At 45.1% G+C, this 57,671-nt stretch carries 52 protein-coding genes, 1 rRNA gene and 1 riboswitch (1 of these 54 running past the window's edge); of the genes, 20 read left to right on the forward strand and 33 right to left on the reverse strand.

The annotated features are described in order from the left end of the window. Positions 1-324, reverse strand: a 16S ribosomal RNA gene (locus M3221_RS11655); the annotation flags it as partial. A gap of 292 nt (positions 325-616) precedes the next feature. Further along, positions 617-1,486, reverse strand: coding sequence for a nucleotidyltransferase-like protein (locus M3221_RS11660; RefSeq protein WP_251271947.1), 870 nt, complete (start codon positions 1,484-1,486; stop codon positions 617-619). 115 nt (positions 1,487-1,601) lie between these two features. Between M3221_RS11660 and M3221_RS11665 the strand changes: the two genes are divergently transcribed. Beyond that, positions 1,602-1,958, forward strand: a complete 357-nt coding sequence (locus M3221_RS11665; protein ID WP_251271948.1) for a YgzB family protein — start codon at positions 1,602-1,604, stop codon at positions 1,956-1,958. Positions 1,959-2,003: 45 nt separating this feature from the next. Here M3221_RS11665 and perR read toward each other — a convergent pair whose 3' ends face one another. From perR to bcp, 3 genes are all read right to left on the reverse strand, one after another. Further along, a complete protein-coding gene (perR, locus tag M3221_RS11670) occupies positions 2,004-2,462 on the reverse strand; it encodes a peroxide-responsive transcriptional repressor PerR (protein WP_242233767.1) in 459 nt (152 codons plus the stop codon). 115 nt (positions 2,463-2,577) lie between these two features. Further along, positions 2,578-3,522: a D-2-hydroxyacid dehydrogenase gene (locus tag M3221_RS11675; protein WP_251271949.1), complete on the reverse strand. Its 945-nt coding sequence runs from the start codon at positions 3,520-3,522 to the stop codon at positions 2,578-2,580. Positions 3,523-3,535: 13 nt separating this feature from the next. Continuing rightward, complete coding sequence (bcp, locus tag M3221_RS11680) at positions 3,536-4,003, reverse strand: thioredoxin-dependent thiol peroxidase (RefSeq protein WP_251271950.1); 468 nt, start codon at positions 4,001-4,003, stop codon at positions 3,536-3,538. Between the two features lie 129 nt (positions 4,004-4,132). On the opposite strand from bcp, the gene M3221_RS11685 reads away from it, so the two are divergent. Together M3221_RS11685 and M3221_RS11690 are read left to right on the forward strand one after the other, a co-directional pair. After that, positions 4,133-5,422, forward strand: a complete 1,290-nt coding sequence (locus M3221_RS11685; protein WP_251271951.1) for a glutamate-1-semialdehyde 2,1-aminomutase — start codon at positions 4,133-4,135, stop codon at positions 5,420-5,422. Positions 5,423-5,580: 158 nt separating this feature from the next. Beyond that, positions 5,581-6,657, forward strand: a complete 1,077-nt coding sequence (locus M3221_RS11690) for an FUSC family protein (RefSeq protein ID WP_251271952.1) — start codon at positions 5,581-5,583, stop codon at positions 6,655-6,657. A gap of 31 nt (positions 6,658-6,688) precedes the next feature. Here M3221_RS11690 and M3221_RS11695 read toward each other — a convergent pair whose 3' ends face one another. From M3221_RS11695 to mutY, 5 genes are all read right to left on the reverse strand, one after another. Continuing rightward, a complete protein-coding gene (locus M3221_RS11695) occupies positions 6,689-8,434 on the reverse strand; it encodes an ABC transporter ATP-binding protein (RefSeq protein WP_251271953.1) in 1,746 nt (581 codons plus the stop codon). A 52-nt stretch (positions 8,435-8,486) separates the two neighbouring features. Then, the gene (ntdP, locus tag M3221_RS11700) at positions 8,487-9,017 is read right to left on the reverse strand and encodes a nucleoside tri-diphosphate phosphatase (RefSeq protein ID WP_251271954.1); all 531 of its coding nucleotides are present in this window, start codon (positions 9,015-9,017) and stop codon (positions 8,487-8,489) included. Between the two features lie 150 nt (positions 9,018-9,167). Beyond that, positions 9,168-9,359: a gamma-type small acid-soluble spore protein gene (locus M3221_RS11705; protein ID WP_242233774.1), complete on the reverse strand. Its 192-nt coding sequence runs from the start codon at positions 9,357-9,359 to the stop codon at positions 9,168-9,170. A gap of 88 nt (positions 9,360-9,447) precedes the next feature. Then, positions 9,448-10,191 carry an enoyl-[acyl-carrier-protein] reductase FabL gene (fabL, locus tag M3221_RS11710; RefSeq protein WP_251271955.1) on the reverse strand — a complete coding sequence of 248 codons (744 nt, stop codon included), beginning with the start codon at positions 10,189-10,191 and terminating at the stop codon, positions 9,448-9,450. Further along, positions 10,188-11,279 (reverse strand): A/G-specific adenine glycosylase, encoded by a 1,092-nt coding sequence (gene mutY / locus M3221_RS11715; protein ID WP_251271956.1) that lies wholly within the window; start codon positions 11,277-11,279, stop codon positions 10,188-10,190. The genes fabL and mutY overlap by 4 nt, the downstream gene beginning before the upstream one ends. 92 nt (positions 11,280-11,371) lie before the next feature. On the opposite strand from mutY, the gene M3221_RS11720 reads away from it, so the two are divergent. After that, a complete protein-coding gene (locus M3221_RS11720; RefSeq protein ID WP_251271957.1) occupies positions 11,372-12,361 on the forward strand; it encodes a metal-dependent hydrolase in 990 nt (329 codons plus the stop codon). Here the strand turns inward: M3221_RS11720 and M3221_RS11725 are convergent. Genes M3221_RS11725 through recX form a run of 3 tightly spaced genes read right to left on the reverse strand, consistent with a single transcriptional unit; the run spans position 12,355 to position 13,762 of the window. After that, positions 12,355-12,624, reverse strand: coding sequence for a YfhJ family protein (locus M3221_RS11725; protein ID WP_251271958.1), 270 nt, complete (start codon positions 12,622-12,624; stop codon positions 12,355-12,357). The genes M3221_RS11720 and M3221_RS11725 overlap by 7 nt on opposite strands. Positions 12,625-12,629: 5 nt before the next feature. Continuing rightward, on the reverse strand, positions 12,630-12,953 hold the full coding sequence (locus tag M3221_RS11730; RefSeq protein ID WP_251272093.1) for a YfhH family protein: 324 nt from the start codon (positions 12,951-12,953) through the stop codon (positions 12,630-12,632). Positions 12,954-12,955: 2 nt separating this feature from the next. Continuing rightward, entirely contained in the window at positions 12,956-13,762 is an 807-nt protein-coding gene (gene recX / locus M3221_RS11735; RefSeq protein ID WP_251271959.1) for a recombination regulator RecX, read from the reverse strand. Positions 13,763-13,850: 88 nt separating this feature from the next. On the opposite strand from recX, the gene M3221_RS11740 reads away from it, so the two are divergent. Then, on the forward strand, positions 13,851-14,759 hold the full coding sequence (locus M3221_RS11740; RefSeq protein ID WP_251271960.1) for a TIGR01777 family oxidoreductase: 909 nt from the start codon (positions 13,851-13,853) through the stop codon (positions 14,757-14,759). 104 nt (positions 14,760-14,863) lie between these two features. Here the strand turns inward: M3221_RS11740 and rlmD are convergent, their stop codons facing one another. The 5 genes from rlmD to cax form a co-directional block, all read right to left on the reverse strand. Beyond that, entirely contained in the window at positions 14,864-16,240 is a 1,377-nt protein-coding gene (gene rlmD, locus M3221_RS11745) for a 23S rRNA (uracil(1939)-C(5))-methyltransferase RlmD (protein WP_251271961.1), read from the reverse strand. Between the two features lie 58 nt (positions 16,241-16,298). Then, complete coding sequence (gene pdaA / locus M3221_RS11750; RefSeq protein ID WP_251271962.1) at positions 16,299-17,051, reverse strand: delta-lactam-biosynthetic de-N-acetylase; 753 nt, start codon at positions 17,049-17,051, stop codon at positions 16,299-16,301. Between the two features lie 99 nt (positions 17,052-17,150). After that, entirely contained in the window at positions 17,151-18,695 is a 1,545-nt protein-coding gene (locus M3221_RS11755) for a fumarate hydratase (protein ID WP_285880254.1), read from the reverse strand. 239 nt (positions 18,696-18,934) lie between these two features. Further along, positions 18,935-19,114: an SE1561 family protein gene (locus M3221_RS11760; RefSeq protein WP_242233784.1), complete on the reverse strand. Its 180-nt coding sequence runs from the start codon at positions 19,112-19,114 to the stop codon at positions 18,935-18,937. Positions 19,115-19,134: 20 nt separating this feature from the next. Beyond that, complete coding sequence (gene cax, locus M3221_RS11765; protein WP_251271963.1) at positions 19,135-20,187, reverse strand: calcium/proton exchanger; 1,053 nt, start codon at positions 20,185-20,187, stop codon at positions 19,135-19,137. A 342-nt stretch (positions 20,188-20,529) separates the two neighbouring features. Between cax and M3221_RS11770 the strand changes: the two genes are divergently transcribed. Continuing rightward, positions 20,530-22,437 (forward strand): heavy metal translocating P-type ATPase, encoded by a 1,908-nt coding sequence (locus tag M3221_RS11770; RefSeq protein ID WP_251271964.1) that lies wholly within the window; start codon positions 20,530-20,532, stop codon positions 22,435-22,437. 39 nt (positions 22,438-22,476) lie between these two features. Here the strand turns inward: M3221_RS11770 and M3221_RS11775 are convergent, their stop codons facing one another. After that, positions 22,477-23,322 carry a YihY/virulence factor BrkB family protein gene (locus M3221_RS11775; protein WP_251271965.1) on the reverse strand — a complete coding sequence of 282 codons (846 nt, stop codon included), beginning with the start codon at positions 23,320-23,322 and terminating at the stop codon, positions 22,477-22,479. A 15-nt stretch (positions 23,323-23,337) separates the two neighbouring features. Then, positions 23,338-23,691, reverse strand: coding sequence for a hypothetical protein (locus M3221_RS11780; RefSeq protein WP_242233788.1), 354 nt, complete (start codon positions 23,689-23,691; stop codon positions 23,338-23,340). A 192-nt stretch (positions 23,692-23,883) separates the two neighbouring features. On the opposite strand from M3221_RS11780, the gene M3221_RS11785 reads away from it, so the two are divergent. Both M3221_RS11785 and M3221_RS11790 read left to right on the forward strand, forming a co-directional pair. After that, positions 23,884-25,233, forward strand: a complete 1,350-nt coding sequence (locus M3221_RS11785) for an alanine/glycine:cation symporter family protein (protein WP_251271966.1) — start codon at positions 23,884-23,886, stop codon at positions 25,231-25,233. Positions 25,234-25,307: 74 nt separating this feature from the next. Then, positions 25,308-25,529 (forward strand): DUF1128 domain-containing protein, encoded by a 222-nt coding sequence (locus M3221_RS11790; protein ID WP_251271967.1) that lies wholly within the window; start codon positions 25,308-25,310, stop codon positions 25,527-25,529. A 39-nt stretch (positions 25,530-25,568) separates the two neighbouring features. Here the strand turns inward: M3221_RS11790 and M3221_RS11795 are convergent, their stop codons facing one another. From M3221_RS11795 to motA, 4 genes are all read right to left on the reverse strand, one after another. Continuing rightward, complete coding sequence (locus tag M3221_RS11795) at positions 25,569-26,963, reverse strand: methyl-accepting chemotaxis protein (RefSeq protein WP_251271968.1); 1,395 nt, start codon at positions 26,961-26,963, stop codon at positions 25,569-25,571. A gap of 121 nt (positions 26,964-27,084) precedes the next feature. Further along, entirely contained in the window at positions 27,085-27,603 is a 519-nt protein-coding gene (locus M3221_RS11800) for a type 1 glutamine amidotransferase domain-containing protein (RefSeq protein WP_251271969.1), read from the reverse strand. 278 nt (positions 27,604-27,881) lie between these two features. Then, positions 27,882-28,643, reverse strand: coding sequence for a flagellar motor protein MotB (gene motB, locus M3221_RS11805; protein ID WP_251271970.1), 762 nt, complete (start codon positions 28,641-28,643; stop codon positions 27,882-27,884). Next, positions 28,630-29,433 (reverse strand): flagellar motor stator protein MotA, encoded by an 804-nt coding sequence (gene motA / locus M3221_RS11810; RefSeq protein WP_251271971.1) that lies wholly within the window; start codon positions 29,431-29,433, stop codon positions 28,630-28,632. The genes motB and motA overlap by 14 nt, the downstream gene beginning before the upstream one ends. Positions 29,434-29,638: 205 nt before the next feature. Between motA and M3221_RS11815 the strand changes: the two genes are divergently transcribed. After that, complete coding sequence (locus M3221_RS11815) at positions 29,639-31,009, forward strand: putative bifunctional diguanylate cyclase/phosphodiesterase (protein WP_251271972.1); 1,371 nt, start codon at positions 29,639-29,641, stop codon at positions 31,007-31,009. Between the two features lie 42 nt (positions 31,010-31,051). Here the strand turns inward: M3221_RS11815 and hmpA are convergent, their stop codons facing one another. Next, a complete protein-coding gene (gene hmpA, locus M3221_RS11820) occupies positions 31,052-32,251 on the reverse strand; it encodes an NO-inducible flavohemoprotein (RefSeq protein ID WP_251271973.1) in 1,200 nt (399 codons plus the stop codon). Between the two features lie 166 nt (positions 32,252-32,417). Here hmpA and M3221_RS11825 point away from each other — a divergent pair, with 166 nt between their 5' ends. After that, positions 32,418-32,864: an RrF2 family transcriptional regulator gene (locus tag M3221_RS11825; protein WP_242233797.1), complete on the forward strand. Its 447-nt coding sequence runs from the start codon at positions 32,418-32,420 to the stop codon at positions 32,862-32,864. A gap of 54 nt (positions 32,865-32,918) precedes the next feature. Next, positions 32,919-34,148 (forward strand): aminopeptidase, encoded by a 1,230-nt coding sequence (locus M3221_RS11830; RefSeq protein WP_251271974.1) that lies wholly within the window; start codon positions 32,919-32,921, stop codon positions 34,146-34,148. 37 nt (positions 34,149-34,185) lie between these two features. Here the strand turns inward: M3221_RS11830 and M3221_RS11835 are convergent, their stop codons facing one another. Further along, positions 34,186-35,091: a LysR family transcriptional regulator gene (locus tag M3221_RS11835; protein WP_251271975.1), complete on the reverse strand. Its 906-nt coding sequence runs from the start codon at positions 35,089-35,091 to the stop codon at positions 34,186-34,188. 129 nt (positions 35,092-35,220) lie between these two features. Here M3221_RS11835 and gltB point away from each other — a divergent pair, with 129 nt between their 5' ends. Then, positions 35,221-39,813 carry a glutamate synthase large subunit gene (gene gltB, locus M3221_RS11840; RefSeq protein WP_251271976.1) on the forward strand — a complete coding sequence of 1,531 codons (4,593 nt, stop codon included), beginning with the start codon at positions 35,221-35,223 and terminating at the stop codon, positions 39,811-39,813. Between the two features lie 17 nt (positions 39,814-39,830). Continuing rightward, positions 39,831-41,309, forward strand: coding sequence for a glutamate synthase subunit beta (locus M3221_RS11845; protein ID WP_251271977.1), 1,479 nt, complete (start codon positions 39,831-39,833; stop codon positions 41,307-41,309). 125 nt (positions 41,310-41,434) lie between these two features. Here the strand turns inward: M3221_RS11845 and M3221_RS11850 are convergent, their stop codons facing one another. Together M3221_RS11850 and argF are read right to left on the reverse strand one after the other, a co-directional pair. Beyond that, positions 41,435-42,295, reverse strand: a complete 861-nt coding sequence (locus M3221_RS11850) for a LysR family transcriptional regulator (RefSeq protein WP_251271978.1) — start codon at positions 42,293-42,295, stop codon at positions 41,435-41,437. Between the two features lie 235 nt (positions 42,296-42,530). Further along, positions 42,531-43,484 carry an ornithine carbamoyltransferase gene (gene argF / locus M3221_RS11855; RefSeq protein WP_251271979.1) on the reverse strand — a complete coding sequence of 318 codons (954 nt, stop codon included), beginning with the start codon at positions 43,482-43,484 and terminating at the stop codon, positions 42,531-42,533. Between the two features lie 153 nt (positions 43,485-43,637). Here argF and M3221_RS11860 point away from each other — a divergent pair, with 153 nt between their 5' ends. Both M3221_RS11860 and mreBH read left to right on the forward strand, forming a co-directional pair. Further along, positions 43,638-44,141 (forward strand): acyl-CoA thioesterase, encoded by a 504-nt coding sequence (locus tag M3221_RS11860; RefSeq protein WP_242233804.1) that lies wholly within the window; start codon positions 43,638-43,640, stop codon positions 44,139-44,141. 194 nt (positions 44,142-44,335) lie between these two features. Then, positions 44,336-45,343: a rod-share determining protein MreBH gene (mreBH, locus tag M3221_RS11865; protein ID WP_251271980.1), complete on the forward strand. Its 1,008-nt coding sequence runs from the start codon at positions 44,336-44,338 to the stop codon at positions 45,341-45,343. A gap of 87 nt (positions 45,344-45,430) precedes the next feature. Here the strand turns inward: mreBH and M3221_RS11870 are convergent, their stop codons facing one another. Next, positions 45,431-46,501, reverse strand: coding sequence for a nitric oxide synthase oxygenase (locus M3221_RS11870; protein ID WP_251271981.1), 1,071 nt, complete (start codon positions 46,499-46,501; stop codon positions 45,431-45,433). Positions 46,502-46,620: 119 nt separating this feature from the next. Between M3221_RS11870 and M3221_RS11875 the strand changes: the two genes are divergently transcribed. The 4 genes from M3221_RS11875 (at position 46,621) to metH (ending at position 53,094) form a co-directional block, all read left to right on the forward strand. Next, positions 46,621-46,896, forward strand: coding sequence for an autorepressor SdpR family transcription factor (locus M3221_RS11875; protein ID WP_251271982.1), 276 nt, complete (start codon positions 46,621-46,623; stop codon positions 46,894-46,896). Then, positions 46,893-47,525, forward strand: a complete 633-nt coding sequence (locus M3221_RS11880) for an SdpI family protein (RefSeq protein ID WP_251271983.1) — start codon at positions 46,893-46,895, stop codon at positions 47,523-47,525. Before M3221_RS11875 ends, M3221_RS11880 begins: the two co-directional genes overlap by 4 nt. An 88-nt stretch (positions 47,526-47,613) precedes the next feature. Continuing rightward, positions 47,614-47,718, forward strand: a riboswitch (SAM riboswitch). Between the two features lie 92 nt (positions 47,719-47,810). Then, positions 47,811-49,670 (forward strand): bifunctional homocysteine S-methyltransferase/methylenetetrahydrofolate reductase, encoded by a 1,860-nt coding sequence (locus tag M3221_RS11885; RefSeq protein ID WP_251271984.1) that lies wholly within the window; start codon positions 47,811-47,813, stop codon positions 49,668-49,670. After that, positions 49,651-53,094 carry a methionine synthase gene (metH, locus tag M3221_RS11890; protein WP_251271985.1) on the forward strand — a complete coding sequence of 1,148 codons (3,444 nt, stop codon included), beginning with the start codon at positions 49,651-49,653 and terminating at the stop codon, positions 53,092-53,094. Before M3221_RS11885 ends, metH begins: the two co-directional genes overlap by 20 nt. Before the next feature lie 363 nt (positions 53,095-53,457). Here the strand turns inward: metH and M3221_RS11895 are convergent, their stop codons facing one another. From M3221_RS11895 to M3221_RS11905, 3 genes are all read right to left on the reverse strand, one after another. Further along, positions 53,458-55,539 carry an MMPL family transporter gene (locus M3221_RS11895; protein WP_251271986.1) on the reverse strand — a complete coding sequence of 694 codons (2,082 nt, stop codon included), beginning with the start codon at positions 55,537-55,539 and terminating at the stop codon, positions 53,458-53,460. 87 nt (positions 55,540-55,626) lie between these two features. Next, positions 55,627-56,196: a TetR/AcrR family transcriptional regulator gene (locus M3221_RS11900; protein ID WP_251271987.1), complete on the reverse strand. Its 570-nt coding sequence runs from the start codon at positions 56,194-56,196 to the stop codon at positions 55,627-55,629. A 119-nt stretch (positions 56,197-56,315) separates the two neighbouring features. Next, positions 56,316-56,921: an FAD-dependent monooxygenase gene (locus M3221_RS11905; protein WP_251271988.1), complete on the reverse strand. Its 606-nt coding sequence runs from the start codon at positions 56,919-56,921 to the stop codon at positions 56,316-56,318. 279 nt (positions 56,922-57,200) lie between these two features. On the opposite strand from M3221_RS11905, the gene M3221_RS11910 reads away from it, so the two are divergent. Beyond that, positions 57,201-57,401 carry a cold-shock protein gene (locus tag M3221_RS11910; RefSeq protein ID WP_242233813.1) on the forward strand — a complete coding sequence of 67 codons (201 nt, stop codon included), beginning with the start codon at positions 57,201-57,203 and terminating at the stop codon, positions 57,399-57,401. Between the two features lie 179 nt (positions 57,402-57,580). On the opposite strand, the gene M3221_RS11915 is transcribed toward M3221_RS11910, so the two are convergent. After that, positions 57,581-57,671, reverse strand: partial view of a hypothetical protein gene (locus M3221_RS11915; RefSeq protein ID WP_242233814.1) — the 3' portion only. The gene runs 80 nt beyond the window's last position; only the last 91 of its 171 coding nucleotides appear in the window; the start codon falls outside the window, past its right edge; its stop codon occupies positions 57,581-57,583.

A 57,671-nucleotide genomic window follows, 5' to 3' on the forward strand; every position in this document is an offset into this window, starting at 1 on the left:
CAGTGTGGCCGATCACCCTCTCAGGTCGGCTACGCATCGTTGCCTTGGTGAGCCGTTACCTCACCAACTAGCTAATGCGCCGCGGGTCCATCTGTAAGTGACAGCCGAAGCCGCCTTTCAATCAAGAACCATGCGGTTCTTGATGTTATCCGGTATTAGCCCCGGTTTCCCGGAGTTATCCCAGTCTTACAGGCAGGTTACCCACGTGTTACTCACCCGTCCGCCGCTGACTTCTGGGAGCAAGCTCCCTTCTGTCCGCTCGACTTGCATGTATTAGGCACGCCGCCAGCGTTCGTCCTGAGCCAGGATCAAACTCTCCAAAAAGTGTTTGACTTGCTCATTTGCTTCCATTAAAACACGGGGTGTTTTTAATGGAAGATAAAAATTTAAAACGTTGACGTTTTTATTGATTTTGTTCAGTTTTCAATGTTCAATTTAACTTAGCGTCGATGTATTAAAACTTCGAACAGCGACCTTTAAATAATACCATGACAAACATCTTTCGTCAATCATTATTTTTTATTTTTTCAGCTGTTTTTTGTTTACCTATCAGCGACGCTAATTAATATAACATTGGTTCAACCCAAGAGTCAATTACTTTTTTTAAAAAGCTCAATTATTTTTTCGTTTGATAATAACGATGAAATACACCCTGTCCTTTTGTTTGAACAGAAACGACTTGAACAAGCTGCCGGTCGATTAAATATTCTATTAATGTAACGAGATCAACTGCATAATGCATTACTTCTTCATGAGTCAGTAACTCGCTGATTGTCCACCATTCTTTTTCTTTCATTAAGGACAATAAATGCTCCGCTCCCCGCTCAGTCCGAGAGTGAATCAAAAATTCACTCGCTAAAAACAGCAGCTCTAGTCTTTTTTGAAGATTTTCATCGCTTGTTAAAAGCTCTTCATATAGTTTGTAAATCTCCGGTTCAATATGCCGCACTTGATTCCAGACAGTGAGTTCTGGATAAAAGCCATTTTCAATAACAGAAAGCCGCGCCAGGTGATGCAGAGAATGAAGTACGTGATTGTAGGCATCTAAAAAATGACCATCATTGAAAAATGCTTTTCCATCTGTATATCGCTTGATCAATTTAGCAAATTCAATAGTCATTTTAATTTTACGGCCGTAAAATGGAAAATCGCGCATTTCTGTTTTTAATTCCTGCACATATTCATTACGGTCAAATAAAATCCGGCCATGATACAACCATTCAATGACTTTTCGATTTGAGCCTAGAAGAAGCCATTCTTTTAGTTGCGCTTCTGTTATGATATACATGGAGGCTGTTTCTTCATTTCGATCTACATAATGTTTAATAAAAACGGGCTCATCCGCTTCTTTCACGATAATCAGCAGGATAGAATCAAAGTTTTCGGTAAACGCCCGATTTTGTTCGTTTTTTTGCACGGCCAGCACCCCGAGCGTGTTTTGCTGACTTGTCCGCTCTTGATATAAAGGACGCAAAAGATCTTCCACTTCTTTTCCTCCAGACATTTGAATTTCGTTTTGATTAGTTTCGACATAAAATGTCGAATTCCTCCCTCAAGCAAACAGAGATTATATGGTATAGTGTTCTATAGGGGGATGAGAAATGGCTAAAAAATATTCCAGCAAAATTAATAAGATTCGCACTTTTGCTTTGAGCCTGATCTTTATCGGATTCGTTGTCATGTACGGCGGGATTTTCTTTCGGGAAAATGCGCTTGTTATGACGCTTTTTATGCTGCTTGGCCTTCTATGTATTGTTGCCAGCACGGTTGTTTATTTTTGGATCGGCATGCTGTCGACCCGAGCAGTCCAAGTCGTCTGCCCAACCTGCCAGAAGCCGACGAAAATGCTTGGGCGCGTTGATATGTGCATGCACTGCCGTGAACCTCTGACGCTAGACGCTTCTTTAGAAGGAAAGGAATTTGATGAAAAGTATAACCAAAGGAAACGCTTTGATTAATCAGCATACATAAAAACCTCCATCCCAAAAGGGTGTGGAGGTTTTTTAATGCAGATCTTTCTGGCTGCATTCTGCACACGTTCCGTACACTTCCATACGGTGGTGACTAATCTTAAAGCCTGTTACATGCGCTGCCAGCTGCTCAACTTCATCTAATCCTGGATAGTGAAAATCAACAATTTTGCCGCATTCTTCGCAAATCACATGATAATGCTCTGTCGTAACAAAATCAAAACGACTAGACGTATCACCGTATGTCAGCTCTTTTACAAGACCTACTTCACGAAATACCCGCAAATTGTTATATACAGTAGCCACGCTCATATTTGGGAATTTTCCTTCAAGTGCTTTATAAATATCATCAGCCGTTGGATGTGTCATCGACTCAACGAGAAACTCAAGAATTGCGTGACGCTGAGGCGTAATGCGGACCCCTGTTTGCTTCAAGGTATCAAGCGCTGCCTTTAGCTGATCCTGAGATTCATGTACATGTGTATGTGACAAGGACAGACACCTCTTTTCTTTCTAAAAAGGATTATTACTTTATAATCTTTATAAACAGTGTACAGCCAAATGAGTCCCATTGTCAATGGTAAACAAAAACCGGCTTATCGCCGGTTTAATAACCTTTTGTAACATCGATAACGTTTGCATACTCGCCGCCATCCATAAAACAGTATAGATTATGCTCAAAGATCTCTATCGCCCGGGGAACGTATCTCTCCGTTACACTGGAAATATGTGGTGTAACTGTAATGCCTGGATGCCGCCAGAATGGATGGCCTTCTGGAAGCGGTTCTTTCACAAACACATCAAGATAAGCATGGGCGATTTCCTCATCATTAATGGCTGAAAGTAAAACCGTCTCTGAAACAAGGTCGCCGCGTCCAATATTGATAAACGCAGCTGTGTTTTTCATTGCTTCAAAATGCTCTGTCCCCAAAGCGTTCACCGTATCCGGCGTACTTGGCAGCACAGAGACAATAAAATCTGCTTCACGGACAGCTGATATCAATTTATCAATAGAGAAAACGCGGTCAAATCCCTCCGCTGCATGGCCGCTTTTATTAACCCCTGTTGTTGTCATGCCGAATGCTTTTGCAAGACGGGCGATTTCCTGGCCGATTGCGCCTGTCCCAAGAACAGTCACTTCTTTTCCGTAAAGTTCTCCAAGCGGAAGCTGCTTGTTCCACGTTTCCGTTTGTTCAAGCTTTCTCAGCTCGGCAAACCGCTTTACATGATTCAGCATAAACCCAATTGTAAATTCCGCCATTGGCGTTTTATGTATACCTCGCGCATTTGTGACTAAAATGTCTCGTTCTTTGATCGCCTGCAGCGGCATTTCCTCGATACCGGCTGATGCGACCATAATCCATTTTAATGACTTACATTCGTCAATATGTTCTTTCGTCAAGTCACTGCCAAAGGTAACGAGAATTTCCGCTTCATGAAGCGGGCGTGCTTCGTCGATGTGTTTATAAAATGAAAAGGTTTCATTCGGAAATTTTGTTTGAAGGTCCGCTTGAATCATTCTAGGCGGACGGAATGTAAAAACGATGTTCAACGCATATCCCTCCTTAGCTCAACTCTTTCACAGCCGCCAGTACTTCTTCTACATGCCCTTTTACACGCACTTTCCGCCATTCTTTTACAACTATGCCTTCTTTATTAATCAAGAAGGTAGAGCGTTCGATACCCATATATTCCTTGCCGAAATTTTTTTTAAGCGTCCAGACACCATATTTCTCTGCTGCTTCTTGTTTTTCATCTGCAAGCAGTGTAAAAGGCAGCTGGTGCTTCTCGATAAATTTTTGATGCCGCGCAGCCGGATCCGGACTCACACCGATCACGACCGTATCGTACTGGGCAAATAAACTGTTTTGATCCCGAAAATCACATGCTTCGGTTGTACACCCGGGTGTCATATCTTTCGGATAAAAATAAAGCACTACATTCTTCCCTGCTAAGCCGGCAAGGTCTACCATCTTGCCATCCTGGTCCGGCAGCACAAAAGCTGGAGCGGGCTTTCCTATTAAATTGGACATCCTGTTTCCCCCTTTTTTCTTTTAGCGTAGCGAATCAAATCGAAATTAGCAACCCGAAAGCGATGCATTGATTCCTTTCTTCAAGAGGTCTACAATAAAACAGGAAACCAAACCAGGAGGCTTGTCATAATGAATTTTTCAAAATCAGAAGCGCTTCATGAAGAAGCACTCAAACATATTGTCGGCGGCGTAAATAGTCCGTCCCGCTCTTACAAAGCGGTAGGCGGAGGATCGCCTGTTGCCATGAAACGCGGTGCCGGCGCCCGCTTTTGGGATGTAGATGGAAATGAATACATTGACTATTTAGCGGCCTATGGACCCATTATTACCGGACATGCCCACCCGCATATTACCGAAGCCATTACGAAAGCGGCACAAAATGGTGTTCTCTTTGGTACCCCGACCGAGCATGAAGTAATGTTTGCTAAGAAGCTGAAGAAGGCAATGCCGGCACTGGATAAGGTACGGTTTGTAAACAGCGGCACGGAAGCGGTTATGACAACGATTCGTGTGGCGCGTGCTTATACGAAACGTGATAAAATCATCAAATTTGCCGGGTGCTATCACGGCCACTCCGACCTTGTTCTTGTTGCAGCCGGCAGCGGACCGTCTACACTGGGCACGCCTGATTCTGCCGGTGTACCAAAAAGTATTGCTCAGGAAGTCATTACCGTCCCATTTAATGAAACCGAACCATTAAAGGAAGCACTTGAAAAATGGGGCGACAATGTAGCAGCCGTTATGATCGAGCCGATCGTCGGCAATTTCGGCATCGTTGAACCGAAACCAGGCTTTTTAGAAGAAGTTAAACGGCTCACCCACGAGGCCGGCTCATTGCTTATTTTTGACGAAGTCATCTCTGCTTTCCGCTTTATGTATGGCGGCGCGCAGGATTTACTCGGCGTTACACCGGATTTAACAGCGCTTGGGAAAATTATCGGCGGCGGCCTGCCAATCGGTGCTTACGGTGGACGAGCTGATATTATGGAAGAAGTAGCTCCGCTTGGACCGGCTTATCAGGCAGGAACGATGGCTGGAAATCCAGCTTCCATGCTGTCTGGTATTGCGTGTCTGGAAGTGATTGAGCAGGAAGGCGTTTACGAGCAGCTGGACCGGCTTGGTGCGATACTTGAAGCAGGACTTCTTCAGGCAGCAGCAAAGTCTAATGTCCCTATCACCATTAACCGTTTAAGAGGTGCTTTGACTGTTTACTTTACCGATCAGAAAGTCGTAAATTACGAGCAGGCAGAAGCAACAGACGGCGGGCAGTTCGCTAAGTTTTTCAAGGAAATGCTGCACCGCGGCATTAATCTTGCTCCGTCTAAATATGAAGCCTGGTTCCTGACGACAGCCCACACAGAAGAAGATATTCAAACAACGATAAAAGCGGCGGAAGAAGCCTTCGCGGCACTGTCTTAAGCATAAGGAAACGCCTTCAATTTGAAGGCGTTTCTTTTTCATTTTTCTTTCACTTGCAATGCCTTCTTTTCCGTTGTATAGTACAGTTTGTTTCACTCGCAAAAATTTGCGGTAAATACGTATTTATACAATTCTTTAGGAAAGGAATTACTGACCCAATGAAGCTTGGTGCCCGCATATTCAAAACGGGAATTGCTATTGTACTGGCTCTTTACCTTGCACAGTGGCTTAACCTGCCGTCGCCGGTCTTAGCAGGAATTGCTGCGATATTTGCTATCCAGCCGAATATTTACAGGTCTTATTTAACCGTCATTGAACAAATTCAAGCAAATATTATCGGAGCTGTTTTGGCCATCCTTTTTGTGCTTGTTTTTGGCAACCATATTATTATTATCGGCATGGCTGTTATTATCTGCATTATTTTGTTACTTAAATTTAAGCTTGAGAAATCTATTCCAATCGCCCTTGTAACCATCGTCGCTATTATGGAAGTGCAAAACGACCAGTTCGTCCAGTTCTCTATGATTCGCATGTTTAATATTTCGATTGGTGTTTTATCTTCTTTTTTAGTGAACCTGATTTTTCTGCCGCCGCAATACGAAACAAAGCTGTTTTCATTAATTAATCAACTGAATGAAGACGTCTTGAAATGGATTCGTATTACGTCACGCAACGCATCTGAGTCATATTTGTTAAAAAAAGACATTGTTAGACAGCGCGAAAAATTAATTAAAATTGATAATATGTTCTTACTTTATAAAGAAGACCGGACACCACTGAAGAAAAATCTTCGGGCAAAGCAGCGGAAAATCGTTCTGTACCGGAAATTAATTCTAACAACAAGACGGAGTATGGATATTCTACAGCGGCTCAACCAGTACGAAAATGAACTTCACCACTTAAACCCTCAACTGCTGCGTACGATGCAGGATCATCTTGACTGTCTTGTCAGCTATCACGAGCACCTGCTTCTCCGGTTTGTCGGCAAAGCAAAAACTACGGAAACGTCAGAGGAACTGTTTGAACCATGTATGAACCGTGATGAATTTATGCACATGTTTACGGATCAAATTTACAAAGATAATCAGCATGAAATCACCTCTTCTATTCACCTTCTCCATATTGTCTCTTCCATTTTGGAATATGGCGAAAAGCTTGAGAATCTGGATCATCTGATGACAAGCTTTTATAAATACCATACAGATGATGAGGCACCGGAGTACGAAGAAGAATAAAAAGCAATGCCCGGACGGGGCATTGCTTTTTTTATTGGTTTAATTGCTGAACTTGGAACAGCTTCCAGTAACCGCCTTGTTTTTTCATCAGCTCATCGTGCGAGCCGTCTTCGACCACTTCACCGTGTTCAATTAAAATAATGCGGTCTGCATGAGTAATCGTCGACAATCTATGCGCTACAATAAAGGTGGTCCTTGTTTTTGCCAGCGCTTCAATCGCTTCCTGAATTAAATGCTCGCTTTCTAAATCAAGAGCGGATGTTGCTTCATCTAAAATAAGCAGTGGCGGATTTTTTAAAAATACACGGGCGATTGCAACACGCTGCTTTTGGCCTCCAGACAGTTTCACACCACGTTCACCGACTTTTGTTTCGTAGCCGTTTGGCAGTGCCATAATAAAATCATGCGCATTGGCTGCTTTAGCCGCTTCTACGACCTCTTCCTCCGTCGCATCGGGGCGTCCAAGCAAAATATTTTCCCGGACTGAGTCGCTGAACAAAATATTATCCTGCAGCACCATGCCGATTTTATCGCGAAGAGAGCGCACTTTAAAATCTCGAATATCTGTACCGTCGAGTAATATACGGCCGCCTGTTACATCGTAAAAACGGGGAATCAGGCTGACAAGAGATGACTTGCCGCCGCCGCTCATGCCAACAAGGGCAATCGTTTCTCCTGCTTTTACATGGAGATCTATATCCCTTAAAACGAGCTCTTCTTTATCATCGTATCGAAAGTTCACATGTTCAAATAGAATATCGCCTTTCACATTTCGGCATTCCACCGCGCCTTCTTTATCGGTAATATCATACTTTTCATCAAGAAGCTCGAATACACGGTCCATTGATGCAATGGATTGTGTGAGCGTAGTGGATGAATTCACAAGACGGCGCAGCGGGTTGTATAAACGATCAATATAAGCAATAAAAGCCGCCATTGTTCCGACGGTTAAGTTTCCATCAATCACCTGCAGACCGGCATATCCAATGACTAAAAGCGGCGCGATATCAGTCAAGGTATTCACAACGGCAAACGCTTTGGCATTCCAGGCTGTTTGATCAAGCGCTTTTTGCAAAAAGTTTTGATTGTGCTTTTGAAAACGCTCCTGTTCCACCGGCTCTATAGCAAAGCTTTTAATAACCGGCATTCCCTGCACACGCTCATGCAAATGACTTTGCACCTCGGCGAGCGCCTGTGAGCGGGCACGTGTAAGACGGCGCAGATTGCCAAAGAAATACTTTACGCTTAGTCCGTAAAACGGGAACACAACAAGCGCCACCAGCGTTAACTTTACATCCATTGTCATCATAATAATGGCAGCGATCACGATGGTCGCTGCATCCAGCCAGACGTTCATCAAGCCGGTAATTACGAAGTTTTTTGTCTGCTCCACATCATTGATCACACGTGAAATCACTTCGCCTGCGCGTGTGTTGGCATAGTATTTAAAGCTGAGCTTTTGAATATGCGCAAACAGCTGGTCACGGATATCGTATAATATTTTGCTTCCTGTCCACTGAGCAAAGTACTGCCGGTAATATTCCACCGGATAACGAACAATGATAAACAAAACGAGCATAAGTCCAATCACCAGGTAAAGCTGGTCCTTTTTATCGGCGGCACTCATCGAGCCGCCAATAATATTATCAATTACGTATTTAATGAGGATAGGCAGCAATAGCGGTATCCCAAATTTTAAAATCCCGATGATCAGTGTACCAGCAATCTGCCATTTGTATGGTTTGACAAACTGCATATACCGTTTTATTACATCCATACTTAACCTCCCATCCACCACGAAAAAACCTGTTGAATACTTCAACAGGCATTTAACGGCACAGCTGAGAATACCTCCCGTACCAGCGTTCAATAAATCCGGGAGAAAAAGGGCCTTTTTTCTGCTCAATCAAATAAAGCAGATGGTCCATATTCCGCCGCAGGATTTTATCGATCACTTCCGGGTAATTCATCTCACGGCTATGCTGTCGGTACTCATCTTCATCCAGCAGAATGTACGTCATATCGGGAAAAACCTTTACGTCAAGATCATAGTCAATATACTTGAGCGCTCCCTGGTCAAATACGAATGGTGAACTGATGTTGCAATAGAAGTGAATACCATCTGCACGCAGCATCCCAATCACATTAAACCATTTTCGTGTGTGAAAGTAACAAATCGCCGGCTCGCGGGTAACCCACGTGCGTCCGTCTGATTCTGTTACAATCGTCCGATCATTTCCGCCGATTACAATATTTTCAGTTGCTTTTACGACAACTGTTTCTTCCCACACCCGATGAATGTGGCCATTGTGTTTGTAGCTGTGAATCTGAACCGATTCACCTTCTGCAGGAATCTCCATCGTTGTCCCCTACTTTCCAGCGTCACCTGCTTTTTTATTCCCTTTTTGTTCAAACGATAAAACGTTTCTTTTATATTATACCGATTAACAAGCCAAATGAAAACAAATGAAGCCCCGGCATCATTGCCGGGGCTCCATTTGTTTGGCTTTTTAGCCGTTTGTTGTGGAGTTTTTCTTGCGTGCTGCAGATTTCGCGTTTTGTTGTTGTACTTCCTGCACATTTGTTTCAGAAGCAAACTCTTCTCCATACTGCTGACCTTGACCTTGAGCAGATGCAGCGTTTTGCTTTTTCACTACGTTTACGTCTGTGCCGGCTACTGTTTTATTACGCTTGTTTGGCATGTTCTTCACCCCTGCAGTTTTTTTGTGGCTTTGACCTTCTCCACGTTGATTATATTGACCAAAAAGGGGGAGAGTTATGCACAAAAAATTAAACAAGAAGTGAGCGGCCGCCATCCACGATAATCGTTTGCCCACGGATCATAAAAGCGCCTGGCGATGCTAAAAACAAGACGGTTTGCACAATATCATCCATTTCAACAATACGTCCGGCTGGTGTGTTTTCCCTGGCATCTGCCAAAATTTCATCGCGGTTTGAAAAGTGCTTTAAAGCGTCCGTGTCAATCGCTCCGCCCGATACCGCATTTACCACGATATTCTTTGGCGCGAGTTCCACAGACAGATAACGGGTCAGTGCCTCCATGGCTGCTTTTGACACACCGACTGCTGTGTAGTTTTTCAAGTAGCGGATCGATCCAAGCGAGCTGATACTGACAATGGAGCCGCCGCCGTTTTTTTCCATTAATGTTGCCGCTTCCTGCGCACAAAATAAAAGAGCCTTGCTGTTAATGTCCATCGTCCAGTCCCAATGCTTTTCTTCAAGCTCCATAATCGGGCGCTGTACACCGGAGGCAGCGTTGTTAATAAAAAGATCTAATCGACCGAATTCCTGCGCAATCGTTTCAAACATGGCTTTGATTTTTGCTGTATCTCCTACGTTTGCTTTAATAACCAAAGCCCGGCGCCCAAGCGATTCAATTTCTTTTGCGGTTTCTTCCGCCGCCGTTTTGCTGCGAGCGTAGTTTACCACAATGTCATATCCCTGCTTTGCAAGTGCAATGGCGATGGCTTTGCCGACGCCGCGGCTTGACCCTGTTACAAGAGCTGTTTTCATTGGTCCATTCCTTTCACGTGCTTCCAAATTTTTTGATGAGAAACAGGAAACGCGTAAGTTTCTATTTCATGGGCCGGCACAAATGCCGTTCGGTCTTTTTGTACTTTTACATCGACTGTTCCTACGTACACATCGATTTCCCACGTTAAGTGGGTAAAAACATGGGTAATATCTGTTACTTTTTCCGGATTGATCTGAACGGTCATTCCATATTCCGTTTCCATATAGGAAGCCAGTGCCCCGCGCGGATTGATTCCCACAGGCAGCTCCATATTTGGAAACTGCCATAATTTTGCTAACAAACCGCTTTCCGGCCTTTTTTCAATTAGAACCGTTCCATCCGGCGCCTGCAGAACAAGAGCGCCTATCCGGACTTTCTTATCTGATTTCTTCCTTGTCTTCACTGGCAGCTCACGCTGAACCCCTTCCTCAAATGCCTGGCAATGATTTTGAACGGGGCATAATAAGCAGGATGGTGATGAAGGAGTGCAAATCATGGCGCCAAGCTCCATCAATGCTTGGTTAAAGGAAGAGGGATCTTCTTTATATATTAAGTGGCGAACGGCTTCTTCGAACACTTTGCGTGTCGACGGCTTAGCGATATCATCCCATATCGTTAAAATACGGGAAAGTACCCGCATGACGTTTCCGTCTACTGCCGGCTCAGGAAGTCCATACGCAATGCTCAGCACTGCACCGCCCGTGTAAGGTCCTACACCTTTTAAGGACAAAAATTCATCCCTGTCAGACGGCACTATACCGCCATAGCGCTCGGCTACTTCCTTAACGGCCGACTGCAAGTTACGAACACGCGAGTAATACCCCAGCCCTTCCCACGCTTTCATAACGGCATCTTCATCTGCCGATGCCAGTGATTCAACGGTTGGGAATTGCTCCATAAACCGGTTAAAGTATGGAATAACAGTATCCACTCTTGTTTGCTGAAGCATAATTTCGGATACCCATATTTTATAGGGATCACGTTCACGCCGCCATGGGAGATCGCGCTTTTCTGCTTCATACCAGCCGACTAAATCCTGTTGAAATTTCTTGGTGTTTATATTCTGTAGTGCACTGTTTTCCGGCAAATTAACTGTCCCTCCGCTTTCTCCATGTTACAATAGACTAGAATTCGGGAATACCACTTACATGAGACTTTTTTTAAAGGAGGCTGTCCTTATTGGATACTGGCACCCACATTGTCATGGGCTTTGCGCTCGGCGGTCTTGCCACGCTTGATCCGGTCGTTGCGGCAGATCCCGCTACAAAATATGCCGTTATGACAGCCGCTGTCATCGGTTCGCAGGCCCCTGATATTGATACCGTTTTGAAACTCCGCAACAATGCGGTTTATATCCGAAATCACCGGGGAGCTACTCATTCTATTCCAGCTGTTGTAATGTGGCCCCTTCTTATTACAGGTGCGTTGTTTCTGCTTTTTAGAGACGCTGACGTCTTTCATCTTTGGCTTTGGGCACAAATTGCGGTTTTTCTCCACGTATTCGTTGATATCTTTAACGCATACGGTACACAGGCGCTCCGTCCGTTTTCTTCAAGATGGGTAGCCCTTGGGGTCATCAACACGTTTGATTCCTTTATTTTCACGATGCATGTGATCGGGCTCCTGCTCTGGTGGCTGGCCGGCTTTGATCCTGCCCCTACATTTATCATCGTGTATGCGGTTCTGTTTATTTACTACATTCTCCGCTTTCAAATGCAGGGAGCCGTACGCGAGTCCGTCCGCCGCTTGATCCCGGACGCAGAAGAAATTATTATCGCACCAACCATGCGTTTTAATCAATGGCGGATTGCGGTTAAATCCCCTGAACACTTTTATGTAGCAAGAGGATACCGGCGTTCTGTCACGATTCTTGATAAATACAAACGTGTTCCTGTGCCGGATACCCCCTTGTTCCAAGCGGCCAAAAAAGATAAAAACCTGGATGCTTTTCTTCACTTTTCACCTGTTTACCGGTGGGAAATGGCTGAATATGATGACTGCTACGAAGTAAAGTTTATTGACCTCCGCTACCGCAGCAAAGAGTACTATCCATTTGTGGCGGTTGTGAAGCTCGATATGGATTACAACATTATCGGCTCTTATACAGGCTGGATTTTCAGCGAAGAAAAGCTGCGAAAAAAACTTACCTTTGTCCCTGGCGATCAATGAGTCAGATCATCAGAGTCATCTAATAGGTGCTTGTATTTCGGATTGCGGGCAGCAAATTCATGCAGGTTCGCCCCATAGCTGTCAATGAGCTGGGTGACCATTTTCTCTGTCCGCTCTTTTCCCTGATACTCATAGCCTGCTTTGGCGTATGTAGCTTCAAAGTCTTCCCATAAAAGCTCTACCCATGTTCTCGCGCGGGCAACAGACAAGCGGCTGTTTTTTTGAAGCAGCCGCTTTGTTAATGCTTGAAATGTTTCTTCCATGCTGATTACACTCCTTTATTTAATAGTGAGATCGGGATACCTTCTTCTTTCCCATCCCCGTTTAATCGATATCCCCAGGCAAAAACACCATTCATATACTCTACTTTAAAGTATTGACCTGGATCAGTCGTTAATTCATACATCTTGCCCGGCTTAAAATCATCCGGATTCATCAAATAAGCCTGCGCCATCGTCACTTTCCGGTCATATACCGCAAACTCATTTACAATACCGAGCTGCTCGGCTTTTCGCGCTTTTTCCCGAAGCCGGGCAATTTCCTGCTTTAATTCTATTTCACTCATGTCACTGTATCGCTTTTCCTGCTCCATGTTCATTCGTCTCCTCTTTGTTCTTCTAACAGGCGGTCAATCACCCGGTCAATATCTGATAAATCAAACCCTTTTCGATAAAGAGCCGCTTTCATTTTCTGCCGGTACTCCCGTTCCTCAAAGGACCGATAGCGCCAATGCGCTCTCTCCGCCTGATGCATAAGAGCTTCCAATTCCGCTTCCTTATCCGGTTCAGCGGCATTGGCTGCTTTTTTTACAATATCAGCAGAATAGCCTTTTGTCATAATGTACTGCTCGGCTTTTTTTTGCTGCAAAAATGCGGAATCGCGTTTGAATTTTTTAAGCTGCTTTTCAAATAGCGCGGCTGCTTTTTCAACCTGGTCTTCTTCAGTGAACTGCTCGATCAAGAGAGAAGCCGTATGATCATCAATTCCTTTTTCTTTTAGCTCGCGCAAAATCAGCTTCGGCCCTTTTTCTGTTGTCTGAATTTGTGTTTTTATATATGCGTCTGCAAACTGTTCATCATTCAAATAACCCATCGTTTCCAGCCGCTCCATAATTTCATCCCATGCGCCTGGTTCGATTTCCTTCTTTTTTAAATAATCGAGCACTTCTTTTTTGGAACGCATGCGAAGCGATAAAAACTGAATAGCTGTGTTGACACCGCGATAAACACCGTCCCGCACAGTAATCGCTTCAATGTCCGCTTCAGCGAGCACACGCCCTTTTTTTAATTCAAATTCTATTAAAACCGCTTCGTCGGCACTGAACGCATAGCTGCCATCCACCTCTATATTATAGCGGTCTATTCGCTTTTGCTGTACCGATATTTTCGTAATAACGCCCATCTACACCCCTCCTTGGCACATTCGTCTAGTTTGTTTTTCGAATGAAACAGGTAAAATACTATATAGTAAAAAGCGGGAGGTCTTAATAATGAAAGCAGTGATCGCAGGCGGAACCGGATTTGTCGGCAAAGAATTAACAAATGAACTGATCCGTCATGGATACGATGTTACTATTTTAACGCGAAATTCCGAAAATAAGAAAGAAGAAGACCGCCTTCATTACGTAAAGTGGCTCGCAGATGGAACAGAACCGGAAGCAGCGTTAGAAGGAACAGACGTTTTCATTAACCTGGCTGGCGAATCCATTAACAGTGGACGATGGACAGAAGAAAGAAAACAAAGAATTTTAAACAGCCGTATCACCGCTACCCGGGAAATGGTCCGCATCATGAAGGCACTCAAGCAAAAGCCAAAAGTGTTTATTAATGCAAGTGCTGTCGGGATTTACCCCTCGTCCGACATGGATACGTTTACCGAATCATCTAACGCAGCTGGCAGTGGTTTTTTAAGCCAGGTCGTCAATATTTGGGAACGTGAAGCGATTGAGGCGGACAAGGCGGGAATCCGGACCGTTCTTGCCCGGTTTGGTGTCGTGCTGGGTACAGAAGAAGGTGCACTTCCGCGAATGGCTCTTCCCTATAAAATCGGCGCAGGCGGCAAAATCGGCTCTGGCCGGCAGTGGGTATCGTGGATTCATGTATGGGACGTCGCCCGCGCTATTCGGTTTGCGGCTGAACATGAAGCGATAGAAGGACCTATGAATATTACAGCCCCAAACCCAGTCAGAATGAATGACCTTGGGAAAACACTTGCCAAAGTGCTTGGCCGACCGCACTGGCTGTTTGTTCCCGAGCCGGCGTTAAAATTGACACTGGGTGAAATGAGCACCGTTGTTCTTGACGGCCAGCGCGTACTCCCGGCCAAACTCACCCAGGCCGGATTTATTTTTCAATTTCCTCTTCTCCGTGGAGCGCTGAACGACTTATATTCAAGTTAAAGAAAAAGCACGAAACAATATTGTTTCGTGCTTTTTGCTCTTCTTTAAACTGTCCATTACAATTCATTTTCAGGCTAACTCGAAAAATGAATCATTTTACCATATCATGATTTCGATTTTACTGTAAGCTTTACGACCGTCTCTACTTGCGCTGTCTGCGGAAACATGTCAACTGGCTGAATGCTGTCGATTTTGTATACAGGGGCCAGTGCCACTAGGTCTTTTGCCAGCGTAGATGGATTGCAGGATACGTAAACAAATACAGATGGTTGAATCTGCTTAATCGTTTGAATCAGTTTCGGGTCCAGTCCGGTACGCGGCGGATCGGTCACGAGCACATCCGGTACCCATCCTTTTTCCTTCCAGATCGGCAGCCACTTTTCGGCAGGGCCGACTTCGTATGTTGCTTTCACACCGTACTTTTCCGCATTGGCACGGGCATCTTTGATGGATGCCGTAATCGTGTCCATTCCACGCACTTCCGCTGCATTCTTTCCAATCCAAAGACCAATGGTTCCGGAACCGCAGTAAGCATCAGCCACTTTATCGGATGGCTGCACGTTTGCGGCTTTTTTAACTTCATCATACAGTTTTTTCGTCTGTACCGGATTTAATTGAAAAAATGCGCGGGCAGACAATTCGTATTCAAACTCGCCCAGCTCTTCGGAAATCGTATCGCTGCCAGCGATGGTTTTTGAAACATCACCCATTACGAGGTGTGTTTTGCCTGGATTTATATTATGAACAACTGACTTCACACGCGGCTTTAACTCCATCAACTGCTTGGCAAACTCTTCTGCTCTCGGAAACGTTTTATCTCCAGTTACGGCCACAACTTGTACGTCTCCCGTCTCAAACCCGTACCGGACAACGATCGTTTTAACGCCTTGTTTATTTTTAGCACTGTACACCGGAATGGACAACTTATTCATTAATTTCTTGGCGACGCGTATTGTTTCATCAACCGCCTTATGCTGAACAATACATTCTTCAATATTCACAAGCTGGTTTGAATTGGTACTGTATAAGCCCATGATCATTTTACCTTTGTACACACCTGTTTGGAACTGTGCCTTGTTTCGGTAACGCCAAGGATCATCCATTCCAATGGTGTCGTGGATCGGCAGTTTGTCAATATTAAAAGAAGTATAACGATCAAGCGCCTGGACAACCAGTTCTTTTTTTTCTCTTAGCTGTCCTTCATAGCTAAGGTGCTGAAGCTGGCAGCCGCCGCATTTTTCGTAAATGTCGCATGGCGGCGTTACCCGTTCTGGCGAAGGCTTGCGCAGCTTTTTTACTACCGCTTCTGTAAACTTCGGCATGACCTTTACCGCTTCTGCGGTAATTTCTTCTCCTGGCAGGGCACCCGGTACAAAAACAGCTTTTCGTTTAAAATAGCCAACGCCTTCCCCATTAATTCCTAATCGTTTTATCGTAAGCGGGAACGTTTGTCCCGGTTTCATATCAATCCCGTTTTTCATTTCTTCACCTCATATTTAACTGTATCACAGAACCATGCCAATCAAAAGAAGCCGGGCATTAAGCGCCGGCAAGATGATCAAGAGATTTAAACGTATAACCTTTCTTTTTTAAATCACGAATGACATCCGGCAGCGCCTCGGCATTATCTTTTGATACGCTGTGCAGCATGATGACGGCACCCGGATGGATCTGCTTCATAATTTCATCATAAGCATATTGTTTTCCCTTCGGCTGATCAGCATACCAATCCACATAAGCCAATGACCACATCATATGTGTATAGCCGGCTTTTTGAGCGGTTTTCAACACGTTTTCAGAAAAAATCCCGCGCGGTGGGCGGACATATTTTGTTTTTTTCTGTCCGGTTACTTTAGCTACTTCTTTTTCAACCGATTTAAACTCTTCGATGACTGTGCTGCTTGGTACTGTTGTTAAATCATAATGATGCCAGGAATGGTTGCCGATAATATGTCCGTCTTTTACCATCCGTTTCAGCAAATCAGGCGCACTATCCACATAATGACCCGTTACAAAAAAAGCGGCAGGCACTTTTTCTTTTTTTAACGTATTTAAAATGCTTTTCGTGTAGCCATTTTCATATCCATTGTCGAAGGTTAAATAGACGACTTTTTTCTTTGTATCCCCTTTATAAAAGGAGTCATATTTCGCAAGCATTTCGTCAAGCTGGGCGCCTGCTTCAGCAGGGCGTCCGTCTGACGCTTTTTTAAATCCCCAATGAACGGCTTCTGACGACACGGCAATAACCGGCAGCATAAAAAGAAAAACGACAAACATAATAAATTGTCTCATCTCAGCACCATCCTTTTATGAATAAGATGTGCTGTATAAGAATTCTTCATCCGTGGAAAGATATTTCAAACAAAAAAACCGGCACAAGGCCGGCTTTTCTTAAGCAAATACAGGTTCTTTAAATTTCGCTAATTTTTCGAGTGATGTTTTATCCACTTCTTCATGCAGGCTGTTCCCATGTGAATCCATCGTTACAACAGCGGTAAATCCTTCTACGCGCAAATGCCACATCGCTTCTGGAATACCAAACTGCATAAGGTCAACACCTTCTACTCCTTTGATGCAATCTGCATAATACTGTGCGGCACCGCCAATTGCATTCAAATACACGCCGCCATGCTCACGCAGCGCCTGCAGCGTTTTTGGACCCATACCGCCTTTTCCGATTACAGCCCGAATGCCGAAACGCTTCATAATATCACCCTGGTACGGCTCTTCACGAATAGATGTTGTCGGACCAGCTGCTTTTACATGCCACTGTCCATCTTCATCTTTAAGCATTACCGGACCGCAATGATAAATCACCTGTCCGTTCAAATCAACCGGCGCACTATCGGCAGTGCTTAAATGTTTATGGATCGCATCACGGCCTGTATACATCATGCCGTTAATTTGAACCACATCGCCGACTTTCAGCTCACGAATTTGTTCTTCTGTAATTGGCGCTTCCAGCGTTACAACACGGCTTTCTGATTTTACTTCCTGTTCCTCAGGCTGGGCTGACTCAAATGATACCTCGTCTCCATCCTGGTAAAACCATTCGTTAATTCCGCCTGTTTCTGCATTTACCGCTACTCCTAAACGGCGATACGCCCAGCAGTTGTAAGCAACAGAAACGAAGAAGCTCGCCGGCAGCCGGTTCATCACGCCGATTTTACAGCCAAGCAGTGTCGTTTCGCCGCCAAAGCCCATTGTACCGATGCCAAGCTCGTTTGCATGCTCAAGTACATATTCTTCAAGCTTGCGCAGCTCTTCATTTTCATTTACATCATCTACGCCGCGGAAAAGCTGTGCTTTCGCTAAATCATACCCGGATGAACGGTCGCCGCCAATACCGACACCGATAAAGCCGGCTGAACAGCCCTGACCCTGCGCCTGATAAACAGAATGCATAATGCATTTACGAATGCCGTCCAAGTCACGGCCGGCTTTTCCAATCCCTTCAAGCTCGCACGGAAGGCTGTACTGAATATTTTTATTTTCACAGCCGCCTCCCTTTAAAATAAGGCGGGCATCGATATAATCTTCTTCCCACTGTTCAAATTTAATCACCGGTGTTCCTGGACCAAGATTGTTTCCGCTGTTTGACCCATCGAGCGAATCAACAGAGTTTGGACGAAGCTTTCCGTCCTTTGTCGCCTGCTCAATAGCAGCATATATCGCTTTTTGAATATGTATTTGGTTGACACCAACAGGCGTTTTGATTTTAAACGTTGGCATTCCCGTATCCTGGCAGATCGGTGAAATATTATCGTCTGCCATTTTAATGTTCGTTGTGATCGTATCTAAGCTCATTGCTGCCCGTGTGCCGGCGTTTTCACGCTCTTTTGCCCGTTTCACAGCACGACGCACATCTTTCGGAAGATTCGTTGATGTTTCGACAATTAACGTATACATGCTTTGCTGAAATGTTTCCAAATTCATTGTGCAGTTCCCCCTCAGGATTTTACTTATGTACAAAACAGCTGCCATCTTCCTTATTATACGCCTGTGGCAAAATGTTTAAAAGAAAAATTCGCAAACGGTTTCAGTATTATGTTTTGTTCGCTTTTGAAAAATACAATTCTATTATAAATGAAGCACAATGAATGACTTGTTGTTTCGGGTGCAGTTCAACGGATGTTCCTCGCAAAAAAAGACGATCCAATCAGGATCGTCTTTTTTTATCCGCGGCTGCGAAACTGTTCACATTTTAATTCAATATCATCGATCATTTCAATTAAACGATCAATATCCTCTACTTCTGTTTCTTCCGGATCAATGGAATCCAGCACTTCCATAAAGATATTGAGCCGTTCTTTTAAGTAGACGACCTGCTTTTCTTTTTCATGAATTGGTTTCAAGTCTTTTCTTCCTTTCTTCCTTACAGCAAGTAAAAGCCAATGCCCATGATGAAGTATGCGGCCAGAAGTGTCAACCCTTCAAACCAGTTCGTTTCACCATCATTGGAAATACTAATCGCCAAAAATACGGCAGTAATCATTGAAACAAGCTCCGGTATGGTGAATACAAGCGGCATTGGTGTTGGAAAAAGAAGCGATACGAGCACAAGCACCGGTGCCACGAACATGGCAACCTGGAGTGTCGAACCAATCGCAATTTCAACCGCAATGTCCATTTTGTTTTTCATTGCCATTAAAATTGCGGACGCATGCTCAGCGGCATTTCCGACAATCGCTACAATGATAACCCCAATAAAAAGTTCAGACCATCCAAATTGTTCACCAACCGCTTCAAATGTATGAACCAGACTTTCAGCCACATAGGCAACTGCTGCCGTTGCGGCAAGTAAAATAATAATTGCTTTTTTCTTGCCCCATTCCGGTACTTCTTCATGGTGAGCTGCCCCTTCTTCAGTGGCATACACACCACGATGAGTCACAAGCTTAAAAAACAGCCCCGCTAAATAAATGGCGATCATGACAATCGAAATGCCAATACTTAAGTTCAATGTTTTTGCTTCATTCATGTTAAGAGAAAAAATTTCCGGAATCACAAATGCTACTACAACCGCAAAGATAAGCAATGCTGAATTGTGACGCGCATCATGGACGCTAAACGTCTGGCGCTTATATTTTAGTCCACCCATGAAAAAGGAAAGACCCGCTACCAGGAGCAGATTTCCGAGTACCGAACCTGTCAAAGAAGCAAGAACGACACCGATCAGTCCTGCTTTTAAAGCAAAGATCGAAATAATAAGTTCAACGGCGTTTCCAAAAGTCGCATTCAGCAGTCCGCCTATACGCGGCCCGACGACGATCGCCAAGCTCTCAGTAGCCCTTCCCATGTAACTTGACAGGGCAATCACGGTTGCACTGCAAATAACGAACATGACCACACTCGGCCAGTGTAAAAGTGAACCTGCAACCGCCAATGGCAGACCTGCTGCAATGATAATTGCAAACACTTTTCCCATAATCCCACACTCCAATGCGTCAAAGTAAACAGCTTAATACTTAGTCATCATACCCGCTCTTTACCCGATTTAACACCATCGCCTGAATTATTTTTCCTTTTTTCCGATTAAACATTCGCTTTCCTTTTCTCTTTCTCCGAACTCTCCTTTCCCTATTCACAGCCTGTAATATACCCCTTGCATCTTTTTTTAATTATGTTATGATACTTAATACATTATAATTATTATAAAATAAAAATTAATTTATTCTAATTGAAATCCCTTATCAATAAAGGTTTTGGTAATGATAATCATCATCAATAAGGCGATCTTCATTCTCAATTAGAAAAGGAGGATACATAAATGATTACACATATTGAGAATCAACCAGCAGCGAAAAAATGGTTTGATGAAATCACTTCGCATATCGAATTGATTGCCGCTTTGTTCAGTGGCCTGCTTATTGTGGCTGGCTGGCTGCTGGATCGGAATGGCAGTGATACGGCATCGGTTATTTTGTATTTATCTGCTTTTTTAATTGGCGGATACGCAAAAGCCAAAGAAGGCATTGAAGCAACAATTGAAGAAAAAGAACTGAATGTAGAAATGCTGATGATTTTAGCTGCAGCCGGATCAGCAGCGATTGGCTATTGGACAGAAGGAGCCATATTAATTTTTATTTTTGCAGTGAGCGGTGCTCTTGAGACATATACGATGAATAAAAGCCAGCGGGAAATTTCTGCTCTTATGGAGATTCAGCCTGATACAGCACTTGTGGTTCGTAATGGAACGGAAGAGTCTGTTCATGTTTCCGAATTAAAGCGCGGCGATGTGATTGTCGTAAAGCCTGGTGAGCGTGTACCGGCGGATGGCCGGATTTCAAAAGGCTATACAACGATTGATGAGGCCGCTATTACCGGTGAATCCATCCCTGTTTCTAAAGAAGCCGGAGCGGATGTTTTTGCCGGAACAGTCAATATGACCGGATCGGTTTATATTGATGTCACAAAAAGAGCGGATGAAACTCTTTTTCAAAAAATCATCAATCTCGTACAGTCGGCACAAAGTGAGAAATCACCATCACAACAATTTATTGAACGGTTTGAAGGAATCTATGTAAAAGCGGTACTGGCCGTTGTAGCGCTCATGATGTTTCTGCCGCACTACCTTCTCGGCTGGAGCTGGACTGAAACGTTTTACCGCGCTATGGTCCTGCTTGTTGTTGCATCACCGTGTGCACTGGTTGCTTCTATTATGCCGGCTACACTGTCGGCTATCTCTACCGGCGCTCGTAACGGCATTCTGTTTAAAGGCGGCGCCCACCTGGAAAATTTAAGTCATGTAAAAGCCATTGCTTTTGATAAAACCGGTACGTTAACACGCGGTAAACCAGAAGTAACCGATGTGATCATCCGCGATGATGTGGCTCGTATGGAATTGCTTGGGGCAGCTGCTTCCATTGAAAGCCGGTCCAATCATCCGCTTGCTCATGCCATCGTCCGTTATGTAAATGAACAGGGTATCGCCTTCTCTCCTCCGGAGCACGTTGAAGATGCAGCCGGCTGGGGCGTAAAAGGAACCATGGGCACGAAGACCTGGAAAATTGGTAAAGCTGATTTTGTAGGAAACGAGCGAGCAGCCGCTTTTGCAGATGGAGCTGCCCTTCAATTTGCCCAGGCAGGCAAAACAACGGTTTATGTGGCCGATGAAAACGGCATTGCCGCGATTATTGCTCTGCAGGATATCATCCGCGAAGAAACAAAGCAGGCACTTAAAACGTTGCAGGATGAAGGCATTTTCACCATTATGCTGACAGGTGACAGTGAAACAACGGCCCGCGCTATTGCTTCAGAAGCATCGCTTGATTCTTATATTGCCGACTGCCTGCCCGAGCATAAGGTAGATCAAGTAAAAAAACTGCTCGAAACGTATGGAACGGTCGCAATGGTGGGCGACGGTATTAACGATGCACCTGCTCTTGCTTCTGCTTCGGTCGGCATCGCAATGGGCGAAGGCTCGGATGTAGCACTTGAAACAGCAGATATCGTTTTAATGAAAAATGACCTTCCGAAAATTGCCGATGCTATTAAAATGTCCCGCAGAATGCAGAAAATTGTGAAACAAAACATCGTCTTTTCCATTTCCGTAATTGTTCTTTTGATTATCTCTAACTTTTTTCAAATGCTGGATTTGCCGTTTGGCGTTATTGGCCATGAAGGAAGTACAATTCTCGTTATCTTAAATGGCCTTCGGTTATTGAAACACACTTAAAAAAAGCCCCGCTTGAGAGAGTCTCAAGCGGGGCTTTTCCTATGCTGCTCCACGTTTTTGGTCATTGCGCAGGGCATTGATTTCACCGCCAACGAGAATAATCATCGCCGACAGGTAAAGCCAGATCATTAAAATGATCACTCCCCCGATACTTCCGTATGTGGCCGAATAATTGCCGAAATTATTTACATAAAATGAAAAACCGAGTGAAGTAATAATCCATCCAATTGTAGCAAAAATGGCGCCGGGCATAACGGTTATATATTTTACTTTTAAGTTTGGTGCCAGGTAGTACAGCCCGGCAAACACTAAAAATAAAACAACCGGCGGCAGCAGGAATCGAATCCATGTCCACAGGGCTAAGAATTCATCACCCATGCCTAAAAATTCAAACGCCAATTCGCCGATTTGCTGGCCAAATACTTGGAGAATCAGCATGACCGCAATTACAAAGATAAAAGCAAAGGTCAGCAAAATCGACATTCCGCGCGCTTTATAAAAAGGTCTGGTTTCTTTTACGTCATACGCATAGTTGAGCCCTTTAATAACCGCGTTCATGGCATTGGATGCCGACCAGATGGTCCCCAAAATCCCGACGGACAACAAGCCTCCATTTTGATTGGATGTTACTTCCTGGAGTGTATCCTGTACAAGACTTAAAGAATCGGAAGGCGCAAAGTCCTTGATTATATTAAATACTTCAGTCGGATCAATCGGCAAATACCCGAGCAGCGTGACCGTAAAGATCAGCAGCGGAAACAGCGCTAACAGGAAAAAGTAAGCCATTTGCGCCGCAACACCTGGTACATCGGACGACTTTACGCGCCTGAGCAGGTGCTTAATAAAAATGCGAAGCGCCGATTTTTTATCTGTTTGATCTGCCAATAGAACTCTCCTCCGTTATAACGTCGGGTTAGTTGCACTTGGTGACGAAGCAGCTGGTCCCTGCTCTTGGGGCACAAAGGTAGATTTTGTTTCTTCGACAAGATCCTTCACCTCTGGTGTCAGCTCTTTTAAGTCATCCACCTTGCCTTTAATGAAAGAAACGTCTTCATTAATCTTTTGTGCTGTTTCTGTTGCGCGGTCAATCAGCTCACGTGATGATGTTGTCAGCTGTTCTGGATCTTTTGCGAGTGCAATAACATAACTTGTCCAAGAAGCCATTTCCTGGCGTGTTCTGCTGTCTAATAATGCGATCGCGCCTCCAATTGCAGCTCCTGCTGCTACACTAATGAAAAATTTACCTTTACCCATTGAATGATCATCCTTTCTTTTCTTTGTCTCAGCATTTTAAAGTATTCGGCTTGCCAAGCCAGTTTTCCTTTTCGATGTTCAAGCTTTTCCCTTAATAAAAAAGATTAAAACGCATATTCATAAAAAATAAATCCATTAGCCGGCCAGCTGATTTCCAAATGGGTCTCAAAAAAAAAGAAATGGAGGTCTGAAATGGGACAAGACAGCCTTTTAGAGATACTTAGCCGCATCAGCTCATTTATCTGGGGCCTGCCTCTGTTAATTTTAATCACCCTTACCGGTATTTACCTCACTTTGCGTATCGGCTTTTTGCAAATACGGCTGCTTCCTTATTCCCTTAAGCTGGCATTCAGTAAAAGCCAGGATTCTGACTCAGAGGGAGACATCTCTCATTTCGAGGCTTTAATGACAGCGCTGGCCGCTACAATCGGCACCGGAAATATTGTAGGTGTAGCCAGCGCTATATTAATAGGCGGGCCAGGCGCTCTTTTTTGGATGTGGATCAGCGCTTTTTTCGGAATGGCTACAAAGTATGCAGAAGCCGTTCTCGCGGTTAAATACCGGGTGCAGGACGAAAACGGTGAAATGTCCGGCGGCCCGATGTACTATCTTGAACACGGGCTTGGCCAAAGATGGCTCGGTGTTTTGTTTGCTGCTTTTGGCGCCATTGCCGCTTTCGGTATCGGCAACCTTGTTCAGGCCAATTCCGTCTCCGGAGTCGTCCGGTCTGTTTTTCATATACCGAATTGGGGAACCGGTCTCGCACTGATGCTTTTCACAGGCCTGGTCCTCCTTGGCGGCATTCAAAGCATTGGACGGGTTACTTCCTTTTTTATTCCTTTTATGGCTGTTTTTTATGTACTTGCCGGCTTGATCGTTTTATTGATAAACGCAGAACAAATTCCAGCAGCGCTTTCCTTGATTCTGGCGGATGCTTTTACAGGAGACGCAGCTGCGGGCGGTGCTCTTGGCACCGTGATACGCTATGGTGTGGCCCGGGGTGTTTTCTCTAATGAAGCGGGTCTTGGTTCTGCTTCGATTGCGGCGGCTGCAGCCAAAACCGATTTTCCAGCACGCCAGGCGCTTGTTTCCATGACGCAGGTATTTATTGATACAATTGTTATTTGTTCGATTACTGGACTGACGATTGTGTTAGCGGGCCAGTATGACAGCGGCCTGCATGGAAGTGAATTGACTACCGCTTCCTTTAATACTTTTCTTGGCTCTGCCGGTTCTTATGTGGTCGCCGTCGGCTTGCTGTTTTTCGCTTCCGCCACGATTATCGGCTGGTCTTATTACGGCGAGAAATGCTGCACCTATTTATTCAGCAAAAAAATCATTCCTTATTATCGGACTGCTTTTGTGTTCGCTGCCTTTGTTGGAGCGGTAGCGAGCCTTGATCTTGTTTGGACGTTTTCGGACATTATGAATGGCTTAATGGCATTGCCAAATTTAATCGGCGTTCTGGCTCTTTCCGGGGTTGTCGTTTCAGAAACACGAATTATTTTAAAGAAAATACGCGAAGAGAAGGATATTGTTTAAGCTTTTCTTTTCCTTTATTGACAACCTTCCTAAAACGTGGAATGATGGTTAAAAATGAAAAAGGTGACGACGTCTTGGATTTAAGCAAAAAATCAGCAGAAAATATTCAGTATATGGTTGATGAAATCACAACGAAATTGCGAATGGTAAACACGGGTGCAATCAGCCCTGAGCATTTCAGCACTTCTTCCTATGACGATTTAAAGGATATCTATGAATTAGTGGTCCGCAAGCAGTCTTTTAGCCCGAGTGAAATGCAGGCAATTGCCGAAGAACTTGGAAACTTGCGTAAATAATAAAAACACCCGCTTCCTTAGAGCGGGTGTTTTTATTATTTACTGGTCCCTGTTCTCGTCGGTTTGAAATTGCTTCATTGAATCACCAAGCTCATTGGCGTGTTTATCGAGCTGCGCAGCAATAGAAGAAATGGCTTCTACCGACTGGTTTGTCTGCTGAACACTGGCTGCTGCTTCTTCAATGCCTGCTGCTGACTCTTGAGAAACAGCGGCAATACTCGAAATGGATTGATTCACTTTTGCAGTGTGATCCATAATCACATAAAGCGAATCTGAGATTGAAGCCACATTGGTGCTTAACTGACTAATGCGTTCTTTCATTGCAGTAAATTTATCGCCGGTGCCCGTAATCTGGTTCGTTCCTTCCGCGACAAGCTCGTAGCCGCCTTCAAGCGTTACCACCACTTCGGCAGACTCCTGCTGAACACTGGCAATAATCGAGTTGATACCGGTAATCGATTGGGCTACCTGTTCAGCCAGTTTTCTTACTTCATCCGCTACAATTGCAAACCCACGGCCATGCTCCCCTGCCCGTGCAGCTTCGATCGCTGCATTTAAGGCAAGCAGATTGGTTTGTTCTGCTACCTGACGGATAATGCTGACAAGCTCTGTAATATCTTTCATCCGGGTATCAAGCCCTTTTACTTTTCGAAGGGCGTCTGTCATGTTTTGGTATATGGTATTCATATGCTCAACTGACTGCTTCATTTCCTGCTCGCCTTCATCCGTTAAAGAAACCATTTCGGCTGCTCCCTGTCTGACATCCTCACCGCTCATTGCCGCGATGGAAATATCCTCTACAAACTTACCAAACATTTCTGTTAAGGCAGTAGCAGAGCGCGCCTGCTCTTCTGCTCCAGCGGACATTTGCTCCATCATTGCCGCAATCTGGCTTGTTTCCTGCTGGACGCGGCCTGATTGTTCATGCAGCACGGTGCTTTCTTCTTCTACTTTACCAGACACGTTTTTAATCCGTGAAAAAATCGAGCCGATCTGTTCATTCATTTCATTAATGGCCAGTACAAGCTGGCCGACTTCATCGTCTGCATCGGAGTGAAGCGGCTCACGATGAATACGGCCGGCTGCCATGTCATTCATTCGCTGGGCCGCCTCTTTGAGGGGACGAATAATCGAACGTACACTTCCCCAAGCCAGAATAATGCCAATAAGTAAGGCAGCAGCACCTAAAATCAAACTGATAGCCATAGAACGCTGCCCAAAATCGATAACGCTTTCACTTTCTTCTGCTATTTGCTTGATACTTTGTGATGAAACATCTCCGCCTTCAAGCAGCGGCGGCAGCGTCTCGGAAAGAAGATTTTCTGTATTCTGATTTAAGCTTGAGATGGCTATAAAGTTTACAGCTGAGATGATTAATGCCAAGGCGATTAATAAACCAAAACTGACAAAAAGCTTTCCACGTAAGCTTTTCATTTTTTCTCACTCCCTTAAAAATAAGTAAAATATAATAGTTCTTATAACCTATTATACATTTTACTTTTAAAAAAACGACCATTTTTCCCGAAAAAAAAAGCCGCTTAAGCGGCTTTTCTTTTTACGAGGACAATAATTTTAAAGATTCACGGTTAAATGCCGGAATATCGTCTGGCTGGCGGCTTGTGACAAGCTGGTTTTGACAGACCACCACTTCCTTGTCCTGAACCTTTGCCCCGGCGTATTCCATATCAACTTGAATGGATTTGTACCCTGTCACATCGCGTCCTTCAAGTGATTTCGCTGTGATCAGCAGCTGTGGTCCATGGCAAATCGCAAAAACAGGTTTTTTTGCGTCCATAAACTCTTTTGTAAATTGTACAAAGCGGTCATCTGCACGCAGCTGATCCGGGGAAAAGCCGCCTGGCAGCAACAGGGCATCGAAGTCGGAGGAAGTGACTTCATCGATCCCTTTATCAATCGAAATGGATGCTTCGCCCTGTTTTCCTTTAACTGTTTTCCCTGCTTCTTTTTCAATTGTTATCAGTTCATGGCCGGCTTCCTGGAATGCTTTAGCAGGTTCTGTGTATTCTACATCCTCAAACATGTCTGTAATAAGTACGGCAATTTTTTTACTCATAACGTGCTCCTTTCCGATTACACTGGTTCAAATGATTTACGCTTTAGGTTTACCCTGCCCGATTTTCTTTAAACAAAAAACAGAAAGAGCGAGGCTCTTTCTGTGAGAGTGTAGACAAAGTAAGAAAGCAGGCTGATTGAAAACGTCTGACTTTCCCCGAACGCCGCCGGCTGGGAAGCGGAGTGACCTTTTTCGGGTCATGAGCATTCACAGACGGCAAGTGACGCCGAAAGCGAGCGTTTGCAGGCAGCCTGAGAGAAAGAGCGAGGCTCTTTCTGTTATTCTGCCGAAGAACTTATGGATTGCTCCGTTTCACCCTGCGGCAAAATTAAAATTTCGACGCGGCGGTTTTGAGCCCGTCCTTCAGCCGTATCGTTCGACGCGATCGGCTGGTATTCACCATAGCCTTTCGCACTGAAAAGCCGCGGATCAAGCTGGTTATTTTTTAAGATTTCCTTCATAAAGTTCACAGCCCGCATCGCACTCAGCTCCCAGTTCGAATCAAACTGAGCGGTTTTGATCGGCATATTGTCTGTGTGACCGCTGATAATAATGCTGCGCGGCGTATCCATGACAAGCAATTTTGAAATATCGCGGGCGCTCGCAAGTTGATCCGGCTGGATTTCTGCGTCACCGGAACTAAATAAAACATTATCCCGAATACGAAGCAGAAGCCCTTCGCCATTAAGTGCTGTTTCTACTTTGTCCTCAAGGTTATTTTCTTTTATATAATCGGTCATTTTTTTCTGCATTTCCTTGAGCTCTTCTTTATCAGCTGCCTTTAGGTTTTCCTCTTGTTCTTCCGTTTCTGTCATCGATGGATCAGAAACGGGGCTTGGAAAATCAAGAACACCGCTGCCTCCTTCAAGCTCATTATTAAAAGCGGAGGCAATGGCTTGAAATTTTTGCACGTCCATGGAGCTGCTTGCAAACAAAACGATAAAAAGAGCGAGGAGGAGTGTCAGCAAGTCCGCATACGGGATGAGCCACGATTCATCTACATGATCTTCATGCTTTTTATGACGTTTACGCTTGGCCATCTCCTAATCCCCCTCCATCGGCATTTAATAGTTTTTTCTTTTCATCCGCAGGCAGGTAGGAAGCAAGCTTTTGTTCCAGAACGCGCGGCGCTTCTCCCTCTAGAATCGAGAGAATGCCTTCAATCATCATTTCTTTTGTTTTCGCTTCAAGTGATGATTTTCGCTTTAGCTTATTTGCAAATGGATGCCATAACACGTACCCTGTAAAAATACCAAGCAGCGTTGCCACGAATGCAGCAGAAATGGCATGGCCGAGCGCATCTGTGTCGCTCATGTTGCCAAGCGCGGCAATCAAGCCGACTACTGCCCCCAGCACTCCAAGTGTCGGTGCGTACGTGCCCGCCTGTGTAAAAATAGCGGCACCCGCTGTATGGCGGTCTTCCATCGCGGCGATTTCTTCACTTAATACATCGCGGATATAATCTGCGCTCTGTCCATCTACTGCAAGGTTCATGCCATTTTTCAAAAAATCATCTTCAATATCGTTCATTTTTGTTTCAAGAGATAACAATCCTTCTTTACGGGCAAGCTCCGCCCAGCTTGTGAACAAGCCGATCACTTCCTGCGGAGTCATTCTTTTTTGGTCCTTAAATAAAATACCGAACAGCTTTGGCACTTTTTTCAATTCTGAACCGGGAAAAGCAATTGTCACAGCTGCCACTGTTCCAAGAACAATAATTAAAAATGCGGCCGGGTTTATTAAAACAGCGGGGCTGACTCCTTTGGCGACCATGCCGACTCCGACGGCAATAAAAGCTAGAATAATACCAACAAGAGATGTTTTATCCACAATACATTAGCTCCTTACTTCCATATACTTTTATCTTTATATCGGCAGGTTCAGCCATAGTTTACACGTTTCGACAAAGAAAAAGAATGACAGAAGTGTTACACTGGCATTCTTTTTAGGCTAAACTTAATAAAACTTTAGCACCAGCTTTACATCCTTTTGCTAAACTAATCTCAATCAACTTATTTATATGAGGTTTTCACTTATGAATCTATCATTCTTTCTTTTCTTTGCGTTTGTCGTTATTTTACTCATTTTGTTTAGATTCCAGCGTAAAAAATATGCTTTTCACCGAAAGCGGACAGACTTATTAACAAACCTTCCAAACCGCCGCAGCCTCGAACAGTTTATCGAAGCCCGGACTACACCGCTCAATCTCCCAATTGCCGTTGTGGTCATTGATCTTGATAATTTCAATTGGATCAATGAAAAATACGGCTATGAAAGCGGCGACAATGTTTTGGTTGAGTTTTCAGAGCGACTTGCGTTTTCCGCTCCTGCCCATAGCCTCGCTGCCCGTATTGAAGGAAATAAATTCGCGCTCGCTATACCCGGCACATACAGCCGCGAGGAAATTCAGACGATGCTTGCTGACCAGTTTCTTTCCCTGCAAAGTCCATTTTATATTTCCGGCGCTCCGGTTCATCTTACTTTTTCAGCAGGTGTCGCCCTGGCTCCCGAGGATGGAAGGAACGGCCACACGCTTTTGCTTCATGCTGAGCGGGCTCTGCGCCATGTAAAGCACCATGGAAAAAACAATCTTGTGCTGTATAATACCTCTTTTCAACGGCAGGACCTTGAACTTCAGCTGGCTATGAGCTTCCGAAGCGCTCTTCAAAACGGCGAATTTTTCTTGTGTTATCAGCCTAAATTGAGCATTCACAGTGGAAAGGCCGATTCTGTTGAAGCACTTATTCGCTGGAACAGCCCGGTTCACGGTACAGTATCACCCGCTTTATTTATTCCGGTTGCTGAAAAAAACGGATTTATCTTCGATTTAACAAAATGGATCTTACAGGAAGCCTGCCGTCAGATGAAAAAATGGTCAGAAACGAATCATACGTTTCAACGAGTGGCTGTTAATATTTCTGCACCGCTGTTTTTATCAGACCGGCTGCCCGAAATGATTCGTGATATTCTTCATGACTGTAAGCTGGATGCCCGGTTTCTTGAACTGGAAATAACGGAAACAGCAGTGATGGAAGACTTTCAAAATGCCTGCCGTATTATCACTCTGCTGAAAAAAGAAGGTATCACGATTTCACTGGACGATTTTGGAACAGGTGTTTCATCACTGACGCATTTGAAAAACCTTCCAATTGATACACTTAAAATCGACAAGTCTTTTATTAACGAAGTTCATACTTCGTTTGAAGACAAAGCACTTGTTGAAATGATTATTCAGCTGGCAAACTTATTCGGGTTGTCCGTTACGGCAGAAGGCGTGGAAAAACAAGAGCAGCTCAACGTGCTGCAAAGGCTTGGCTGCGACTCCATTCAAGGTTATTTGATCAGCCGGCCTGAGCTTCCTGATGTTTTGGATGCTTATTTTACGGAAAAAAAATATGGTTCCTAAAAAAAAGCCGCAGCTTCCACGTTGGAAGCTGCGGCTTTTTCATTATGCCTGCAAGGCCATTGCCGGCCCGAAAAATTCATATTTGATATTTTGCTCGTTAAAGCCAAGCTCGGTTAAATGGCGAATGACAGCTTGCATAAACGGCACCGGACCGCATACGTAGCAGATGCTTTTCGGATCAAGAACATCTTGTAAAAAGCTTTTACTAATATAGCCGGTTACATCACATACATCCGACTCATTTTTTTTCTCTTCATAAGCCACGTACATCTTTCCATTGGAAAGACGATTTATTTGTTCCGCCGCTTCTTCTTCAAATGCACGCGCCTCTTTGTTTCGTGCCGCTTGAATCAGAACCGTTTTCCGGTCTGGTTCATTTTGTGCAATCGAGCCAAGCATTGCCATCATCGGTGTGATCCCTACTCCGCCCGCAATAAGCGCCACAGGCTGTGTGCCTTGTTCTAAATAAAAATCACCGGCTGGCGCACTGACTTCCAATGTATCGCCTTCTTGCAGCTGGTCATGAAGGTAAACAGATACTTTCCCTTCCGGATTGTAATCGGCCTCCCGTTTGACAGAAATACGGAAAGAATGGGACCCAGGTGCTTGTGACAAGCTGTATTGGCGGTTCACTAAAAACTCTTCTCCAGGGATGGATGTCCGAATCGTAATATACTGTCCTGGCAGATAAGCCGGCACAGGCTCGCCGTCTTTTGCTTTTAAATAGAAGGAAGTAATCAATGAGCTTTCTTTTACTTTTCTTTGAATCACAAACTCTTTAAAATCCTTCCAGCCATGCTCCTGCAGTTCTGCTTGGTCATACATTTCTTTTTCTACATCGATAAATATTTGAGCAATAACCCCGTATGCTTCTGCCCATGCGTTAATGATGTCGTCTGTCGCCGCTTCACCAAGCACGCCTTTGATCGCCTTCAGTAAATATTCCCCTACAATCGGATAATGTTCGGCCTTGATGGCAAGACTGCGATGCTTGTGGGCAATTTGTTTAACAGCCGGAAGCAGTACTTCAAGCTGATCAATGTACTTGGCTGCTGCATAAACCGTATTGGCCAAAGCCGTTTGCTGACGTCCTTTTGACTGGTTGGCATGATTAAAAATATTGAGCAGCTCGGGGTGAGCTTCAAACATCGTTCTATAGAAATAAGTTGTGATTTCAACACCGTGTGTTTCTAAAATAGGAGCAGTTGATTTAACGATATCGATTGTTTTTTGTGATAGCACAATAATTCCCCCTGGGTCTTTTTAAAAGATACATTTATAATACATCTTATTTATACGCCACCTGCCTCTGAAAAACAATATTTAAAAAGTATGTTTAAAAAAACGTTCACAATTGCACAAATTTCTTCTTACATGACATAATAGACCTATAGGACAGGTGAGAACGATGAAACTAACTCTTTATACAGACTACTCGCTTCGCATGCTTGTTTTTCTGGGAGCAAAAGAAGAAGGAGAACTATCTAATATAAAAGAAATTGCCGATGCGTATAATATTTCAAAAAACCATTTAATGAAAGTGACGCATGAATTAGGCAAGCTTGGCTATATCGAAACAATTCGGGGGCGAAATGGCGGTATCCGCCTGGCAAAAAAACCTTCTGATATTAATATTGGTGAAGTTGTCCGGAAAACCGAGGATGATTTTCACATTGTTGAATGCTTTGTTGATCCCGGCCGCTGCTCGATCACTCCAATTTGCGGATTGCGCCACGTATTTGCAGAAGCATTGCAGGCCTTTCTTGCCGTACTGGATCGTTATACCCTAAATGACTTTTTAGCAGACAAGGATATGCTCCGTATCTTTTTGGAATCCGACGCTTCTATTATGTGAAAAATCACCTTTTTTGGTAAACTGGCTATATTACATAAACAAAGGAGAATATCGATGAAAAATTTCGAGGAACAGCTCCAAAATTACGCGCAGCTTGCAGTTACAACCGGCGTAAATATTCAGCCAGGACAAACACTCGTTGTGCGTGCGGCTATTGATTCAGCACAGCTTGTCCGCTTAATCGTAGAAAAAGCTTACCAGGCAAGCGCCAAGCACGTATATGTGGACTGGAGCGATGACACAGTATCCAGATTAAAATACACGCTTGCACCGGAAGAGGCTTTTCATGAGTTTCCAGCATGGAACAAACAAATGATGGAATCACTTGCGGAAGAAGGCGCTGCTTTTATGTCGATCGTCTCGTCCGGACCGGACTTGTTAAAAGGCGTCGATGGAAAACGGATTGCGGCTTATCAGAAAGCGGCCGGCACAGCGATGAAAAAGTACCGCGAATACATTCAGTCAGACAAAGTAAGCTGGACGGTCATCGCAGCTCCTTCACAGGATTGGGCTGATAAAGTATTTGAGGATCTTCCAAAGGAAGAACGGGTTCCAGCCCTATGGGACGCCATTTTCAAAGCGGTACGTGCGGATCATGAGGATGCTGTTCAATCCTGGAAAGATCATGATGACCGCCTTGTAGAAAAAGTCACAGAGTTAAACAAGCAGCATTTTAAAACGCTTCATTATACTGCGCCCGGCACAGACTTAACGATTGATCTGCCAGATACGCACCTATGGGTCGGTGCCGGCAGTATAAATGAGCAGGGCCATAGCTTCATGGCGAATATGCCGACCGAAGAAGTTTTCACAGTCCCGGTTAAAACCGGTGTGAACGGATACGTAAAAGCAACAAAGCCGCTCAGCTATGCGGGTAATATTATTGATGGCTTTACAGTTACGTTTAAGGATGGACGAATCGTGGATGTATCGGCCGAGCAGGGTGAAGAAGTATTAAAGCAGCTGATCGATACAGATGAAGGTTCACATTATCTTGGAGAGGTGGCACTTGTCCCTCATGACTCCCCTATTTCCAATGCAGGCATCCTGTTTTTCAACACGCTTTTCGATGAAAATGCATCCAACCACCTGGCTATCGGCAGTGCATATGCATTTTGTATTGAAGGCGGCAAGGAAATGTCGCAGGAGGAGCTCGAGAAAAACGGTTTAAACACAAGTATCACTCACGTTGATTTTATGATCGGTTCTGCTGAAATGAATATTGATGGTATTAAAGCAGACGGCACACGTGAAGCGGTTTTCCGCAACGGCAACTGGGCATAACGGCTAAAAAAAGATCCCGAGGTTCTCGGGATCTTTTTCAAAAGCTAAATTCGTTTAACCGGTTATAGTATTTAATCAAAAATTCATAAAACAGCTTTTCAGACGGCGGCAGCATCCTTGATTTTGTCATAATGACTCCTACAGTCCGGGTCACACGCGGCACGCTGACCGGAATACTGACAGTCCCTACCGGTGTTTGGTCAATCAGCAGTGTTTCCGGCAGAAGACTCACACCAAGCCCTGCTTCCACTAACCCTTTAATCGTGTAAATATCCTCACTTTCAAAAGCCACAGACGGTTCAAAATTTACTTTTCTGCATGCATCAAGCACAAGTGCCCGCATATCATATCCTGTACGAAACAAGACAAACTGATCGTCCATCAAGTCACGAAGATTAATCGATGACTGCTTAGCTAAGCGATGGTGAGTCGGAATAAGGGCTCTCATGTGCTCAGAGAAAAAAACATGTGTGTTGATTTCAGCCGTCGGCTCCGGAACAGGTGATACAAAGGCAAGGTCGATTTCCCCCTTTTCCACGCGTTCACGCAGTTCCCGGTTGGAGCCTTGTTTAAAATCAAAGCCAACATCCGAGTATTGATTTCGAAAAGCAGAAATGACACGGGGCAATGTTTTTGTGGCTAAGGAATTCGGAAAACCAAGGCGGATTTTGCCGGCTTCCGGGTTTAAATAATCTTCAATTGCTTTTACTGCTTTATCCATCGCTTCCATCGCTACAAGAGCATGGTCGTAAAAAATACGCCCTGCATGGGTCAGGCGGACGCTGCGTCCTTCGCGCAAAAAAAGCTCAACGCCAAGTTCATCTTCAAGCTTGGCAATTTGGCGGCTGACAGCAGACTGCGCAACATGCAGATGAAAAGCGGCTTCAGTCATATGTTCCTGGCGCGCCACTTCCATGAAGTATTTCACTTGTCTCATTTCCATTTTCATCCACACTCCTGACTCATATCATTTTGAGATCAATAACTTATTAATAATATATTGATTGTATCATTTCTGAACCCTACAATAAATATAACAGAGAAAGATGATTTGAACGCGGAGGTGCACAACATGAATCTATACGGTTACCCAGAAAAACAGGGCTTATATGATCCAAAAAATGAACATGATGCCTGCGGTATCGGTTTTATTGCAAATATAAAAGGTCGTCCATCCCACAAAATTGTGCAGGATGGTATTCATATGCTTTGCCGTTTGGAACACCGCGGCGGAAACTTAAACGGAACAACTGGCGATGGTGCAGGAATTATGCTGCAAATCTGCGATGATTTCTTCCGTAAAGAGTGCGAAAATTTAAACATTACGTTACCTGCTCCATATGATTATGCAGTCGGTATGTTCTTTTTGCCACAAAACGAAAAAGAACGTGAGCAAATTCAAGTAGAAACAGAATTAATTCTTCACGAAGAAGGCTTAAAATTGCTTGGCTGGCGTGACGTTCCGGTTAACCCGGAAGCAGCTGGACCAGAAGCGCTTGTGATCGCTCCCTATGTGATGCAGCTATTTGTCGAAAAAAGCAAAAAGCACGAAACAGAAAAAGATTTTGAACGTGCGCTTTATGTAATGAGAAAACGTATTGAAAATGAGATCGGAAATAACCCGGATGTAAAAGGCTCATTCTACATCCCAAGCTTTTCAACACGGACCATTATTTATAAAGGAATGCTGACGCCTGAACAAATCGATCAGTATTATGTTGATCTGGCAAAAGAAGACTATCAATCTGCTTTTTCCCTTGTTCACTCGCGTTTTAGTACAAACACATTCCCAAGCTGGGAACGTGCGCATCCGTACCGCTATTTAATTCATAACGGTGAAATTAATACAAACCGCGGAAATGTAAGCTGGATGCAGTCGCGTGAGAAAGCCGGCTATTCTAAACTGTTTGGCGATCAATACAAAGACCTTCTGCCAATTATCGATACAAACGGCAGTGACTCGGCAATGCTTGATAACGCCATCGAATTTTTAACACTTTCAGGCCGCTCCCTTCCGCATGCAGCGATGATGCTGATTCCGGAACCGTGGGACCGTGATCAGCATATGGCAGATCCGAAGCTTGCTTTTTATGAATATCACAGCTGCTTAATGGAGCCATGGGACGGACCAACCTCTATTTCTTTCACAGATGGACGCAAAATCGGTACAATCCTTGACCGTAATGGCTTGCGCCCGGCTCGTTACTATGTAACAGATGACGATCATATCATCTACTCATCTGAAGTAGGTACGATTGAAGTAGATGAAAAGCGCATCGTGAAAAAAGAAACAGTCAGCGCTGGTGAAATGCTGCTTGTTGATTTAGAGGAAGGACGCATTGTTTCTGACGAAGAAATCAAGCAGGAAATCACAACAGCAGAGCCTTACCGTGAATGGCTTGATCAAAACCTAGTGCACATTACAGACCTTGAAGATGCGTCTGTTGCAAAGGAAGAAGCTTTTACTGAAAAAGAAATGCTGAACCTTCATAAAGCATTCGGCTACACGTTCGATGAGCTGACAAAACAAATTGCACCAATGGCGACAGAAAAAACCGATCCAATCGGTTCAATGGGCTATGACGCACCGCTTGCTGTTTTGTCTGAGCGTCCACAGCTTTTATACAACTATTTTAAACAGCTGTTCGCACAAGTAACGAACCCGCCAATCGATGCGATTCGCGAAGATAACGTTGTATCCATGATGACGCTTCTTGGCAACGAAGGAAACATTTTGGCTCCTTCAGCCGAAAACAGCCGTCGTATTCGCTTAGAAACACCGATTCTTGGCGAAAAAGAATGGAATAAAATCGTGCACAATCAAAATCCTGCATTCCAAACAGCTACTCTTTCTCTTCTATTTAATACGAAAGAAAAAGTAGATTTGGCCGATACAATGACAGCTTTGTATAAACAGGCAGATGCAGCAATTGAAAGTGGCGCATCTATTCTGATCTTGTCAGACCGAGGCGTAACAAGCAAACAAGCAGCGGTCCCTGCCCTTCTTGCTGTGAGCGGTATTCATCAGCATTTAATCAAAAATGGGCGCCGCACAAATGTCAGCCTTGTGCTTGATACAGCAGAAGCACGTGACGTACACCAATTCTGCTGCTTGATCGGCTACGGCGCAGATGCGATTTACCCATATCTTGCGATTGCTTCCCTCCGCTCAATGGTAGCAGACGGAACAATTCCAGGCATGACAACAGAAGAAGCTGAGAAAAACTACAACTATGCAGCAACAAGCGGCATCATTAAAGTAATGGCGAAAATGGGAATTTCTACTGTTCAAAGTTACCGCGGTGCACAAATTTTTGAAGCAGTCGGTATTGGACACGAAGTAATTGAAACATACTTTACAGGCACGACATCAGCGCTAAGCGGTATTACGCTTGATGTGGTACTTCAAGAAACGCTTGCCCGCCACCACGACGCGTTCGGTAAAGGTGAATTCACAGATCCGACTCTTGATTCAAGCGGTGAATTCCAATGGAGACGCACAGGTGAAAAGCACGCCTTCAATCCAAAAACGATCCACATGCTCCAGCATGCGGCACGAACAAATAACTACGAGCTTTATAAAGAATACTCAGAGCTTGTAAACGAAGAAAATATTATGTTCCTTCGTGGATTGCTGGATTTAGATTTCACTGCCCGTCCATCGGTTCCGCTCGATGAAGTTGAACCACTTGAAAGCATCTTTAAACGGTTTAAGTCCGGTGCCATGTCTTATGGTTCTATTAGTAAAGAAGCCCATGAATCACTGGCTATTGCCTTGAACCGCCTGGGCGGAAAAAGCAACAGCGGTGAAGGCGGCGAGGATTCAGACCGCTATACACCAGATGCAAACGGTGATATCCGTTCAAGTGCGATTAAGCAGGTTGCTTCCGGCCGTTTCGGTGTAACAAGCGAGTATTTAAATACAGCATCTGAGATTCAAATTAAAATGGCCCAAGGCGCGAAGCCGGGTGAAGGCGGCCATCTGCCTGGTAAAAAGGTATATCCATGGATCGCGGAAACACGCGGTTCTACACCAGGTGTCGGCTTGATTTCTCCTCCTCCTCACCATGATATTTATTCAATCGAGGACTTGGCGCAGCTTATTTATGACTTGAAAAATGCGAACCATAAAGCGCGTATCAACGTGAAGCTGGTAGCCAAAACAGGTGTCGGTACAATTGCAGCCGGTGTTGCAAAAGGCTTGGCAGATGTTATTCTTGTCAGCGGCTACGAAGGCGGTACAGGTGCTTCGCCGAAAACAAGTATTAAGCACACCGGCCTTCCGTGGGAAATCGGCTTGGCTGAAACACACCAGACTCTTCTTATGAACGGTTTGCGTGAAAAAGTAACACTTGAAACAGACGGAAAGCTTATGAACGGCCGTGATGTAGTGATTGCTGCCCTTCTTGGTGCCGAGGAATTCGGTTTTGCAACAGCTCCACTTGTTGTTCTTGGCTGTGTGATGATGCGCGTATGCCATATGGATACATGCCCAGTTGGGGTTGCGACACAAAACCCGGCACTGCGTGAAAAATTCATGGGTGATGCCGACCACGTAGTGAACTACTTGACGTTCGTGGGACGCGAAATCCGCGAATTGATGGCTGAGCTTGGCTTCCGTACAATTGATGAAATGATTGGCCAAAAACAGGTATTAAAGCCGCATGCAAGAAAAGATCAGCATCCGAAAGCGAAATACTTGGATCTGTTCCCTCTTCTTTACATGACGCCGCTTAAGCCGGGCCAAAAACAATATAAAACAACAGATCAAGATTACAAGCTGGACCGTACGATTGATCGCCGTCTTCTATTAGACGCTGTTCGCCCAGCGCTCGAAAACAAAGAAGCCGTTGCGGCTGAATTTGATATTATCAATACCGATCGTGCGGCTGGTACGATTACCGGTTCCGCTGTAACACTCGCACACGGTGCGGAAGGTCTTCCAGACAATACCGTTCAATTCACATTCAACGGCTCGGCTGGACAAAGCTTTGGCGCTTTCCTTCCAAAAGGTTTGACGTTTACAGTAAATGGAGACGCGAACGATTACTTCGGTAAAGGTCTTTCAGGCGGACGCCTTGTTGTTCGTCCACACAGCGATGCAAACCTTGTGCCGCATGAACATGCTATTTGCGGAAACGTAAACTTATACGGTGCAACAAGCGGTGAAGCCTTTATTAACGGCCGTGCCGGAACACGTTTTGCTGTTCGTAACAGCGGTGCCGATATTGTCGTGGAAGGCGTAACGGATCACGGCTGTGAGTACATGACAGGCGGACGTGTTGTGATTCTTGGTCCAACTGGCCGCAACTTTGCAGCTGGTATGTCCGGCGGTATTGCTTACCTGTACGCTCCAGAACGTGATCGTGCTGAAAGCCGCGTCAACCGTGAAATGGTTCTGACAGAATCATTGGACAGCTTACAAGAAGAAAACGAATTAAAAACATTGATTACACGTCATCTACAATGGACAGGCAGTCCGATTGCCGCTTCTATTCTTGAAAATTGGGAAACGGAGAAACACCACTTTATCCGGGTTATCCCTTACGAATACAAAGAAATGATGAAATCTATTTCTTACTATGAACAGCAAGGAATGAAAACGGCTGATGCGAAGTACGCAGCATTTACAGAGAAAAAAATGCCAGTCGTTGAGAACGCGTAAGAAAGGAGAATGAATTGATGGGGAAAGCTACCGGTTTTATCGAATATGAACGCAAAACAGCTCCAGGGCGCAACCCGGCTGAACGGATAAAAGACTGGAGAGAATATACGACAAAGCTTCCGGAAAAAGAACTGCAAATTCAAGGAGCCCGCTGCATGGACTGCGGGACTCCTTTCTGCCACACTGGCCAGATGATCGGAGGTACACCGTCCGGATGTCCGCTTTACAATTTGATTCCAGAGTGGAATGATCTTGTATACCGCGGCCGCTGGAAAGAAGCGCTGGATCGTTTGCTGAAAACAAATAACTTCCCAGAGTTCACGGGCCGTGTCTGCCCTGCTCCGTGTGAAGGATCTTGTACAGTCGCGATTACAGATCCTGCCGTTGCGATTAAATCGATTGAAAAAGCGATTATCGACAAAGGATTTGAAGAAGGCTGGATTACACCAAATCCACCTAAACGCCGTACTGGCAAACGTGTAGCTGTTGTTGGTTCTGGTCCTGCCGGCCTTGCCGCAGCAGACCAGCTGAACAAAGCCGGCCATCTTGTAACGGTATTTGAGCGCGACGATCGTATCGGCGGCTTGCTTATGTATGGTATTCCTTCTATGAAACTTGAAAAAGAAACGGTTGAACGCCGCGTTAACCTGCTCAAAAATGAAGGCATTGAATTTGTTGTGAACACAACAATCGGTAAAGATATTACAAAAGAACAGCTGAAAGAAGAATACGATGCAGTGATTCTTTGTGCGGGCGCGCAAACACACCGTGACATCGTGATCGAAGGCCGTGACTCAGAAGGTATTTACCTTGCGATGGATTATTTAACAAGAAGCATTAAAGGCTTGTTAAATGAGTCTGAGGAAGGGGTAATCTCTGCAGAAGGCAAAAACGTCATCGTAATTGGCGGTGGTGATACAGGTGCTGACTGTGTGGCAACAGCGATTCGCCAAGGCGCTAAAAGCGTTGTTCAATTCGGCAAGCACGAAGCTCAGCCTGTGAGACGCACTAAAAACAACCCGTGGCCACAGTATCCAAATGTATTTGAATTGGATTACGCGTATGCAGAAGCAGCTGCTGTTTACGGTGAAGACCCCCGTGAATATTTGATTGCGACAACAAAGTTTGTAGCGGATGAACATGGCAAATTAAAAGAACTTCATACGGTTCGTATGGAAAAAACGTATCTTGAAGATGGCAGCTATACAATGGAAGAAATTCCTGGCAGTGAGCAAGTGTGGCCTGTTGAGCTTGTGCTTGTAGCAATTGGCTTCAGCGGAACAGACATGCCGCTTGCTTCCCACTTCGGTGTAGATACAACAGCACGCAATACTGTACTTGCGAAATACGGCAAATACACAACAAACGAAGAAGGCATTTTTGCGGCCGGCGATATGCGCCGTGGACAAAGCCTTGTTGTTTGGGCGATTCATGAAGGGCGCGAAGCTGCACGTGAAGCAGATCGCTTCCTTATGGGTGAAACAAAGCTTCCTTAATCAGCTCTCCAAGCTGCCTCTTACGAGAGGCAGCTTTTTCATTTACAGAATAGGAGAGCCCTTCTTTACGCTGTCACAGCGATTATATGAGCCGTACATGTGCATAAAAAAAGAACCAGCTCCCGCTAGTCCCGTCTTAAATAGTGTAAAAAGGTTTCTGCTGTTTTCGTCATAAAAGGGGCATCTGGAATGATCGCATAAAAATTCCGCTCATAATACAAATTCCCGCCGCCTACAATCTTCAGCTTCTCAAGCTCCAGCTCATTTCGAATCGTCCATTCCGACAAAAGAGCCACTCCCAGTCCTGCTTCAACTGCTTCTTTAATAATCTGCGTGCTGCCAAATTCTAAAATCTTAGCCGGCCGAATGCCGTTTTTAGCGGCAAACCAGTCAAATGCTTCTCTTGTGCCAGACCCCTGCTCTCTGACAATCCATGTTTCTTCATTTAAATGAACACGTTTTTCACTGTTTTCTTTTTTCCCCTTGATCACGTACATTTTATCGGAGGCAATTTTTTCAGCAATCAGCTTGTCTGAAGCCACTGTTCCTTCCACAACGCCAAGGTCAATTTCATTATGGATGACCTTTTCGGCAATTTCCTGCGTGTTCCCAATCGTAATATAGGGATCAACAGACGGAAACTTATTGAGGAAATCCGCTACAATGTGCGGCAAAATGTATTCCCCAAACGAATAGCTTGCGCCAACGGCGAGCTTCCCCTTTACTTCACCGGCTAAATCCTCTACTGCCTGCTTCATCTTATCATTTAGCGTAGAAATTTCCCCGCCATAATAAGCAACAAGGCTGCCTGCTTTCGTCAAACGGATTTTTTTGTTCGTTCGGTCAATTAATTTAATGCCAAGCTCATCCTCAAACGACTTAATATACTGGCTTACAGCCGGCTGGGTGATAAACAGCTCTTCTGCTGCTCTTGAAAAGTTCATATGCTTTACTACAGTTAAAAAAACCTTTAATTTTTGTTCCATATCCGCCCACCATCATACGTGATTGCTTTTCACTTTTTATTAGCTGTTTCTATTTTAGCATGATTGAGAAGGAAAAAGGGAATTGAAGGCAAACAAAAAGCATTCAGATGTCCTCCAATGACATCTGAATGCTTTGTTTTGTTTTAAAGGGATCAGCTATTCTCCAATAACAGCTGAAAGTAAGTATCTCGTTGCGTCCAGCCGTTCTCCGATAACCGCTGAACAAGAGATGTGTTTATTTTTTCATTAAGCTGTACAAAACTGCTTTTTGAGCATGCATGCGGTTTTCAGCTTGCTGGAACACGACAGACGCTTCTCCGTCCATCACGCCGGCAGACACTTCTTCCCCGCGATGCGCTGGCAGGCAATGCATAAACTTGCATTCTGGGTTCGCCTGGGCGAGCAGTGCTTCGTTCACCTGATACGGCGCAAAAGCTTCCAATCGAAGAGCAGACTCTTCTTCCTGCCCCATACTGGTCCAGACATCCGTGTAAATAAAATCGGCTCCCTGCACAGCTTCAGCCGGATCTTCTGTAAAGGTAACGACTGCGCCTGTTTGAGCGGCAATTTCCTTTGTTTTTTGAATGACTGTACTGTCTGCTTCGTACCCTTTCGGTGCTGCTAAAGCAAAGTCCATGCCCATCATTACAGCGCCAATCATTAGAGAGTGAGCAACGTTATTGCCGTCGCCGATATACACCATTTTGCTGCCTTTAAAGCTTCCTTTAAGCTCATATACCGTCAATAAATCAGCCAGCGCCTGGCATGGGTGGTATAAATCCGTCAGCCCGTTAATAACCGGAACCGATGCTGCTTCTGCCAGCTTTTCGATTCGGTCATGGCCGTGCGTACGGATCATAATCCCATCCAGGTATCCTGATAACACTTTACCCGTGTCTTCAATGGTTTCACCGCGGCCAATTTGCAGCTGGTCTGAGCTTAAAAACATGCCGTTGCCGCCAAGCTGAAGAATGGCTGCTTCAAATGAGACACGTGTTCTAGTGGAATTTTTCTCGAAAATCATACCGAGAATCTGTCCTTTTAAAGCATCAAAATAAGCTTCTTTTCGTTTTTTCATATCGTCAGCCAGAACGATCAATGCTTCTACTTCTTCTGCGCTGAAATCGAGAAGTTTCAAGAAATCTTTTCCTTTTAAATCGAGTTCTTTTACTTTTTCTATCGTGATCATAAAGGTCACCCCGACGTGCCGTCACCGTTGTTATATTTATATTTATACACTATACAGAATTAAAATACAACCTATTTGCCAATTTTTTTTGCTTTTCTTTCTAAAAACTTTCTCTTCATGTATACTCTTTACGGAAGGAAAAGGTGATAAAGGATGAGAAAAAAAACACGAATGCAAGATACGATCACGGTAAAATCCGCTCAAGTATTCCCGCCGGATACGAACTATTACGGTACACTATTCGGCGGAAAATTAATGGCTCATATTGATGACGTGGCTTCTATTTCCGCAACACGCTTTGCACGCAATCCGACTGTCACTGCTTCTACGGACTCTGTTGACTTTATACGGCCGATTAAAGTAGGCGATACAGTTACACTGATGGCCATGGTTACGTATACAGGCCGTTCGAGTATGGAAGTTTTCGTCCGGGTAACCTCTGAAAATCTCATTACAGGTGACAAAGAAGTGGCGGCTCTTTCTTTTTTGACATTTGTCGCGATTGATCAAAACGGCAAGCCCGTGGAAGTCGGCGAGGTTATACCGGAGACGGAAGAAGAAAAATGGCTGTTTGAAACAGCACCTGCCCGGGCCGCTCATCGGAAATCCAGAAAAGATCATAGTAAAGAACTAGCTGCCTTTTTTAAAAAGGTATGACCTTTGTACCCTCTTTTTCGTAACAAAATTTAAGTTTTCGTAACAAGACCGCTCTTTCCCCCTGTAAGAGCGGCTTTTTTTATTGTCATGACTGTAATATACAAAGATTCATCTTTTTGTCCCATGTACGGGTGTTTCCCTTCTTTCTTATAATGGGCGCAGGCGAAAAAATGCCGTTTGGAGGAATGGATACTATGTTGGGACAAGCTGAAATCGGTATTGATTTGGGCACAGCAAATTTGCTCGTTTACAGCAAAGACAAAGGCATCATTTTAAATGAACCTTCCGTTGTAGCCCTTGATATGGATACGAAAAAAGTACTTGCGGTTGGCGCGGACGCCAAAGAAATGATCGGAAAAACCCCTGGGCGGATTGCCGCAGTGCGCCCGATGAAAGATGGAGTAATTGCTGACTTTGATGTAACTTCTGAAATGTTAAAAGAATTGATGAAAAAAGCAGGAAAAGCGGCTGGATTCACGATCCGCAAGCCAACGGTTGTGGTTTGTACACCATCTGGCGCAACAGGTGTAGAACGCCGGGCGATTCAAGATGCCATTAAATCAAGCGGTGCCAAAACGGTGCACTTGATTGAAGAACCGGTCGCAGCCGCAATCGGTGCGGACCTTCCGGTAGAAGAGCCCATTGCGAATTTGATTGTTGATATCGGCGGCGGGACAACAGAAGTAGCGATTATTTCGTACGGCGGTGTTGTTTCATGCAATTCAATCCGCCTTGCTGGTGATAAACTGGACGAAGACATCATTCAATATATTCGCAAGGAATATAATTTGTTAATTGGTGAACGAACAGCGGAAAAAGTAAAAATAGAAATCGGCTATGCGCCGGTTGAGCACAATGAACTTCATATGGATGTGCGCGGCCGTGATCTTGTAACCGGCCTTCCAAAAACAGTACGTGTCAGCTCTTATGAGATTCAAAAAGCACTGCGCGAATCGCTTCTGGCTATCCTGGAAACGATCCGTGTTACACTTGAATCTTCCCCTCCAGAGCTGAGCGGCGACATTGTCGACCGCGGCGTTGTGATCAGCGGCGGCGGCTCGCTTTTAAATGGCCTTCAGGAATGGCTGGCAGAAGAAATTATCGTGCCGGTTCATTTAGCGCCAAATCCGCTTGAATCCGTAGCAATTGGAACAGGACGCTCGCTTCATGTCCTCAAAAAATTACAAAAAGTAACGTCATAATCAAAAACAGGCTGCCGTATTCGGCAGCCTGTTTTGTTTAAACGTGTTGTTTCGCGTTCGGCCTATTCGGTACAAGCTGTCCATCCTTTATTGGTAAGGAGCGGCCTGATAAAAAAAGTTTGGTGACAGAATCGTATTATCATAGGTGCGATGGAAAATATGAGTGGCAGCAGGAGATACGGGCGGAATGAGCCATGTCCAGTCTCCAGTTGCCCTTCTGCCGGCTGCTTCTTCGTTTTGTTCAAAGATGCGGTGCTGTCTCGCTGCCGTATGATGATCGACAATGGTAACCCCGGCTTGTTTAAACGAGTGAAGAACGGCAACATTCAGCTCTACAAGAGCCCGGTCTTTCCATAAAGAAGAAGCATACTGCGTGTCCAGGCCGATCACGTCTGCTACAGCTGGCAGCCGGTTGTACCGGTTTTCATCAGCCAAATTACGCGCACCGATTTCTGTACCCATATACCAGCCATTAAACGGCGCAGCTTGGTAGTCGATACCGCCAATCTCAAGCCGCATATCTGAAATGACTGGAACCGCGTACCATTTAAGCTCCAATTCTTTAAAAGACAGAATGTCCGGATGGACAAGGTTCACTTCCACCCGGCATTTTTTAGGAACATCCTGCCAGACGGGAGGATTGCTGCCGATTTGGACGACCCAGGGCAGCAGATCAAAGTCACTTCCTTTTCCCCGCCAGCCGAGCGACTCACACTTTTCGGTCAGCGTGCGGGAATGTGGATCCCCGGCATGTTCATACCCCGCATAGCGAAGCAGCTGATGATTCCAAATTCGAATTTTTTGTTCCTGCTGATCCGGCCGAAAAATCGTAATAGCCGGCCGGATTTTACCGTCATTGTGAGCAAAAACAACATGCCGCTCAAGTGCACGAAACACATCCAGCGCTGTTTCGGCAGTTCGTTCATCAAACACATGGAGCGTCTGCCAAAACAGCCGGCCGATACAGCGGTTGCTGTTCCGCCATGCAAGTTTCGCCCCATACTCCAATTCTTCAAAGGTATGTGTATATGTACCCGACTCTTCTATTTCACGGTAAACCTGCTCGAGCCTCGCTTTCGCTTCCTCACCCGGCCGACTTGTTTCCTGATAAAAGTCGATAATAAATTGCTTTGCTTTCTGCCATCGTGTTTTGTTCATGCTCGATCCCTCTCTTCATCAAAATTATACCAGTATTTGGGCTTTATGACCTTGAACATTTAGTGTCAGCCGGTTATAATTTAGATAGTTAGACAATAATCTAAATAAGGAGGCTGTTCATGTCTGCCACTCTTGTATTTAAGGCTCTCTCTGATCCCACCCGGCGCTCTATTATCGAGCTGCTGAAAAAACAGGATATGACAGCCGGTGACATTGCAGAGCATTTTCAAATGACCAAACCGAGTATTTCCCACCACCTCCACACGCTGCAAAATGCCGGACTTGTTTTGTCTGAACGTAAGGGCCAGCACATTATTTATTCACTCAATACAACCGTTTTTCAGGATATTGTTTCCTGGATGCTGACGGTATCTGGAAAGGAGAAAGAAAAATGAAAAATCGTTTCTTTTGGATGATCGTGTTACTTGCTTCTTTTGCCAGTATTGCTGCACTTCCCTACCTGCCGGATCAAGTCGCAACACATTGGGGTCCCTCCGGAGAAGCCGATGGCTATTCTTCAAAATGGTTTGGCGCTCTTTTCGGTCCCGCGATGATTCTTTTGATTGGCAGTCTTTTTAAGCTTCTTCCCAAAATAGATCCGCGCCGGCAAAATTACGATAAGTTTCAAAGCAGTTATTCGATTATCGCCAATGCCTCACTGACTCTTATTTTCGTCATTCATCTCCTGCTGCTCACAAATGGGCTTGGCTATGAAGTGCATATGGATACCGCTGTTTCTCTTTTGATCGGGGCTCTTTTTATGATTATTGGAAATTACATGCCCCGTATGCGTCCCAGCTATTTTGTCGGCATCCGGACACCTTGGACGCTTGCAGACGACCGTATTTGGACCAAAACACACCGCACCGGCGGATGGCTGTTTGCTGCAGGCGGGCTTGTGCTGATGGCATCGGCTCTTTTGCCGGCTGCTGTAAAAATACCGACACTGATTGGTGTGGTCATTTTAATTATCTCTATCCCCTATTTTCAGTCTTACCTTTTATTTAAGAAAAGCCATCATTAACCAGTCCCTTTTAGCGAAAATTGCTATTGACTCGATCGTATAGAGACGTTATGATATTTTTAATTATTCTTGCAATTTTATAAACTCATTCTTATCAAGAGAAGCCGAGGGTACTGGCCCGATGACGCTTCAGCAACCAGCCGTACGGTCAGGTGCTAAATCCAGCAGACTGAAACGGTCTGGAAGATGAGAAGGAACGGACAACACATACATGTTGAAAAGCCTTCTTGCCATTAAGAAGGCTTTTTTTATTTTATTATTCAGTATAAGAGAGGATGCTGCGCCATGACACTGCTCGACAAGTTAAAAACAAGCGTGCTGACTGCCGATGGAGCGATGGGTACATTATTGTATTCTTATGGAATCGATTTTTGCTATGAAGAACTGAACATGGAAAAGCCGGAAGTCATTGAAAAAATCCACAGCGACTACATTCAAGCCGGAGCGGATGTTATTCAAACGAATACGTATGGCGCGAATGCTTTAAAGCTTTCCCGGTATGGAATGGAAAGCCGTGTACGTGAATTGAACGAAGCGGCGCTGCGTATCGCGAAACGGGCGGCGGCTCCGGGCGGCCAGTTTGTACTTGGCACAATCGGCGGCATTCGCGGCATCCGTAAAAGTACAGCGACCAACGATGAAATTCTCGCTTCTGTACGCGAGCAGGCCGAAAGCTTATTAGCCGGAGATCCAGACGGACTGCTGCTTGAAACATATTATGATTTTGAAGAATTGACCGATACTGTAAAGCTTCTTCGTCAAATGAGCAATGTGCCGATCATTGCCCAAGTATCCATGCATGAGCCAGGTGTTCTGCAAAATGGACTGACTTTAAATAATGCTCTTTCTCAGCTTGAAGGCATCGGAGCGGACGTGGTCGGTGTCAACTGCCGTCTCGGTCCTTATCATACGATTCAGGCGTTTGAAGAAGTGACACTGCCAAGCAAAGCATTTCTTTCCGCTTATCCGAATGCGAGCCTGCTGGATGTAGAAGATGGCCGGATTGTTTATGAATCAGAAGCCGACTATTTCGGACGGGCGGCCGTTCTTCTTCGCAACGAAGGTGTCCGCTTAATTGGCGGCTGCTGCGGCACAACACCGAAGCATATTGAGGCGGCGAAAAAACACCTTGCCGGCCTTCCTCCTTTGACGGAGAAAAAAGTACAAACGAAAAAACCCATTATTATTCAAGAAGCGGCACCGGCGACAGATGTCTCCATTTGTGAAAAAGCGAAAACAGAGCGCACCATTATCGTTGAGCTTGATACACCTAAAACACTTGTAGCGGACAAGTTCATCGAAGGTGCGAACGCACTTTATAAAACAGGCATTGATGCCGTGACGATGGCGGATAACTCTCTTGCTTCCCCACGCGTCAGCAACATGGCGATGGGTGCTACGCTAAAAATGAAGCATGATGTTCGTTCTCTCGTTCACATTACGTGCCGCGACCGCAATTTAATCGGCTTGCAATCCCACTTGATGGGTCTCGATGCGCTCGGCCTTCATGATGTTCTCGCGATCACAGGCGATCCGACAAAGGTCGGCGACTTCCCTGGCGCGACCAGTGTGTATGATGTTTCAAGCCTAGAGCTTATTCAGCTCATTAAACAATTAAACGAAGGGATTTCTTTTTCTGGTAAACCGCTGAAAAAGAAAGCCAACTTCTCCGTTGCTGCGGCTTTTAACCCGAATGTCCGCGTACTGGACCGTGCTGTTAAGCGGATGGAGAAAAAAATCGAATGTGGTGCAGACTACTTTATTACACAGCCGGTGTTTACAAAAGAAAAAATTGTTGAAGTATATGAGGCAACGAAGCATTTATCAACACCGGTGTTTATCGGTATTATGCCACTGACCAATATGCGGAATGCTGAATTTTTACATCACGAAGTACCGGGAATCAAGCTGTCGGATGAAACGCTTGAGCGTATGCGTGCCTGCGGCGAAGACCGCGAAGCGTCTGCAAAAGAAGGCGTTCAAATTGCCAAGGAATTGATTGAGACAGCAGCCGGCTTGTTTAACGGCTTGTACTTGATTACACCATTTTTACGCTATGACATGTCAATTGAACTGATTCACTTCATAAAAGAACTTGATGCACAGAAAGAAAGCGGGGCTGTTTATGACCACACATCTTATTGAACAAGAGCTGAAAAAACGCATCCTCCTCATTGATGGCGCAATGGGGACGATGCTCCAAAATGCGGATTTAACACCAGAGGACTTCGGCGGCGAAGAGTATGACGGCTGCAACGAAAATCTTGTCCTCACAAGACCGGACGTGATCGAACGTATCCACCGCGAATATTTAGAAGCGGGCGCGGACATTATTGCGACGAATACATTCGGAGGCACTCCGGTTGTATTAGATGAGTACGACCTCGGTGATCAAGCATACGAAATCAACCTGCGCGCCGTACAAATTGCCCGAAAAGCCGTAGACGAATTTTCAACGCCGGACTGGCCCCGCTTTGTCGCCGGCGCAATGGGACCGACAACGAAAACATTGTCTGTCACCGGTGGTATTACCTTTGACGCGCTCGTTGATGACTTTGAGCTGCAGGCAAAAGCGCTGATTGAAGGCGGCGCGGATTTGATCTTAATGGAAACGAGCCAGGATATGCTGAATGTAAAAGCCGGCACACTTGGCATCCGCCGCGCTTTTGATGCAGCGGGCGTGGAGCTTCCGGTGATGATTTCAGGCACCATTGAGCCAATGGGCACGACGCTTGCCGGACAGAATATTGAAGCCTTTTACATTTCAATTGAGCATATTAAGCCGCTCTCTGTCGGCTTAAACTGCGCCACTGGCCCTGAGTTTATGACCGATCATATTCGTTCTCTGTCTGACCTTGCGACAAGCTATGTAAGCTGTTATCCAAATGCCGGTCTTCCCGATGAGGAAGGTCGTTATCATGAATCACCAGACTCACTGGCGCAAAAATTGTCGGCTTTCGCCGATAAAGGCTGGCTGAATATCGTCGGCGGCTGCTGCGGTACAACTCCTGAACATATCCGGGTTATGCGGGAAGCGGTCAAGGATAAACAGCCGCGCGTATCGCCTGAACATCCACACGGACATGCTGTTTCGGGTATTGAGCCGCTTTTATATGACGATTCTATGCGTCCCCTTTTCATTGGAGAGCGGACAAATGTAATCGGCTCACGTAAGTTCAAGCGGCTCATCGTCGAAGGAAAATTCGAGGAAGCTTCTGAAATTGCCCGGGCACAGGTGAAAGGCGGCGCCCATGTCATTGACATCTGTCTGGCTAACCCAGACCGTGAAGAGCTGGACGACATGAAAGCATTTATGGCAGAAGTCGTTAAAAAAGTAAAAGTCCCTCTTGTGATCGACTCTACCGATGAAAAAGTCATTGAAGAAGCGTTGAAATTTTCACAAGGTAAGTCCATTATTAACTCGATTAACTTAGAAGACGGTGAAGAACGCTTTGACGCGGTGATGCCGCTTGTGAAAAAGTATGGTGCGTCAGTAGTGGTTGGGACAATTGATGAAGAAGGAATGGCCGTTACACGCGAGCGCAAGCTGGAAATCGCCATTCGCTCACATGATTTGCTTGTAGAAAAATGGGGGCTTGCACCAGAAGATATTATTTTTGACCCGCTTGTCTTCCCTGTCGGCACAGGTGACGAGCAGTATATCGGCTCTGCTGTTGAAACCATCGAAGGGATCCGCCTGATTAAAGAACGGCTTCCGAAATGCTTAACAGTTCTCGGCGTAAGTAACGTGTCATTCGGCCTTCCTCCTGTCGGCCGTGAAGTGCTGAACGCCGTGTACCTCTACCATTGTACGCAGGCAGGTCTTGATTACGCGATTGTTAACACGGAAAAGCTCGAACGGTATGCCTCGATTCCAGAAGAAGAAATCAAGCTTGCCGATAATTTGCTGTTTACAACAACCGACGAAACGCTTGCGGTGTTCACTGACTTTTACCGTGACAGAAAAAAAGAGAAAAAAGAAGCAGACATGCCGAAAACCGTGCCGGAGCGGTTAAGCTATTACGTAGTTGAAGGTACAAAAGAAGGCCTTCTGCCTGATCTTGAAGCAGCACGCGGTATGTACGATGATCCGCTTGATATCATTAACGGGCCGCTCATGAAAGGAATGGCCGAAGTTGGCCGGCTGTTTAACGACAACCAGCTGATTGTTGCCGAGGTTCTGCAAAGTGCAGAAGTCATGAAAGCATCCGTTGCTTACCTCGAGCAGTTTATGGAGAAAAAAGAAGACGATACAGGAAAAGGCAAAGTTATTTTGGCTACCGTCAAAGGTGATGTTCATGACATCGGTAAAAACCTCGTCGATATCATTTTAAGCAACAACGGCTTTAAAGTAATTGACGTCGGCATCAAAGTAACACCACAGGCATTGATTGACGTGATTCGTAAAGAAAAGCCGGATATGGTCGGCCTGTCAGGACTACTTGTTAAGTCCGCCCAGCAGATGGTGATTACTGCCCAGGATTTTAAATCAGCAGATATTGATGTCCCTATTTTAGTTGGCGGCGCCGCTCTGTCACGCCGGTTTACCGAAACAAAAATTTCCCCGGAATACAGCGGGCCGGTTTTGTATGCCAAAGATGCGATGGATGGGCTTGATATTGCCAACCGCCTGCAAAATGCTGAACAAAAAGTGACGCTTTTGCAGGAGCTTGAAGAGAAAAAAGAAAAACGAAAAGCGGTTGAAGCGTACCGCGACGAACGAAAAGAGCAGGCTGTTGCCGTCGCGCCGAAACCGGTAAAAACAGTCCGTGAAGACGTTCCTGTTTTTGTTCCTCGTGATACACGCCGCCGCGTGCTGAAGGATTATGCAATTTCACACTTGAAGCCGTATGTGAACATGCAGACATTAATCGGCCATCACCTCGGCATGAAAGGCAATGTGAAAAAGCTGCTCGAAGAAAAAAATGAAAAAGCGATTCAACTTCATGAAACCGTGACAGGCTTTTTGAACCAGGGCACCTTAAAAACAGCAGCTGTGTATCAATTTTTCCCGGCACAGTCTCAAGGTGATGATGTAGTTGTTTATGACCCGGCGGATGCGAAAACGGAAATCGAACGATTCACTTTCCCGCGCCAGGAAAAAGAGCCGTTCCTTTGCCTGGCTGACTACGTAAAATCAGTCGAAAGCGGCGAAATGGATTACGTTGGCTTTTTCGTGGTAACAGCCGGCTTCGGTGTACGGAATGCGGCCGTTAAGCTGCGTGAGGAAGGCAAGTTTTTAGACAGCCACGCCCTTCAGTCCACCGCGCTTGAGCTCGCAGAAGGCTTTGCCGAGCGTATTCACCAGGAAATGCGCGACCAATGGGGCTTCCCGGATCCTGTTGACTTTACGATGCGTGAACGATTCGCGGCCAAATACCAGGGCCAGCGTTTTTCATTCGGGTATCCAGCTTGTCCGAACCTTGAAGACCAGGAAAAACTGTTTGGCCTGATCCAGCCGGAAGAAATCGGTGTTCATTTAACGGAAGGCTTTATGATGGAGCCGGAAGCATCCGTTTCCGCCATTGTCTTTGCTCATCCGGATGCCCGTTATTTTAACGTTCATTAAAACTTTAACCCGTGAAGCATGGGCTAACAGTCGATATATGCTTTTCGACTGTTAACATCTCTCGCTCAACACTTAAAAAGCCGTCCCTTATGGACGGCTTTTCAGTGTATAGACAAATTCTTTCGCTTTAAAAAAGAACCGATAAGTGATGTTGAAGATCAATAAGCTGTGACCTTATTAGCTCCATACAATCTTGTCGCAAGCCACTTGGCGGCATCCAGGCAGCGCAGACTCCTATGGGACGAGCGGGCTCAGCGCCTGCCCCATGGAAAACGGAGCTGCCTGGATGCCGCCGATCCTACCCTGCCCTATTCATGTGCACGGTTATCCATATCATTTGTCTACAGTCTGAAAAGCCGCCCATTATGGACGGCTTTTTTCTTTCTCAAAAAATAAAATCAATGCCGGCAGCAAAAGCCCCCTTACAAAAAAGGTATCAATGAGAATGCCGACTGCAACAATGAATCCAAATACAAACAGCACTTCAATGGGCTGTGTCATCAAAACGGCAAAGGTAGCAGCCAATATAATACCGGCGGATGAAATCACCCCTCCTGTTTTGGCTACAGCCCGTTCAACTGCTGCTTTGAGCGAATGCTTTTTTCGTTCTTCCATGTAACGTGAAACGAGAATAATATTATAATCGATGCCGAGCGCAACGAGGAACACGAACGAATACAGCGGCACTCTTGTACTGATGGCGTCGATGCCAAACAGCACATTGGTTAAAAACAGCCCCAGGCCAAGCGCAGATAAAAACGACAGGACGATCGTCCCGACCATGTAAAGCGGCATTTTCCACGAGCGCGTCAGGATGATGAGCAGGACAAAAAGCAGGATAATTTCAAGCGCTACAATAAGCAGTAAATCCCGATCGTTCAACTCCCGGTCATCCAGTTTCTCGGCTGTTTCCCCGGCAAAGAACAGCTTGCCTTCTATTCCCGCATCGTCAAGGAGCGCCTCCTCCCGCTCTCTTAAACCGGACAACGTATTAAGCGCTTTTTCACTATAAGGGCTCGCTTCGAAAGCGAGGGTCAGCTCATGTGCATTTCCTGATGCTTCAGATGTCTGCGGGATGGCAGATAAAATACCTTCCTGTTTGTTAAGCTCTGCAGCTAAAGCAGCCGGATCCCCATTCCCTTCATAAATTACGGTTGTCGGCGATACATCTCCCGCCGAAAATTTATCCTCAATGATACGATATCCGACAAGAGACGGCATATCATCCGGGAAGGATTTTAATGTATCAAATTCATATTTAATATTGACTACGTTAAAAGCCGAGACAAGAAGAAATACAAGTACAATACCGCCGGAGAGTACAGGTTTAGTTGTCACAAAACGCGCCACGCGTCCCCAAAGGCCGCTCTCTTTTTTCTCCCCTTCTCCCGCCTTAGGCACCTTCGGCCAAAATGACCGCCGTCCAAACAACTGAAACAAAGCCGGCACAAGTGTGACAGAAGCAAGCATAATCACTGCCATGACGGTGGCAAAAAGCGGCGCAAAGTTTTGATAATCGCGAATATGCGCAAAAAACAACACAAGCATCGCTGCAAGCACGGTACCGCCAGAGAAAAAAACTGGCTCTCCTGTTTCCCTCATAGCCCATTTCATTGCATCCAATTTGCTTTCATGGCGGCGCAGCTCTTCACGAAAACGCGCCAGCACAAACAGCGAGTAGTCAGTGACTGCCGCAAACAACAAAATCGTCATAATAGACAGAGCCTGACTGCTCATCTCAAGCCCCGCGGCTCCATAAATACCTAATATCCGATCTGTCACTGCATACACGAGACCGGATGCCAAAAGTGGGATAAACGCAAGCAGCGGTGAACTATAAATCACAATAAGCAAAACTAAAATAAGAACAACCGTTGATAACAGCAGTACAATATCTGCTCGTGAAAAAAGGGCAGTCGTATCGGCCGCAATACCGGCTGGCCCGGTTACATACACTTTACTGCTGGATTGTTCTCCAGCAATTTTTGTGATCTGGTTAATACGCGGCTCAAACTCTTTGCTGGTGAAGCCTTCCTGAAACACAACAGGGATAGCTGCGGCAGAGGCATCCGCTGATAAAAACTCGGCTCGCGCCTGAGGCGGCAGCTGAGCAAACGGTGCTATGCCCGTGATCCCGTCTACTTCTTTCTCAATAGAGGCGAGCGTCCTGGCAATCTCCGTTTCCTCTACTTTTCCATTTTCCTCGTTAAAAACGAGAATAGCCGGCGTGCCGCCTTCGTCCGGGAAATACTCTTCCACTTTTTTTGCCGCCTCAATCGATGCTGCATCCTCTGGCAGCGATTCAAAAGCATCCGCGGTGTAATCACGTACTGCCGGTGCCCATACGCTTAACATCACAATTCCCAGCAGCCAGGCTACGAGCACGGTCCACATTCCTTTTTTCGTCGCCACCCAATCCGTCAGCGGCTGGAGTGCTTTTTTCATATCTGTTCCTCCTTAAGCAGCTAGAATATCTTTATTAAATTCTATTTCTGACACAACTGTCAAATTTAAAATGTAAAAAACGGAGCGTCAATGCGCTCCGCTTCCTTCATACCATAATGTAAACAAGTAATCCGCCCATTCATGCGGCGGCAGCTGCAGGGAATTTGGTGTATTAATCAGCTGAAAAAACAAACCGGCCAGAACCTTAATAGGGATGTCTGAACGAATCGTGCCCTGTTTTTGCGCGGTGTCAAAAATCCGATCCAGCTGTCCGCGCAAATGCTTAAGCATAACTAGTACGTCTTTCACCTGCTGTGCCGCTTTTTCAGATTGCGTGACATCCACTTTGCGGGCGTCTCCTAAAAAATAATGAAGATCTGCTTCTTCCATGTATACACGCAAGAGCTGCTGCAGCGCTTGAATCGGGTCCGTTTCATCGACTCTTCCGGCTTTTACAAGAGCCCGTACCATTGCCCGCTTCATGACAGCTGCTGCTACCTCTTCTTTGTTTGCATAATATTGATAAATCGTGCTGCGCGCTCCTGGCAGATGGCTGGCCAGCAGCTTTAAATGAAAGCTGCTGTAACCGTGCTGCACAATAAGCGCCTCCGCCGTATCCAAAAGCTCATCTTCTGTAAATGCCCGTTTTCGCCCCACGGCGACCGCCCCTTTAATCCAATTCTTTCCCTCAGTTTATCATGGGGCACCGGTTTGTTCCACACAAGGCTGTTTCCATATCAAAAGAGCCTGCTTGAAACAAGCAGGCTCTTTTGATTTTACATTGCTTCCGATACAGAGCCCATGCTCTCCGTCATCCAGAGAAGGCTCTTATCTGCCAATGCTGCTTTTTCGATTTGTTGATGCGGTTCTCCGTCTGTTCCTACCGTGATTTTTGAATGGATAAAGTAGGTTTGCTCGTCTGTTTCGGCGTATACGCCGGCAAGCACATCTTCATCGAACAAAATTCCTTTGACGGAAGCGCCTTTGAACAGCTTTAAATTCGAAAAGGATTCAGCCTGCCGATACAGCGCGAGCAGCACCATTCGGTTCATATGTCCATTATGCTTATATAAAGGCTTCATGAGCAGCTGCTGTACTTTTTCTTCTTCCAGAAAAACGTAGAGCTCCTGCATCGCCGGTTTAATATGCCGGTCAACGCTATCAAGCAGCTGAAGCTCATACATAAGCTGTGTAAACGACGTTTCATTTTGCTGTTGTGGCTGATGGAAATCCGGGTTCCTCTCCAGCACGATCACATTCATGCCCTGCTTTGCTAAAAAAAGCCCCATAATCATCCCGGCCGGCCCGTCTCCTGCAATACAGATATCCGTTTCCAATGTCACAGCACCGGCTTGTTGGCTTGTGATTGCAGTGGTGTCCATTTCCATCTTCCTTTCTTGAAAGTGTTAATTCTGTCTTGCTAATTTCACTATATAAAGAATCAAGATGGTTGTCTCGAAGTTTGTCAGAAAGATTGACAAACTTTTTTGATGATTCATTCTTTTTTAAGAAAGAAATTTGCTTTATTTCCGTTTTCCTGTTATTATGAAAAAGAATTATTTTTGTTCGGAAAAAGCTGTTAAGTGATAAACTTTCCATCTGAACGTAGTGAGCAAGGATAGTAACACAATGTGTGCACAGCACACGAGGAGGAAACACACATGGAACAAGGTAAAGTAAAATGGTTTAACGCAGAAAAAGGTTTTGGTTTCATCGAGCGCGAATCTGGAGATGACGTATTCGTTCATTTCTCAGCTATTCAAGGTGAAGGTTACAAATCTTTAGACGAAGGCCAAGCTGTAACATTTGATGTTGAAGCAGGTCAACGCGGACCACAAGCAACAAACGTACAAAAAGCTTAATTTCACTTCGTTATACGCAGCAGACTTTCTTTTGAAAGTCTGCTTTTTTTATTTAAAAACGGAAAGCCCTCTGTTTGAAATAAACAGAGGGCTGCATCAACATCAACATGGATTGTTAAATGGTATATTGAGTATACCACAAGATCTTTTTCCTGATGCTTTTATTTTCAAGATGTGTATTACACACCCATTTTCCGGCGAGAGTTGCTTACTTTTTTCGTTTGCTGGCTTTGCATTTTTTTCGTTGATGTATTAAAGCTTCCTTTTGCA

The sequence above is a fragment of the Domibacillus indicus genome, from assembly GCF_023715895.1.
Classification (GTDB): Bacteria; Bacillota; Bacilli; order Bacillales; family Domibacillaceae; genus Domibacillus; species Domibacillus indicus_A.

Excerpts from the sequence above, each read along its gene's own strand:
- M3221_RS11685 (WP_251271951.1), top strand. The coding sequence starts at position 4,133 with ATGAATTTTTCAAAATCAGAAGCGCTTCATGAAGAAGCACTCAAACAT.
- fabL (WP_251271955.1), bottom strand. The coding sequence starts at position 10,191 with ATGAAAACAGCTCTTGTAACAGGGTCAAGCCGCGGCGTCGGCAAAGCC.
- M3221_RS11880 (WP_251271983.1), top strand. The coding sequence starts at position 46,893 with ATGAAAAATCGTTTCTTTTGGATGATCGTGTTACTTGCTTCTTTTGCC.
- M3221_RS11905 (WP_251271988.1), bottom strand. The coding sequence starts at position 56,921 with ATGGACACCACTGCAATCACAAGCCAACAAGCCGGTGCTGTGACATTG.
- M3221_RS11695 (WP_251271953.1), bottom strand. The coding sequence starts at position 8,434 with ATGGATGTAATAAAACGGTATATGCAGTTTGTCAAACCATACAAATGG.
- cax (WP_251271963.1), bottom strand. The coding sequence starts at position 20,187 with ATGGGAAAAGTGTTTGCAATTATCATTGCAGCAGGTCTGCCATTGGCG.
- M3221_RS11785 (WP_251271966.1), top strand. The coding sequence starts at position 23,884 with ATGGGACAAGACAGCCTTTTAGAGATACTTAGCCGCATCAGCTCATTT.
- motB (WP_251271970.1), bottom strand. The coding sequence starts at position 28,643 with ATGGCCAAGCGTAAACGTCATAAAAAGCATGAAGATCATGTAGATGAA.
- M3221_RS11795 (WP_251271968.1), bottom strand. The coding sequence starts at position 26,963 with ATGAAAAGCTTACGTGGAAAGCTTTTTGTCAGTTTTGGTTTATTAATC.
- M3221_RS11835 (WP_251271975.1), bottom strand. The coding sequence starts at position 35,091 with ATGGAAATGAGACAAGTGAAATACTTCATGGAAGTGGCGCGCCAGGAA.
- M3221_RS11825 (WP_242233797.1), top strand. The coding sequence starts at position 32,418 with ATGAAACTAACTCTTTATACAGACTACTCGCTTCGCATGCTTGTTTTT.
- M3221_RS11885 (WP_251271984.1), top strand. The coding sequence starts at position 47,811 with ATGACACTGCTCGACAAGTTAAAAACAAGCGTGCTGACTGCCGATGGA.
- M3221_RS11845 (WP_251271977.1), top strand. The coding sequence starts at position 39,831 with ATGGGGAAAGCTACCGGTTTTATCGAATATGAACGCAAAACAGCTCCA.
- M3221_RS11815 (WP_251271972.1), top strand. The coding sequence starts at position 29,639 with ATGAATCTATCATTCTTTCTTTTCTTTGCGTTTGTCGTTATTTTACTC.
- M3221_RS11725 (WP_251271958.1), bottom strand. The coding sequence starts at position 12,624 with ATGGAAGAAACATTTCAAGCATTAACAAAGCGGCTGCTTCAAAAAAAC.
- metH (WP_251271985.1), top strand. The coding sequence starts at position 49,651 with ATGACCACACATCTTATTGAACAAGAGCTGAAAAAACGCATCCTCCTC.
- ntdP (WP_251271954.1), bottom strand. The coding sequence starts at position 9,017 with ATGGAGATTCCTGCAGAAGGTGAATCGGTTCAGATTCACAGCTACAAA.
- M3221_RS11730 (WP_251272093.1), bottom strand. The coding sequence starts at position 12,953 with ATGGAGCAGGAAAAGCGATACAGTGACATGAGTGAAATAGAATTAAAG.
- M3221_RS11895 (WP_251271986.1), bottom strand. The coding sequence starts at position 55,539 with ATGAAAAAAGCACTCCAGCCGCTGACGGATTGGGTGGCGACGAAAAAA.
- M3221_RS11850 (WP_251271978.1), bottom strand. The coding sequence starts at position 42,295 with ATGGAACAAAAATTAAAGGTTTTTTTAACTGTAGTAAAGCATATGAAC.
- M3221_RS11755 (WP_285880254.1), bottom strand. The coding sequence starts at position 18,695 with ATGAATTTGGAAACATTTCAGCAAAGCATGTATACGTTAATTGTCGAA.
- pdaA (WP_251271962.1), bottom strand. The coding sequence starts at position 17,051 with ATGAGACAATTTATTATGTTTGTCGTTTTTCTTTTTATGCTGCCGGTT.
- M3221_RS11665 (WP_251271948.1), top strand. The coding sequence starts at position 1,602 with ATGGCTAAAAAATATTCCAGCAAAATTAATAAGATTCGCACTTTTGCT.
- M3221_RS11875 (WP_251271982.1), top strand. The coding sequence starts at position 46,621 with ATGTCTGCCACTCTTGTATTTAAGGCTCTCTCTGATCCCACCCGGCGC.
- rlmD (WP_251271961.1), bottom strand. The coding sequence starts at position 16,240 with ATGAAAAACGGGATTGATATGAAACCGGGACAAACGTTCCCGCTTACG.
- M3221_RS11770 (WP_251271964.1), top strand. The coding sequence starts at position 20,530 with ATGATTACACATATTGAGAATCAACCAGCAGCGAAAAAATGGTTTGAT.
- M3221_RS11740 (WP_251271960.1), top strand. The coding sequence starts at position 13,851 with ATGAAAGCAGTGATCGCAGGCGGAACCGGATTTGTCGGCAAAGAATTA.
- M3221_RS11690 (WP_251271952.1), top strand. The coding sequence starts at position 5,581 with ATGAAGCTTGGTGCCCGCATATTCAAAACGGGAATTGCTATTGTACTG.
- M3221_RS11910 (WP_242233813.1), top strand. The coding sequence starts at position 57,201 with ATGGAACAAGGTAAAGTAAAATGGTTTAACGCAGAAAAAGGTTTTGGT.
- bcp (WP_251271950.1), bottom strand. The coding sequence starts at position 4,003 with ATGTCCAATTTAATAGGAAAGCCCGCTCCAGCTTTTGTGCTGCCGGAC.
- recX (WP_251271959.1), bottom strand. The coding sequence starts at position 13,762 with ATGGGCGTTATTACGAAAATATCGGTACAGCAAAAGCGAATAGACCGC.
- M3221_RS11870 (WP_251271981.1), bottom strand. The coding sequence starts at position 46,501 with ATGAACAAAACACGATGGCAGAAAGCAAAGCAATTTATTATCGACTTT.
- argF (WP_251271979.1), bottom strand. The coding sequence starts at position 43,484 with ATGATCACGATAGAAAAAGTAAAAGAACTCGATTTAAAAGGAAAAGAT.
- M3221_RS11830 (WP_251271974.1), top strand. The coding sequence starts at position 32,919 with ATGAAAAATTTCGAGGAACAGCTCCAAAATTACGCGCAGCTTGCAGTT.
- mreBH (WP_251271980.1), top strand. The coding sequence starts at position 44,336 with ATGTTGGGACAAGCTGAAATCGGTATTGATTTGGGCACAGCAAATTTG.
- M3221_RS11860 (WP_242233804.1), top strand. The coding sequence starts at position 43,638 with ATGAGAAAAAAAACACGAATGCAAGATACGATCACGGTAAAATCCGCT.
- M3221_RS11800 (WP_251271969.1), bottom strand. The coding sequence starts at position 27,603 with ATGAGTAAAAAAATTGCCGTACTTATTACAGACATGTTTGAGGATGTA.
- gltB (WP_251271976.1), top strand. The coding sequence starts at position 35,221 with ATGAATCTATACGGTTACCCAGAAAAACAGGGCTTATATGATCCAAAA.
- M3221_RS11780 (WP_242233788.1), bottom strand. The coding sequence starts at position 23,691 with ATGGGTAAAGGTAAATTTTTCATTAGTGTAGCAGCAGGAGCTGCAATT.
- M3221_RS11705 (WP_242233774.1), bottom strand. The coding sequence starts at position 9,359 with ATGCCAAACAAGCGTAATAAAACAGTAGCCGGCACAGACGTAAACGTA.